At 71.7% G+C, this 55,662-nt stretch carries 57 protein-coding genes, 2 pseudogenes and 1 riboswitch (2 of these 60 running past the window's edge); of the genes and pseudogenes, 28 read left to right on the top strand and 31 right to left on the bottom strand.

Annotated elements, in window-relative coordinates:
- From EV385_RS31230 to EV385_RS31195, 8 genes and pseudogenes are all read left to right on the top strand, one after another.
- Positions 1 to 1,167, top strand: the 3' portion of a protein-coding gene (locus EV385_RS31230; protein WP_130512698.1) for an amidohydrolase. The gene continues 369 nt to the left of window position 1, outside the view; 1,167 of the gene's 1,536 nt are visible here — the last part of the coding sequence; its start codon lies off the left edge, out of view; the stop codon is at positions 1,165 to 1,167.
- A 43-nt stretch (positions 1,168 to 1,210) separates the two neighbouring features.
- Positions 1,211 to 2,800, top strand: coding sequence for a lysine 5,6-aminomutase subunit alpha (kamD, locus tag EV385_RS31225; RefSeq protein ID WP_130512697.1), 1,590 nt, complete (start codon positions 1,211 to 1,213; stop codon positions 2,798 to 2,800).
- Positions 2,797 to 3,540, top strand: coding sequence for a lysine 5,6-aminomutase subunit beta (gene kamE, locus EV385_RS31220; RefSeq protein WP_130512696.1), 744 nt, complete (start codon positions 2,797 to 2,799; stop codon positions 3,538 to 3,540). The genes kamD and kamE overlap by 4 nt, the downstream gene beginning before the upstream one ends.
- Positions 3,537 to 3,902 carry a 3-aminobutyryl-CoA ammonia lyase gene (kal, locus tag EV385_RS31215; protein ID WP_130512695.1) on the top strand — a complete coding sequence of 122 codons (366 nt, stop codon included), beginning with the start codon at positions 3,537 to 3,539 and terminating at the stop codon, positions 3,900 to 3,902. Before kamE ends, kal begins: the two co-directional genes overlap by 4 nt.
- Positions 3,903 to 3,937: 35 nt before the next feature.
- On the top strand, positions 3,938 to 5,212 hold the full coding sequence (locus EV385_RS31210) for a glutamate mutase L (protein WP_130513682.1): 1,275 nt from the start codon (positions 3,938 to 3,940) through the stop codon (positions 5,210 to 5,212).
- Positions 5,213 to 5,276: 64 nt separating this feature from the next.
- A complete protein-coding gene (gene lnt, locus EV385_RS31205) occupies positions 5,277 to 6,893 on the top strand; it encodes an apolipoprotein N-acyltransferase (protein ID WP_130513681.1) in 1,617 nt (538 codons plus the stop codon).
- Complete coding sequence (locus tag EV385_RS31200; RefSeq protein WP_130512694.1) at positions 6,890 to 7,678, top strand: polyprenol monophosphomannose synthase; 789 nt, start codon at positions 6,890 to 6,892, stop codon at positions 7,676 to 7,678. Before lnt ends, EV385_RS31200 begins: the two co-directional genes overlap by 4 nt.
- A 58-nt stretch (positions 7,679 to 7,736) precedes the next feature.
- A pseudogene (locus EV385_RS31195) lies at positions 7,737 to 8,235 on the top strand (FxsA family protein).
- 56 nt (positions 8,236 to 8,291) lie between these two features.
- Here EV385_RS31195 and EV385_RS31190 read toward each other — a convergent pair.
- From EV385_RS31190 to EV385_RS31170, 5 genes are all read right to left on the bottom strand, one after another.
- Positions 8,292 to 8,630, bottom strand: a complete 339-nt coding sequence (locus tag EV385_RS31190; RefSeq protein WP_015622005.1) for an RNA polymerase-binding protein RbpA — start codon at positions 8,628 to 8,630, stop codon at positions 8,292 to 8,294.
- Between the two features lie 208 nt (positions 8,631 to 8,838).
- On the bottom strand, positions 8,839 to 10,092 hold the full coding sequence (locus tag EV385_RS31185; RefSeq protein ID WP_130512693.1) for a hypothetical protein: 1,254 nt from the start codon (positions 10,090 to 10,092) through the stop codon (positions 8,839 to 8,841).
- Between the two features lie 78 nt (positions 10,093 to 10,170).
- Positions 10,171 to 10,728 carry a histidine phosphatase family protein gene (locus EV385_RS31180; protein ID WP_130512692.1) on the bottom strand — a complete coding sequence of 186 codons (558 nt, stop codon included), beginning with the start codon at positions 10,726 to 10,728 and terminating at the stop codon, positions 10,171 to 10,173.
- A gap of 34 nt (positions 10,729 to 10,762) precedes the next feature.
- Positions 10,763 to 11,545, bottom strand: a complete 783-nt coding sequence (locus EV385_RS31175) for a CbtA family protein (RefSeq protein WP_242625175.1) — start codon at positions 11,543 to 11,545, stop codon at positions 10,763 to 10,765.
- Complete coding sequence (locus tag EV385_RS31170; RefSeq protein WP_130512691.1) at positions 11,536 to 11,739, bottom strand: CbtB domain-containing protein; 204 nt, start codon at positions 11,737 to 11,739, stop codon at positions 11,536 to 11,538. Before EV385_RS31170 ends, EV385_RS31175 begins: the two co-directional genes overlap by 10 nt.
- Before the next feature lie 59 nt (positions 11,740 to 11,798).
- Positions 11,799 to 11,885, bottom strand: a riboswitch (cobalamin riboswitch).
- Between the two features lie 123 nt (positions 11,886 to 12,008).
- Between EV385_RS31170 and mycP the strand changes: the two genes are divergently transcribed.
- Positions 12,009 to 13,205 (top strand): type VII secretion-associated serine protease mycosin, encoded by a 1,197-nt coding sequence (gene mycP, locus EV385_RS31165; RefSeq protein WP_242625174.1) that lies wholly within the window; start codon positions 12,009 to 12,011, stop codon positions 13,203 to 13,205.
- 13 nt (positions 13,206 to 13,218) lie between these two features.
- Here the strand turns inward: mycP and EV385_RS31160 are convergent, their stop codons facing one another.
- From EV385_RS31160 to EV385_RS31150, 3 genes are all read right to left on the bottom strand, one after another.
- Positions 13,219 to 13,839, bottom strand: a complete 621-nt coding sequence (locus tag EV385_RS31160) for a vitamin K epoxide reductase family protein (RefSeq protein WP_130512690.1) — start codon at positions 13,837 to 13,839, stop codon at positions 13,219 to 13,221.
- A complete protein-coding gene (locus EV385_RS31155) occupies positions 13,839 to 14,597 on the bottom strand; it encodes a DsbA family protein (RefSeq protein ID WP_130512689.1) in 759 nt (252 codons plus the stop codon). Before EV385_RS31155 ends, EV385_RS31160 begins: the two co-directional genes overlap by 1 nt.
- Before the next feature lie 91 nt (positions 14,598 to 14,688).
- Positions 14,689 to 16,086: a PepSY-associated TM helix domain-containing protein gene (locus EV385_RS31150; protein WP_130512688.1), complete on the bottom strand. Its 1,398-nt coding sequence runs from the start codon at positions 16,084 to 16,086 to the stop codon at positions 14,689 to 14,691.
- Positions 16,087 to 16,290: 204 nt separating this feature from the next.
- On the opposite strand from EV385_RS31150, the gene EV385_RS31145 reads away from it, so the two are divergent.
- Positions 16,291 to 17,001, top strand: coding sequence for a YcnI family copper-binding membrane protein (locus tag EV385_RS31145; RefSeq protein WP_130512687.1), 711 nt, complete (start codon positions 16,291 to 16,293; stop codon positions 16,999 to 17,001).
- Between the two features lie 69 nt (positions 17,002 to 17,070).
- Here EV385_RS31145 and EV385_RS31140 read toward each other — a convergent pair whose 3' ends face one another.
- Positions 17,071 to 18,288, bottom strand: a complete 1,218-nt coding sequence (locus tag EV385_RS31140; protein WP_130512686.1) for a serine hydrolase domain-containing protein — start codon at positions 18,286 to 18,288, stop codon at positions 17,071 to 17,073.
- 611 nt (positions 18,289 to 18,899) lie between these two features.
- On the opposite strand from EV385_RS31140, the gene EV385_RS31135 reads away from it, so the two are divergent.
- Together EV385_RS31135 and EV385_RS31130 are read left to right on the top strand one after the other, a co-directional pair.
- Positions 18,900 to 20,195, top strand: coding sequence for a sensor histidine kinase (locus tag EV385_RS31135; RefSeq protein ID WP_207230023.1), 1,296 nt, complete (start codon positions 18,900 to 18,902; stop codon positions 20,193 to 20,195).
- A 2-nt stretch (positions 20,196 to 20,197) separates the two neighbouring features.
- A complete protein-coding gene (locus EV385_RS31130) occupies positions 20,198 to 20,881 on the top strand; it encodes a response regulator transcription factor (RefSeq protein ID WP_130513677.1) in 684 nt (227 codons plus the stop codon).
- On the opposite strand, the gene EV385_RS31125 is transcribed toward EV385_RS31130, so the two are convergent.
- Positions 20,820 to 21,515: a phosphatase PAP2 family protein gene (locus tag EV385_RS31125; protein ID WP_242625173.1), complete on the bottom strand. Its 696-nt coding sequence runs from the start codon at positions 21,513 to 21,515 to the stop codon at positions 20,820 to 20,822. The genes EV385_RS31130 and EV385_RS31125 overlap by 62 nt on opposite strands.
- A gap of 166 nt (positions 21,516 to 21,681) precedes the next feature.
- Between EV385_RS31125 and EV385_RS34135 the strand changes: the two genes are divergently transcribed.
- On the top strand, positions 21,682 to 21,846 hold the full coding sequence (locus EV385_RS34135) for a hypothetical protein (RefSeq protein WP_165449666.1): 165 nt from the start codon (positions 21,682 to 21,684) through the stop codon (positions 21,844 to 21,846).
- 37 nt (positions 21,847 to 21,883) lie between these two features.
- Here EV385_RS34135 and EV385_RS31120 read toward each other — a convergent pair whose 3' ends face one another.
- A complete protein-coding gene (locus EV385_RS31120; protein ID WP_130512684.1) occupies positions 21,884 to 22,501 on the bottom strand; it encodes a recombinase family protein in 618 nt (205 codons plus the stop codon).
- Between the two features lie 120 nt (positions 22,502 to 22,621).
- On the opposite strand from EV385_RS31120, the gene EV385_RS34130 reads away from it, so the two are divergent.
- From EV385_RS34130 to EV385_RS31105, 3 genes are all read left to right on the top strand, one after another.
- Positions 22,622 to 25,678: a hybrid sensor histidine kinase/response regulator gene (locus EV385_RS34130; RefSeq protein WP_242625172.1), complete on the top strand. Its 3,057-nt coding sequence runs from the start codon at positions 22,622 to 22,624 to the stop codon at positions 25,676 to 25,678.
- Between the two features lie 935 nt (positions 25,679 to 26,613).
- Positions 26,614 to 27,159 (top strand): hypothetical protein, encoded by a 546-nt coding sequence (locus tag EV385_RS31110; protein WP_130512682.1) that lies wholly within the window; start codon positions 26,614 to 26,616, stop codon positions 27,157 to 27,159.
- A gap of 80 nt (positions 27,160 to 27,239) precedes the next feature.
- Positions 27,240 to 27,554 (top strand): hypothetical protein, encoded by a 315-nt coding sequence (locus EV385_RS31105; RefSeq protein ID WP_130512681.1) that lies wholly within the window; start codon positions 27,240 to 27,242, stop codon positions 27,552 to 27,554.
- A 383-nt stretch (positions 27,555 to 27,937) separates the two neighbouring features.
- Here the strand turns inward: EV385_RS31105 and EV385_RS31100 are convergent, their stop codons facing one another.
- Positions 27,938 to 28,318, bottom strand: coding sequence for a hypothetical protein (locus EV385_RS31100; RefSeq protein WP_130512680.1), 381 nt, complete (start codon positions 28,316 to 28,318; stop codon positions 27,938 to 27,940).
- A gap of 505 nt (positions 28,319 to 28,823) precedes the next feature.
- Here EV385_RS31100 and EV385_RS31095 point away from each other — a divergent pair.
- Positions 28,824 to 29,819, top strand: a complete 996-nt coding sequence (locus tag EV385_RS31095) for an acyl-CoA desaturase (RefSeq protein WP_130512679.1) — start codon at positions 28,824 to 28,826, stop codon at positions 29,817 to 29,819.
- Between the two features lie 31 nt (positions 29,820 to 29,850).
- On the opposite strand, the gene EV385_RS31090 is transcribed toward EV385_RS31095, so the two are convergent.
- The 7 genes from EV385_RS31090 to EV385_RS31060 all read right to left on the bottom strand — a co-directional run bounded on the left by EV385_RS31090 (position 29,851) and on the right by EV385_RS31060 (position 35,087).
- Positions 29,851 to 30,900 carry a nitroreductase family protein gene (locus EV385_RS31090; protein WP_130512678.1) on the bottom strand — a complete coding sequence of 350 codons (1,050 nt, stop codon included), beginning with the start codon at positions 30,898 to 30,900 and terminating at the stop codon, positions 29,851 to 29,853.
- A gap of 38 nt (positions 30,901 to 30,938) precedes the next feature.
- Entirely contained in the window at positions 30,939 to 31,508 is a 570-nt protein-coding gene (locus tag EV385_RS31085) for a DUF5994 family protein (RefSeq protein WP_130512677.1), read from the bottom strand.
- A 122-nt stretch (positions 31,509 to 31,630) separates the two neighbouring features.
- Entirely contained in the window at positions 31,631 to 31,822 is a 192-nt protein-coding gene (locus tag EV385_RS31080) for a hypothetical protein (protein WP_130512676.1), read from the bottom strand.
- Between the two features lie 139 nt (positions 31,823 to 31,961).
- Entirely contained in the window at positions 31,962 to 32,309 is a 348-nt protein-coding gene (locus EV385_RS31075) for a lipopolysaccharide assembly protein LapA domain-containing protein (protein WP_130512675.1), read from the bottom strand.
- Between the two features lie 292 nt (positions 32,310 to 32,601).
- A complete protein-coding gene (locus tag EV385_RS31070) occupies positions 32,602 to 33,309 on the bottom strand; it encodes a response regulator (RefSeq protein ID WP_130512674.1) in 708 nt (235 codons plus the stop codon).
- A complete protein-coding gene (locus tag EV385_RS31065; RefSeq protein ID WP_130512673.1) occupies positions 33,306 to 34,499 on the bottom strand; it encodes a sensor histidine kinase in 1,194 nt (397 codons plus the stop codon). Before EV385_RS31065 ends, EV385_RS31070 begins: the two co-directional genes overlap by 4 nt.
- A gap of 9 nt (positions 34,500 to 34,508) precedes the next feature.
- Positions 34,509 to 35,087 carry a hypothetical protein gene (locus tag EV385_RS31060; RefSeq protein WP_130512672.1) on the bottom strand — a complete coding sequence of 193 codons (579 nt, stop codon included), beginning with the start codon at positions 35,085 to 35,087 and terminating at the stop codon, positions 34,509 to 34,511.
- Positions 35,088 to 35,345: 258 nt separating this feature from the next.
- On the opposite strand from EV385_RS31060, the gene EV385_RS31055 reads away from it, so the two are divergent.
- The gene (locus tag EV385_RS31055) at positions 35,346 to 36,608 is read left to right on the top strand and encodes a chymotrypsin family serine protease (RefSeq protein ID WP_130512671.1); all 1,263 of its coding nucleotides are present in this window, start codon (positions 35,346 to 35,348) and stop codon (positions 36,606 to 36,608) included.
- A gap of 30 nt (positions 36,609 to 36,638) precedes the next feature.
- On the opposite strand, the gene EV385_RS34125 is transcribed toward EV385_RS31055, so the two are convergent.
- Entirely contained in the window at positions 36,639 to 36,989 is a 351-nt protein-coding gene (locus tag EV385_RS34125) for a hypothetical protein (RefSeq protein WP_207230178.1), read from the bottom strand.
- A gap of 725 nt (positions 36,990 to 37,714) precedes the next feature.
- Between EV385_RS34125 and EV385_RS31040 the strand changes: the two genes are divergently transcribed.
- From EV385_RS31040 to EV385_RS31030, 3 genes are all read left to right on the top strand, one after another.
- Complete coding sequence (locus EV385_RS31040; RefSeq protein ID WP_130512670.1) at positions 37,715 to 39,550, top strand: hypothetical protein; 1,836 nt, start codon at positions 37,715 to 37,717, stop codon at positions 39,548 to 39,550.
- Positions 39,523 to 39,909, top strand: a complete 387-nt coding sequence (locus EV385_RS31035) for a Tn3 family transposase (RefSeq protein WP_130512669.1) — start codon at positions 39,523 to 39,525, stop codon at positions 39,907 to 39,909. The genes EV385_RS31040 and EV385_RS31035 overlap by 28 nt, the downstream gene beginning before the upstream one ends.
- A 63-nt stretch (positions 39,910 to 39,972) precedes the next feature.
- Positions 39,973 to 40,557 (top strand): mycothiol transferase, encoded by a 585-nt coding sequence (locus EV385_RS31030; RefSeq protein WP_130512668.1) that lies wholly within the window; start codon positions 39,973 to 39,975, stop codon positions 40,555 to 40,557.
- A gap of 188 nt (positions 40,558 to 40,745) precedes the next feature.
- On the opposite strand, the gene EV385_RS31025 is transcribed toward EV385_RS31030, so the two are convergent.
- Genes EV385_RS31025 through EV385_RS31010 form a run of 4 tightly spaced genes read right to left on the bottom strand, consistent with a single transcriptional unit; the run spans position 40,746 to position 44,478 of the window.
- Positions 40,746 to 41,777 carry a questin oxidase family protein gene (locus tag EV385_RS31025; RefSeq protein ID WP_130512667.1) on the bottom strand — a complete coding sequence of 344 codons (1,032 nt, stop codon included), beginning with the start codon at positions 41,775 to 41,777 and terminating at the stop codon, positions 40,746 to 40,748.
- A 56-nt stretch (positions 41,778 to 41,833) separates the two neighbouring features.
- Positions 41,834 to 42,031, bottom strand: a complete 198-nt coding sequence (locus EV385_RS31020) for a hypothetical protein (protein WP_130512666.1) — start codon at positions 42,029 to 42,031, stop codon at positions 41,834 to 41,836.
- Positions 42,032 to 42,040: 9 nt separating this feature from the next.
- Positions 42,041 to 43,123, bottom strand: coding sequence for a hemolysin family protein (locus EV385_RS31015; RefSeq protein WP_130512665.1), 1,083 nt, complete (start codon positions 43,121 to 43,123; stop codon positions 42,041 to 42,043).
- Positions 43,120 to 44,478, bottom strand: a complete 1,359-nt coding sequence (locus EV385_RS31010) for a hemolysin family protein (protein WP_130512664.1) — start codon at positions 44,476 to 44,478, stop codon at positions 43,120 to 43,122. Before EV385_RS31010 ends, EV385_RS31015 begins: the two co-directional genes overlap by 4 nt.
- Positions 44,479 to 44,645: 167 nt before the next feature.
- On the opposite strand from EV385_RS31010, the gene EV385_RS31005 reads away from it, so the two are divergent.
- Entirely contained in the window at positions 44,646 to 45,044 is a 399-nt protein-coding gene (locus tag EV385_RS31005) for a MerR family transcriptional regulator (protein ID WP_207230022.1), read from the top strand.
- A 49-nt stretch (positions 45,045 to 45,093) separates the two neighbouring features.
- Here EV385_RS31005 and nhaA read toward each other — a convergent pair whose 3' ends face one another.
- Positions 45,094 to 46,386, bottom strand: coding sequence for a Na+/H+ antiporter NhaA (gene nhaA, locus EV385_RS31000; RefSeq protein ID WP_130513675.1), 1,293 nt, complete (start codon positions 46,384 to 46,386; stop codon positions 45,094 to 45,096).
- A 232-nt stretch (positions 46,387 to 46,618) separates the two neighbouring features.
- Here nhaA and EV385_RS30995 point away from each other — a divergent pair, with 232 nt between their 5' ends.
- Positions 46,619 to 47,170, top strand: a complete 552-nt coding sequence (locus EV385_RS30995) for a DM13 domain-containing protein (protein ID WP_130512663.1) — start codon at positions 46,619 to 46,621, stop codon at positions 47,168 to 47,170.
- Between the two features lie 103 nt (positions 47,171 to 47,273).
- Here the strand turns inward: EV385_RS30995 and EV385_RS30990 are convergent, their stop codons facing one another.
- The 3 genes from EV385_RS30990 to EV385_RS30980 all read right to left on the bottom strand — a co-directional run bounded on the left by EV385_RS30990 (position 47,274) and on the right by EV385_RS30980 (position 49,584).
- On the bottom strand, positions 47,274 to 47,858 hold the full coding sequence (locus EV385_RS30990; RefSeq protein WP_130512662.1) for a GNAT family N-acetyltransferase: 585 nt from the start codon (positions 47,856 to 47,858) through the stop codon (positions 47,274 to 47,276).
- 175 nt (positions 47,859 to 48,033) lie between these two features.
- Positions 48,034 to 49,020 carry an NAD-dependent epimerase/dehydratase family protein gene (locus EV385_RS30985; RefSeq protein WP_130512661.1) on the bottom strand — a complete coding sequence of 329 codons (987 nt, stop codon included), beginning with the start codon at positions 49,018 to 49,020 and terminating at the stop codon, positions 48,034 to 48,036.
- A gap of 93 nt (positions 49,021 to 49,113) precedes the next feature.
- A complete protein-coding gene (locus EV385_RS30980) occupies positions 49,114 to 49,584 on the bottom strand; it encodes a heme-degrading domain-containing protein (RefSeq protein ID WP_130512660.1) in 471 nt (156 codons plus the stop codon).
- A 135-nt stretch (positions 49,585 to 49,719) separates the two neighbouring features.
- Between EV385_RS30980 and EV385_RS30975 the strand changes: the two genes are divergently transcribed.
- Entirely contained in the window at positions 49,720 to 50,511 is a 792-nt protein-coding gene (locus EV385_RS30975; RefSeq protein WP_130512659.1) for an endonuclease/exonuclease/phosphatase family protein, read from the top strand.
- Between the two features lie 6 nt (positions 50,512 to 50,517).
- Here the strand turns inward: EV385_RS30975 and EV385_RS30970 are convergent, their stop codons facing one another.
- Complete coding sequence (locus tag EV385_RS30970) at positions 50,518 to 51,021, bottom strand: GNAT family N-acetyltransferase (RefSeq protein WP_130512658.1); 504 nt, start codon at positions 51,019 to 51,021, stop codon at positions 50,518 to 50,520.
- Between the two features lie 80 nt (positions 51,022 to 51,101).
- Between EV385_RS30970 and EV385_RS30965 the strand changes: the two genes are divergently transcribed.
- A complete protein-coding gene (locus EV385_RS30965; RefSeq protein WP_165449665.1) occupies positions 51,102 to 51,539 on the top strand; it encodes a MarR family winged helix-turn-helix transcriptional regulator in 438 nt (145 codons plus the stop codon).
- Positions 51,540 to 51,556: 17 nt separating this feature from the next.
- On the top strand, positions 51,557 to 51,976 hold the full coding sequence (locus EV385_RS30960; protein ID WP_130512657.1) for an organic hydroperoxide resistance protein: 420 nt from the start codon (positions 51,557 to 51,559) through the stop codon (positions 51,974 to 51,976).
- Here EV385_RS30960 and EV385_RS30955 read toward each other — a convergent pair.
- Positions 51,971 to 52,951: pseudogene (locus tag EV385_RS30955) on the bottom strand (tyrosine-type recombinase/integrase); the annotation flags it as partial. The gene EV385_RS30960 and the pseudogene EV385_RS30955 overlap by 6 nt on opposite strands.
- 553 nt (positions 52,952 to 53,504) lie before the next feature.
- Complete coding sequence (locus tag EV385_RS30950; RefSeq protein WP_130512655.1) at positions 53,505 to 54,470, bottom strand: TerC family protein; 966 nt, start codon at positions 54,468 to 54,470, stop codon at positions 53,505 to 53,507.
- A gap of 296 nt (positions 54,471 to 54,766) precedes the next feature.
- Between EV385_RS30950 and EV385_RS30945 the strand changes: the two genes are divergently transcribed.
- Entirely contained in the window at positions 54,767 to 55,087 is a 321-nt protein-coding gene (locus EV385_RS30945) for a helix-turn-helix transcriptional regulator (RefSeq protein ID WP_130512654.1), read from the top strand.
- A 203-nt stretch (positions 55,088 to 55,290) separates the two neighbouring features.
- On the top strand, positions 55,291 to 55,662 hold the 5' portion of the coding sequence (locus tag EV385_RS30940) for a hypothetical protein (protein ID WP_130512653.1). It continues 162 nt past the right edge of the window; 372 of the gene's 534 nt are visible here — the first part of the coding sequence; its start codon is at positions 55,291 to 55,293; the stop codon falls past the right edge of the window.

Genomic DNA, 55,662 nt, shown 5'->3' with positions numbered 1-55,662 from the left:
GAGCTGGACCGGGCGGCGGGTGGGCGGCGGGTGTATCTGACGCAGGCGTCGGTGCATTCGGCGTTGTGTTCGTCGGCGTTGCTGGCGCGGGCCGAGGGTGTGCCCGGGTACGACGCGTCCGGGTGGCTGCGGGAGCAGGCGCATCACGCGGTGCGGGCGGTGGCGTTGGGCTCGTTGAGTGCGGCGCAGCGTACGGCGGCGCAGCGGGTCGCGTTGGCGCAGGCGGCGTCGCGGGGGGTGGCGGCGGTGCACGAGTGTGGTGGGCCGGGCACTTCCAGTGAGGCGGATTTCCTGTCGGTGCTGGCGTTGTCGGGTGCAGGGTTGCCGCAGGTGTTCGGGTACTGGGGTGAGCTGGGCGGTGCGGCGCGGGCCCGGGAGCTGGGTGCGTTGGGCGCGGCCGGTGATCTGTACGCGGATGGTGCGCTGGGGTCGCGGACGGCGTCGTTGCGGGAGCCGTACGCGGACGGGTCGGGGTGTGGTGAGGCGTTTGTCTCCGCGGAGCAGGCCGCGGAGCACATCCTGGATTGTGTGCGCGTGGGTGTGCAGGCGGGTTTCCACGCGATCGGGGACGCGGCGATCGAGGCGGTGCTGGAGGGTTTCGCGCTGGCGGCGCGGCAGGTCGGGGTGGATCGGTTGCGGGAGGGCCGGCATCGGGTGGAGCACCTGGAGCTGGCGGACAAGGCGATGATCGCGCGGCTGGTGGAGTTCGGCCTGGTGGCGAGTGTGCAGCCGGTGTTCGACGAGTTGTGGGGTGGTCCGCGGCGGATGTATGCGCAGCGGTTGGGGGTGGCGCGGGCGATGGCGTCGAATCCGATCGGGGCGATGCATGCGACGGGGGTGGCGTTGGCGTTCGGGTCGGACGCTCCGGTGACGGCGCCGGATCCGTGGGCGATGGTGGCGGCCGCGGCGGCGCCGCGTAATCCGGTTTTCCGGATGGGTGTGCGTTCGGCGTTCGCGGCGAGTACCCGGGGCGGGTGGCGGGCGGCCGGGGTGGACGACGCGGGGGTGCTGGTGCCGGGGGCGGCGGCGACGTTCGCGGTGTGGGACACGCCGGGTGGGACGGCTGAGGGGCTGCCGGCGCTGTTGGTGGACGCGGAGGGTGTGGTGCCGGCGCGGCCGGTGTGCCGGCGCACGGTGCTGCGCGGCGAGACGATCTTCGAGGGTTGACGGGTGCCCCGCGATGAGGCGGGGCGGGACAAGGAGTACGGGCGTGGCCGGGAAGTTGAAGCTGGATCCGCGGGTGGTGCGCCGGGCGCGTGCGCTCGCGGCGCGGGCGGGGCGGCCGGTGGTGGACCTGGCGCGTTCGCACACGACGGTGTCGGTGGAGCGGGCGGTGCTGCGGCTGGCCGGGGTGCGCGGTGCGGATTCCGATGGGATTCCGTGGGTGAACCGGCTGGTGGACGCGGTGGTCGCGGATGTGGGTTTGGGGCACGGGGTGGCGGTTCCCGTGTTCCACGCCCTGGCCGCTGAGGGCCTGGACGATGTGACGGTGCTGGCGCAGAAGGCGGCGGCGGGTGCGGTGCGGTTCGCCGTACCGGAGAAGAAGGCCGAGGTGAACGCGGCGCGGCGGGCGGCGAAGCGGGCGACCGGCGCGGGCGTGAAGTTGATCGACAAGCGGCGGGTGGAGCGGGACCGGTTGATCCGCCGGTTCGGGGATCCCAAGCAGCGGCCGTGGATCTATCTGATCGTGGCGACCGGGGACATCTACGAGGACATTCCGCAGGCGCAGGCGGCGGCGCGGGCGGGTGCGGATGTGATCGCGGTGATCCGGTCGACGGGTCAGTCGTTGCTGGACTACGTGCCGGAGGGGGCGACCCGGGAGGGTTTCGCGGGCACGTACGCGACGCAGGAGAATTTCCGGCTGATGCGGGCCGCGTTGGATGAGACGTCGCGGGAGCTGGGCCGCTATGTGCGGTTGACGAACTATGCGAGCGGGTTGTGCATGCCGGAGATCGCGGCGCTGGCCGGGATGGAGCGGCTGGACATGATGCTCAACGATTCGATGTACGGGATTCTGTTCCGCGACATCAATCCGATCCGGACGTTCGTGGATCAGCGGTTCTCCCGGCAGGTGCATGCCCGGGCCGGGATCATCATCAACACTGGTGAGGACAACTATCTGACCACCGCGGACGCGGTGGAGGCGGCGCACACGGTGACGGTGTCGCAGTTGTTGAACGAGTACTTCGCGCACGAGGCGGGGCTGGCGGACTGGCAGCTGGGGTTGGGGCACGCGTTCGAGATCAACCCGGATCTGCCGGATTCGTTCCGGATGGAGTTGGCGCACGCGTTGCTGGCGCGGGAGTTGTTCCCGGACGCGCCGCTGAAGTGGATGCCGCCGACCAAGCACATGACCGGTGACGTGTTCCGGGGCAATCTGCTGGACGGGTTCTTCAACCTGGTGGGTGCGCTGACGGGGCAGGGGATTCTGCTGGTCGGGATGATGACCGAGGCGGTGGTGACGCCGTGGCTGTCCGACCGCGACGTCGCCCTGCAGAACGTGCGGTACGTGCTGAACGGGGCCGGGAATCTGCACGAGGACTTCGTGCCGGCGCCGGGCGGGTTCATTCAGCAGCGCGGTCAGCAGGTCCTCGCGGAGGCGGTGGAGCTGCTGGAGGAGATCGTGGACGACACGCTGCTGAACGCGATCGCGGACGGCACCTTCGGGATCATGAAGCGGCCTGCGGACCGGGGTAAGGGCCTGGACGGTGTCGCGAAGCACGACGAGGACTACTACAACCCGGTGACCGAGGCGCTGGAGGCGGCGCCCGTTTCCGAGGGCAAGGGGGCCCGGAAGTGACGATCATCCGCCCCTATGGGGACACCACCGGGGACGGGATGGTGCAGGTGTCGTTCACGCTGCCGATCCCGCACGACAAGCGGGCCGAGGGTGCCGCGGTCCAGTTGGCGAACAAGATGGGCATGGACCCGGCGCTGCTGGTGCACGCGAAGCAGATGGGTGACGGGTTCACGTTCTTCGTCGTGTACGGCCGGGTGAACCACCTGGTGGACACCGAGAAGGTGCAGGTGGTGGAGCGTGACTTCCCGCTGTTGAGCGCCAAGGAGGTCAACGCGACGATCAAGCGGCGGCTGCGGCGGCGGTTGAACGTGGTGGGTGCCTGCATCGGTACGGACGCGCACACCGTGGGCATCGACGCGATCCTCAACGTCAAGGGGATCGCGGGGGAGAAGGGCCTGGAGTACTACCGGGAGCTGTCGGTGACGAACATGGGTGCGCAGGTGAGCGTGCCGGAGCTGGTGGAGACGGCGCGGGCGCGTAAGGCGGACGCGGTGCTGGTGTCGCAGGTGGTGACGCAGCGCGACGCGCATCTGCACAACACGCGGGCGATGTCGGCGGCGTTCCGGGAAGCGTTGCCGGCGGGTAAGCGGCCGCTGCTGATCGTGGGCGGGCCGCGGTTCGACGAGCTGATGACGGACGAGTTGGGCGTCGACCGGATCTTCGGCCGGGGCACCACACCAGGCGAGGTGGCCTCGTATCTTGTGCACGCCCTGCTGACCCGCAAGGAGAACGCCGCATGATCACTGTGGTGCACCGCCGGTATGTCCCGTACGCGCACGCCCACTACGCCGGGAATCTGGTGGACGGGGCGTACTCGCTGGGGTTGTTCGGGGATGTGGCCACGGAGGTGTGCATCCAGCTCGACGGGGACGAGGGGTTGTTCGCGTCGTACTCGGATGTGCAGTTCAAGGCGCCGGTGCAGGCGGGTGACGTGCTGGAGGTGACGGCGACGGTGACCCGGATGGGTACCCGGTCGCGGACGATCGAGTTCGCGTCGACGGTGGTGTGCCGGGGCACGGGCGGTTCGGGCGCGCAGGTGCTGGCGGAGCCGATCGTGGCGGTGACGGCGACGGGCACGGTGGTCGTCCCACCCAAGGCATGACCGAGCGCAGCGAGGGCGTGCCGGGCCGGCTCAGCATGACGGGAGCGGTCTGCGTCGACGTGGGGTCGACGTACACGAAGGCCTGCCTGGTGGATCTCGGTTCGGGTGCGTTGGTGCGCCGGGTCGAGGTGCCGACGACCGCCGAGTCCGATGTGCTGGTCGGCCTGGACGCGGCGGTGGCGCGGCTGGACGCCGACCCCGCCGCGCCGCTGTACGTGTGCTCGTCGGCCGGCGGCGGGTTGCGCCTGGCGGTGGTCGGGTACGAGGCGCTGGTCACGGCGGAGGCCGGGCACCGGGTGGGGTTGTCGGCGGGTGCGCAGGTGGTGCACGTGGCCGCGGGGCCGTTGGACGGGCGGGCGGTCGCGGCGTTGCGCGCGGCCCGCCCGGACGTGGTCCTGCTGGTGGGTGGCACCGACGGCGGTGACGCGTCGGTGCTGCTGCACAACGCGGGCCGGTTGGCGACCTCGCGGTTGCGGGTGCCGGTGGTGGTGGCGGGCAACGCGGACGCCCGCGAGGAGGCGGCCGGGGTCCTGTCGGCGCGCGGCATCCCGGTGACCGTGACCGGCAACGTGCTGCCCCGCATCGGGGAGCTGGATCCGGGTCCGGCGCGCGCGGCGATCCGGCAGATGTTCCTCAGGCATGTGATCGGCGGCAAGCGGTTGTCGCGGGGTCAGCGGTTCGCGTCGCTGGTGCGGGCGGCGACACCGGACGCGGTGCTGGCGGCGGTGGAGTTGCTGGCGGACCGCACCGGCGCCGGGGTGCTGGTGGTGGACGTGGGCGGGGCGACGACGGACGTGTATTCGGCGTTGTTGCCGGACGCGGAGGCGGAGACGGGTCCGCGCCGCGATGTGGCGGGCACGTTGTGGCGGTCGCGGACCGTGGAGGGTGACCTGGGGGTGCGGGCGGGCGCCGGCGGGGTGGTGGCGGCCGCGGCGGCGGAGAAGTTGGCGGCGCCGGACATCACCGGCGGGCCGCCGTTCGACACCGGCACGGACCGGCGGTTGGCGCAGGTGGCGGCGATGGTGGCGTTGCGCCGCCACGCGCGGGGGCACGCACCGGGGCCGGGGCTGCCGCGCACGGGCGGGCGGGATCTGCGCGACGTGCGGCTGGTGGTGGGTTCCGGTGGGGTGCTGCGCCACGGCGGGGGTCCGCAGGTGCTGGACGCGGTGCTGGGCGACACGGCCGGGGGGTGGGCGGCACCGGCGGGGGCGCGGCGCACGGTGGATTCGGCGTACGTGCTGGCGGCGGCGGGCCTGTTGGCGGCGGAGCATCCGGCGGCGGCGGCCGGGCTGCTCGACACGCTGCGGTGAGGGGCCGGGGGTGCTGCCCGCGACGGTTCCGTGACCGGGCGCGGCTAGCATTCCGCGCGTGGAGATGACCCTGGACAGCGCGGCGCCGCCGTCCGCGCCCGTGTCGGTGGTGGCGCCGGGGCCGGTGCGGCTACCGGTGGGCCTGCTGCTGTCGGTGCTGGCGGGGCTGTCGTTGCTGGTGTCGTTTCCGCCGTACGGGCTGTGGTGGCTGGGCCCGGTCGGGGTGGCGTTGCTGGCGGTCGCGGCGCACCGGCGCCGGCTGCGCGGCGCCGCCGGGCTGGGCATGATCACCGGCCTGGTGTTCTTCCTGCCGCTGCTGGCGTGGACGAACCTGAACACGGGCTGGCTGCCGTGGGTGTTGCTGTCGGTGGCGCAAGCCGCGTTCCTGGCGTTGCTGGGCGCCGCGAGCGCCTGGGTGTCGCCGCTGCTGGACCGGTGGCCGGCGGTGTGGCCGCTGGTGTGCGGGCTGCTGTGGACGGCGCAGGAGGCGCTGCGGGACCGGCAGCCGTTCGGCGGGTTCCCGTGGGGGCGGCTGGCGTTCGGCCAGGCGGACGGGCCGTTGCTGCGCCTGGCGGTGTGGGGTGGGGCGCCGCTGGTGACGTTCGCGGTGGCGGCGGCCGGTGGGGCCCTGGCGGGCCTGTGGTGGTGTCGCGGGCGAGGGGTGCGGCGGATCGCGGCCGGCGCCGGGTTCGCGGCGGCGGCCGTGCTGATCGTGGTGGGGCCGGCGGCGGTGCCGGTCGCCGAGGCGGGTCCGCAGCGGGCCACGGTCGCGCTCGTGCAGGGCAACGTGCCGCGGCTGGGGTTGGATTTCAACGCGCAGCGCCGGGCGGTCCTCGACAACCACGTACGGGGGACCCGGGAGCTGGCGCGGCAGGTGGCGGCGGGCCGGGTGCCGCGCCCGGATCTGGTGGTGTGGCCGGAGAATTCCAGCGACATCGACCCGCTGCGCAACGCCGACGCCGGGCAGCAGATCGGTGCGGCGGCCCAGGAGATCGGCGTGCCGATCCTGGTGGGCGCGGTGCTGCGCGGCGACCGGCCGGGGGAGATTCGCAACGCGGGCATTCTGTGGCGGCCGGGCACCGGCCCTGCCATCGATCAGCTGTACGTCAAGCGGCACCCGGTGCCGTTCGCGGAGTTCATGCCGTTGCGGCCGGTGGCGCGGCTGGTCAGCGACAAGGTGGACTTGGTGAAGAACATGGTCGCCGGCCAGAAGCCGGGCGTGGTGCGTACCGGCCCGGTGACGCTCGGCGACGTGATCTGTTTCGAGGTGGCGTACGACGAGATCGTGCGGGACACCGTGACCGGCGGCGCGCAGGTCCTGGCGGTGCAGACGAACAATGCCACCTTCGATGTGGCGGAGGCGCGTCAGCAGCTGGCGATGGTGCGGCTGCGCGCGGTGGAGCACGGCCGGCAGGCATTGATGGTGTCGACGGTCGGGGTGTCCGGGTTCGTGGACACCGCCGGTGGGGTGCACCAGGCGACCGGGTTCAACACGGCCGCGGTGGTGGTGGGTGAGATGCGACTCGGCGGACCGGCTACGCTGGCCACTCGCCTGGGCCGGTGGCCGGAGCTGGCCGCCGCGGTGGCCGGGCTCGCGCTGCTGGCCCTGGCGGCGCCGGGGCGGCTGCGCCGGCGGCGCGGGATTGACATCGACGACAGTGTGGCAACGGAGGAACGGTGAGCGAGGCGCAGGAGTATCCGGGGGTGGGCCGGGTCCTCGTGGTCATTCCGACCTACGACGAGGCCGAGAACATCCGGCAGATCACCCAGCGGGTGCGCCGCGCGGTGCCGTCCGTGGACATCCTGGTCGCCGACGACAACTCGCCGGACGGTACGGGCGCGATCGCCGACGAGTTGAGCGCGACCGACGATCACGTCTTCGTGCTGCACCGCGCCGGTAAGCAGGGCCTGGGCGCCGCGTACGTGGCGGGGTTCGCGTGGGCCAAGGACAAGGGCTACGACGCGGTTGTGGAGATGGACGCGGACGGTTCGCACGCCCCGGAGGAGCTGCCGAAGCTGCTGGACGCGCTGCGCGACAACGACGCGGTGCTGGGCACCCGGTACATTCCGGGCGGCAGCGTGCACAACTGGCCGCTGCACCGGCTGCTGCTGTCGCGCGGCGGCAACATCTACATCAAGATGGCGTTGGGGATGCCGTTCCGGGACGCGACCGGTGGCTACCGGGCGTACCGGATGGCGGTGCTGGACCACATCGACGTCGCCACGGTCGCCTCGCAGGGGTATTCGTTCCAGGTGGAGCTGGCGTGGCGGACGTTCCGGCACGGGTTCCGGATGACCGAGGTGCCGATCACGTTCACCGAACGTGAGCGCGGCAAGAGCAAGATGAGCGGCAACATCTTCAAGGAGCAGCTGCTGCGGGTCACCCGGTGGGGGGTGCAGTCGCGGGCGCAGGCGCTGCGGCAGCGGCTGGGCCGCGACCCGAAGGCGGATTCCACCCTCCGTTGAGCGGGCACCCGCGTGTCATGCTGGAACGGTCGGCGATGACACCGCAGGGGGGTGCGTGATGCACCGAGGTTGGGCGCTGCTACCGGTCGGGATGCTGCTGCTGGCGGTCGCGGAGATCGTCGTGTTCGTCGCGGTGGTGCATGCGATCGGGGCGGGCTGGGCGGTGCTGTTGTTGACCGCGGCCAGCGTCGCCGGGCTGCTGTTGCTGCGCCGTGAGGGCGTACGCGGGTGGCGGGTGTGGCGTGCCGCCGCGGACGCCGGACGCCCGGCCGGGGGTCAGGTGTCGCACGCGCTGGTCGGGGTGCTGGGGGCGCTGTTGCTGGCGGTGCCGGGTTTCCTGACCGCCGTGGCGGGGCTGGTGCTGATCCTGCCGCCGGGGCGGGGGCCTGGCGCGGCGCGGGGTGCGGTATGCCACGGAGCGTCGGGTGTCGTCCGCGCTCGCCGGTGACCTGTTCGGCCCGCGCCGAGTACGGGTGCGGCGCGGCCAGCCGTCGCCCGCCGCGATGCCCGACGACGGCGTGGACGGCGAGATCGTCGAGGGCGAGATCGTGCGCTGAACGCGACAAACGCCGCCCCCGGGGTGGGGGCGGCGTTTGTGTGTCCGGGTGTGGGCTCAGCGGCCGCGGCGGGTGCGGACCTCCTGCAGCCGCTCGTTGAGGATGTCCTCCAGCTCCGAGATGGAGCGGCGCTCCAGCAGCATGTCCCAGTGGGTGCGGGGCGGCTTGGCCTTCTTCTGTTCCGGTTCGTTGCCGTCGACCAGCCGGGCGACGCTGCCGTCGAACTTGCACTCCCAGGTGATCGGGACCTCGGCGTCGACGGCGAACGGCACCTCGAACTGGTGGCCCTTGACGCACAGGTACTCGCGGGTCTGCCGGGGCGCCAGCTCGGTGTTGCGGTCGGACTCGTAGCTGACTGCGCCAAGACGGCTGCCGCGCAGCATGCGTTCGCCCATGATCGGCTTCCCCTCGCTCGTGGTGCTCTCGTTGGTGTAACGAAAGGGTCGGTCGTCAGATTCCTACCGCACCGCCGCATGTGTCGGCGGTGTTAACGCATACGAGCGTAGCGGCCTGCGGGCCTTACCGTTCGGCACGGTCGGACCCTGAAGTGGACCTTGGTCCGGTTTACGGCCGTTTGGCCATTCTGCGCCGGTGCGATGTACGTCACCGTTGGGCGATCACCTGCGCCCCACCCTGCGCGGCGGCCCCGGTCCGCGCCCCGCCCAGCGCCGCCAGCGCCGACGCGAGGTCACTGACCTGCGCCGACAACTGAGCCGTACGGTCCTGCGCGGCCTGCGCGTCGGCGTGGGCCGCGTCGAGCTGGCGCCGCAGCTCGTCGATGTCGCGCTGCGCGGCGGCCCGGGCCTGCTCCACCATCCGCTGCGCGTCCTCGCGGTCGCGTGCCGCGGCCTGCCGCTCGGCGGTGGCCTGGGCCGCGGCCGCCCGGGCGTCGAGCCCCGCCCGCTCCACCTCGGCGCGGGCACCTTCCGCCTCGGCGCGGGCGGCCGACAATTCCACCCGCGCCTGTTCCGCGTCGGCGCGGGCCGCCGACAGCTCCATCCGCGCCTGTTCCGCCTCGGCGCGGGCCGTCACGAGCTCCGCCCGGGCCTGGTCGGCCGCCGAGCGGGCCTCCTGGGCGTCCGCCCGGGCCTGGTCCCGGTCGGCCTGGGCCTGGTCGCGGGCCCGTTCGGCCCCGGCCCGGGCGGTCTGCGCCTCCCGCACGGCCTGTTCGGCCGCCTGCCGCGCCTGCTCCGCCCGGCCCTCGGCGTCCGCCGCCGCCTCCCGCGCCTCCCGCAGCTCGCCGCGCAGCTGCCCCGCCTCGGTGCGGGCCTGCTCGGCCTCCCGGCGGGCGGTGTCCCGGTCGGTCTCGGCCTGCTCCTGGCGTGCGGCCGCCGCCCCGGCGGCCTGCCGGGCCTCGTCGCACGCCGCCTGGGCGTCGCGGGCCTGCGCCGTGGCGGCCTGCGCGGCGCGCCGGGCGGTGTCGGCGTCCTGCGCCGCGGTGGCACGGTCCGCGACCGCCTCGGCGGCCTGCTGCCGCGCCTGCGCGGCGGCCTCGGCGGCGTGTTCGGCGTCGCGGCGCGCCTCGTCGCGTTCGGCGTGCGCGGCGAGGACCTGCCGGGACGTCTCCGCGCGCACCTCGGCGACCTGGCGGTCCACCCCGGCCGGGCTGAGCTCCGCGTGCAGGGCCTCGCTGAGGGTGGCGACGAGCTGATCGAGGCGGTCGACCGCCTCCCACGTGCGGGCCACCTGCCCGGCCAGGCCGGGCGCGGCGCGCTGGCGCATCCGTACGTTGCGCGAGGCGCGCTGGCACTCGCCGTCGTTGTCGCGGCAGTACCGGAACGGCCGCCCGGCCGCGGCCCGCTGCGGCACCGGCCGCCCGCAGTGCGCGCAGGGGCGGGTCTCGGCGTTCCGTTCCATCGCCGCGGATTGTATCGACGCGCGGGCCTCGCACCGGCTCAGCGCGCCGGTGCCGGGCGGAGTTCGCCCGAGGGGCGTTTAGGTGGCGGGCAGGTGCAGGTGCCAGCGGCCCGCCCGGCAGGTCAGCCGGAGCAGGGCCAGCGGCGCCACGTCCAGACGCCACAGCGCGGCGGGCGGCAATTCCAGGGCGGACGCGACGGCGGCGCGGACCACGACCGGGTGGGCGACCGCCACCACCGGCTGCGACGCCTGCCCGTCCAGCCACCGGCCGACGCGCGCGGTCACGGCGGCCAGGGACTCCCCGCCGTGCGGCGCGGCGCCGGGATCGGTCAGCCACGTTTGCACGGCGGCGGGGTCGCGGGCCGCGACGACCTCCAGCGCCGAGCCGGTCCAGTGCCCGAAATCGGGATCTGCCAGCGCGGGCACGGCCACGGCCGACCGGCCCAGCGCGCGGGCCGTGGCGGCGGCGGCCACGGAACCGCCGCACACCCACGGCTGGTCACCGTTCAGGCCGCGCCGCCCGGACAGGGACCGGGCGGCGCGCAGGCCCGCGTCGTCGGGTTCACCGTCGCCGCCGAACACCGCGGCCCGCAGCGCCGGGGTGGGGGCGCAGGCCAGCAGCCGTACCCCGCTCATCCGGCGGCGCCGGGCGCTGGGGGCGGCGCCGCGTTCACCCGGCGACGGCCGCCTGGTCCACCGTGCGGGAGCGGCGGGCGCCGAGCCGCGACAGCAGAGCGGCGAAGCCCAGCCCCAGCGACACCCACAGCACCACCTGGGTGCCCAGCGACGCCACCCGGAAATTCCACAGCAGACTCGCCGGGAACGTCGCCGGGACCTCGTCGACGGACGGCAGCATCACGTACCCGACGGCCACCACGGCGAGGAAGCCGACCACGGCCCCGGCCGCGCGCAGCCACTCCGGTGCGGCCGTACGCGGGGCCCGGTAGCCGACCACGCCCGCCCAGACGGCGACCAGCCCGAGCACCACGATCGCCAGGTAGGCGGCCGTCCGCTGGTCGATCGTCGCGGGGTCGCCCACCGCCGGGGGATTGGGCGGATACTTCACGAACGGTACGAGCACCGCGCCCAGCAGCGCGGCCCCGGCCAGTCCCAGCGCGGCGCGGGTGTCCGACGGGGTGCGCAACCGGCGCCGCAGCAGGGTGTACGCGGTGGCCAGCAGCCCGCCCATCGCCGCCCCGAACAGGGCCGTGGCCAGGAACAGCCCGCCCTTCTGCCCGGTGCGGCCCACCAACTCGTCGTCGTGGTGGCCGGCCTCGCCGCCACCGGCCTCGGCGTGCGCCGCCTGCTCCTCGATCGCGATGGCCGCGTCGACGCGCGGCTCGCCCGCGACATAGCCGAACGCCCCGGCCAGCAGCCCGGCGATCAGGCCGGCCAGCAGCCCGCGCAGCAGGACAGCGGGGTAGCCCGGGGCGCGCTCGGCGCTCAGTGACACGGGACGCCGAGCAGGTGCCGGCCGTCGTGCATGAGCTCGTGCAGGTACATGCCGCTGCGCGAGACCGCGCCCTGGTCGAACGCGACCAGGTACGCCATGAGCAGCAGCACCGCGACGACCGCGAGTGCCGTCCACAGCACCCGGGTGGACACGGCGGGTGAGATCACCGGGTGAACCGACTGAACCTTCGGCATGCGGGCCAGAACCTCCTACTCGGGATGACGCGTCCCGTTCGTGGGGCTGCGGCGCGTGAGCGTCCTGACTCACCGACACCACCCAGACGGTGCCGGGGGGTGTCCGTTCACAGTGGCGCGACCGTACCGGATTTTCACCGGTTTCCCTCGCGACGCCGCAGATTGGTCCTCATAACCTAACGGGGAGGCCGCGACCAGGTCAATTCGGGTGCCCCCCGCGCGCCGCCACGCCCGGATACGATGTGCCCCGACCTGGGGAGGCGTTGGCGGTGCGGAAGACGGTGGCGGCCGTGGCCGTGGCATTCGGCGTGCTGCTGCCCGTTCCGGCCCAGGCCCGCGCGGCCGCGTGCGGCCAGCAGCCGGCGTCCGGGCCGGTGAGCCGCGCGGTCCCCTACGAGGCCCAGCTGTACGGCCTGGACCGGCTGGGCCGGGTGGCCGACGGGTCCGGGGTCCGGGTCGCGGTCCTCGACTCCGGGGTCGACGCGCAGCACCCGCAACTGCAGGGGCGGGTCGACACGGGGCTGGACATGTTGCGCGGCAACCGCGACGCCCGGCAGGACTGCGTCGGGCACGGCACCGGCGTGGCCAGCATCATCGCCGGACGTCGGGTCGACGGCGTGCCGTTCCACGGCCTCGCGCCCCGCGCGACCATCGTGCCGGTGCGCATCAGCGAGCAGGAGACCATCGACGGGCGCACCGTCGGCGATTTCGTGTCGCCGGAGAAGTTCGCGCAGGCCATCGACTGGGCGTCAGATCCGCGCCGCGGCAACGCCCAGGTGATCAACTTGTCGGTGGTGATGATCAAGGAGGAACCCGCGGTCCACGAGGCCGTGGACCGCGCCCTGCGGCGCGGGGTGGTGGTGGTCGCCGCGGTCGGCAACGCCGGCGGCGCCCAGGGCGCCAACCCGACGCCGTACCCGGCGGCCTACGACGGGGTCATCGGGGTCGGCTCGATCGGGCCGGACGGGTTGCGCGCCGAGGACTCCCAGCACGGCAGGTACGTCACCGTCATGGCCGCCGGCGTCGGCGTCACCATGGCGGCGCCGCGCAGCGGGCACGCCGCAGGCAACGGCACCAGCTTCGCGGCGCCGTTCGTCGCGGCCACGGCGGCGCTGCTCAAGCAGCGTTTCCCCGACCTGAGCCCCGGCGAGATCACCCGGCGCATCCTGGCCACCGCCGACCCGGCGCCCGGCGGTGGGCGCAGCGACGAGTACGGCTACGGCCTGCTCAACCCGTACCGTGCGCTGACCGAGACGCTCGCGCCGGACGGGGCCGCGCCGCCCGCACCCGTCGTGGTGCACCGCGACGACGCGGCCCAGGTCGCCCGTGAGGCCCGCCGCCAGCACGCGCAGGACCGGGCGCTGCTGGTGGCCGCCGCGGGCGCCGCCGCGGTGGTGCTGCTCGGCGGCGGCGCGGCCGTGGTGCGGCGCGGGCGCCGCCGCGGCTGGCGGCCCGCGTCCGGCTGACCCGGCCGGCGGGTCAGCCGAACAGGGCGGTGCCGTACTTGGTGACGATGATCAGGCCGAGGGTGAGCAGCCAGATCGTCACGACCAGCACGTCGTAGTCGGCGTCGATGAAGCGGGCCGCGGCCTGCTGGGCCCGCGCGGGCAGGTACAGGTTGTCGTCGCGGACGTTGACGTGGGTGAGCGTGGCGAACACCAGCGTGGTGGAGACGGTGACCAGCAGGCACCACGGGCACAACGCCCCGATGTTGACCACGGCCTCGTAGAACAGCCAGTACGCGAAGATGACGCCCAGGGTGTAGACGATCTGGGCGGCGAACATGAAACCGCGGGGGAAACGCACCCCGGCCAGGCTCGCCACCGCGATGGTGATCACGACCGGTTCGGCGACCAGGCCCAGGAAGGCGTTCGGGAAGCCGAACAACTGCGCCTGCCAGCTCGTGGCGACCGTGCCGCAGCTGATCACGGCGTTGATGTCGCAGGACAGGCTGCGGTTCGGGTTCTCGGCCAGGCGTACGGCGTCGATGGAGAGCACGAACGAGGCCAGCAGGCTCAGGCACGCCGAGAACAGCATGGTGCCGTAGATCCACGCGTCGGCGTGGCGCAGCCGCCGGAACCAGGCCAGCGGGTCCGTCATTACTTGGCCGCCGCGGTGATGGCCTCGGTCAGCGGGCCCACCGTGTACAGGTCACCCTCGAACACCTCGCCGTTGATCTTCACGGTGGGGGTGCCCTGCAGCCCGGACGCGAACGCGGCCTGGGTCGAGGTGGCCACCCAGGGTTCGAACACCCGCCGGGTGAAGCTCTCCACCACCGGCGGCGGCACCCCGGCCTGGCGGGCCAGCTCGGCGATCCGCTCGTCGGACAGGCCCGCGCTGCCCTCGGCGGGCTGGTTCGCGTACAGCGCCGCGTCGAACGCGGCCAGCTTGTCGGGGGCCTGGTCGTACACGGTCGCGGCGGCGTTCGCGGCCCGCGTCGAGTAGCGGGTCCCGTCGGACATCTCATCGAGGAACGCCAGCGGATACTGGTACTGGCGCACGGTGCCGTCGTCGACCAGCCGGGCGATCTCGGCGCCGTTGGCGCGCTCGAACCGGCCGCAGTACGGGCACATGTAGTCGGCGTAGATCTCGAGCTTGACCGGGGCGTCGGCTTTCCCGCTGACCAGCGCGCCGCCGGCCGCGCCGCTGGGCGCCACAACCGGACCGGAGGCCGTGGGCTGCGCCGAGGAGTCGTTGGTGGCGGCCCGCACGATGGTGAACACGATCGCGGTCAGCAACCCGACGACGACAACGAGACCGGCGATGGCCGGCCAGCGCGGCCGCCCGCTCTGGGCGGCCGCGACGGCTGCCTGGCCCTTGCGTACCTGACGGGACTGCTCCCGTGCCTGCTTGCCCACCGTTTCCCCCGCGGCCTGGTGACCTTCGCCCTGTCCAGGCTAGGAGGATTCGGCGGGCTAGACGGTGGGTTCGGCGTGCGGCTACCCCGATTCAGCTCGTAGCGGGCCGGCGGCGCCGTACCACCGCACCGGCGACCGCGTCGGCCACCAGGAACGCGGCGAGGGGGACACCGAGCAGGGGCATGGCCCAGCCCAGCGCGACCACCAGCGGGACGCCCGCCGCGATGGTCCAGCCGGGCAGCCGCTGCCACGCCCCCCGCGCCGGGGCGGCACCGACCGGGGCGCGGCGCCCGGCGCGGGTGGGGCGGCGCTGCCACCACATGCGGTACCCCCACAGGATCACGCAGAGCAGCCCGGCCGCGAGGGCGGCCAGCAGGATCTGGTTGACGACGCCGAACAGCACGCCCATGTGCGCCTGCACGCCGAGCTTGCTCAGCTGCGCCAGCAGCGGCCAGTCGGCGAAGTCGCTGCGCGCCACCACCTGGGAGGTGGCCGGGTCCACGGCGACCCGGTCCAGCCCGACCGGCCAGGTGTTGTCGACGCCCGCGACGGTCCAGGCGGATCCGGGCTGCTCCGGCGGGGTGATCTCCACCGGGCCGTCCAGGCCGCCGCGCCGGGCCGCCGCCAGGACGGTGTCGACCTGGGCCGGGTCGAGCGGCGCGGCGCCGCCGCCGTCGCCGTGGTGTCCGCCGTCCGGGGCCGTGGTGGCCAGTTGCGGCCGGTGCGCGTCGAGAGCGTCCAGGGCGGACTCGAAGGTGCCGCCCGCGTACCGGGACCAGGTCAGGCCGGTGGCGGACAGGATCAGCAGGCCGACGGTGATCCACGCGCCGGTGGCGGCATGCCAGCCGCGGGTGCGGCGGACCCCCTTGTTGGCCGACAGCTCCGGGGTGAACATCCGGCGCAGGTTGCGGCGGCGCCGCCACCACAGCACCAGCCCGCCCACGGCGAGGACCCACAGCCAGCTGGCGGCGAACTCGGAGTAGTGGCGCCCGAGGTCGCCCAGGTGCAGGTTGCGGTGCAGGTCGTCCAGCCATGTCGTCACCGGCGTCGACCCCCACCAGGTGGTCAGCGTGCCCCGGACGTCGCCGGTGTACGGGTCCACGTACACGGTGTGCTGCTTGTCGCCCAGCTCCGGCAGCGCGAACACCACCTTCGTGGTCTGCTCACCGGTGCCCGGCTGCACCGACGCCAGGGTGCCGTCCGGATGCGCCTGGCGCGCCTTGTCGATCTGCCGCGCCAGCGGCAGCACGGCCCCGCTGGTGCTGGCCACGGTGAGTTTGTCGCCGTACAGCAGCGCGTCCAGCTGCGGGGTGACCGTGTAGAGCAGGCCGGTGACGGCGGCGACCGCGAGGAACGGGGCGACGAGGATCCCGGCGTAGAAGTGCAGCCGTAGCAGCAGCGCCCCGAACGGCGACAGGCGCGCGGCGTTCGCGGTCCGGCCCGGTGGCGCGGCGGGGGCGGGGTCGACGACGTCCGGGGTGAGGGTCATTCGGCAAGGTCCTCGCTTCAGCGGCGCGCGCACGGCGCCGGGGACAGGGGCGGGGTCGGCGCGGGTGGGTTCCGCGCCGGCTCAGGTCGGTAGTCGTGCGGCCCCCGCCGCCCGGTTCCCGCGAAACCGAGGCAATGTCGCGGGAACTTTCGGCCACCGGGCCGCGACTACCCCCCGGTTGTCCCCTCGCTGAAAGGCACGCTGATGCTGCGTACCGTCCTGGCCCGCGCGACCGTTGTCGCGGGCGTCGCCGCCGTCACCACCCTCGCCCTGGCCGGGCCGGCGTCCGCCCACGTCACCGTGAACCCGAACAGTGCCACCCAGGGCGGCTACACCAAGGTCGCGTTCCGGGTGCCCAACGAGAAGGACACCGCGAACACCACCGCCGTCGAGATCAACCTGCCCGCCGACACCCCGATCGCGTCGGTGTCGCTCAAGCCGCTGCCCGGCTGGTCGGCCACCACGGTGAAGTCGAAGCTCGCCACCCCGATCAAGAAGCACGACACCGAGATCACCGAGGCCGTCACGAAGATCACCTGGACGGCGGCGGACGCGAACAGCCAGATAAAGCCCGGCCAGTTCCAGGAGTTCGAGGTGTCCCTCGGCCCGCTGCCCGCAACCAACCAGATCGTGTTCAAGTCCCTGCAGACGTACTCGGACGGCGACATCGTGCGCTGGATCGACGTTCCGGCCGCCGGCCAGGAGGAGCCCGAGCACCCCGCGCCCGTACTCAAGCTCGCCGCCGGGAACGGCGACCCGCACGCCGCCGCTGCCGCCGCGCCCGCCGCCGCCACCAGCGGCCACGACGGCGAGGCGGACGGCACCAACTGGCTCGGGCTCGCCGGGCTGGGCCTGGGCCTGGCCGGGCTGGTCGCCGGCCTGCTGGCGTACCGCCGGGCCGGGCAGCGGGCCTGAGCGCCGCCCGGCCCGCCGCGACCGGGCCTGGGAAGCGGTCGGCTTCCCAGGCCCGGGACCGCCGTGCGGTCAGCGCCGGGGCGCCGGCCGGGCGAGGTCGACGGTGCGCAGGACGGCACCAGACTCCTTGGCCAGGGTGGCCGGCTGCGGGCCGCACAGCGCGGTGACCACGAACTGGGCGATGGCCGCGTCGATCGGGTGCTGCACGGTCGGTGAGCTCTGGTAGAAGGCCATGCTGTGGGCGTACGTCAGCTGGCGCCGACCGTCCGGGCTGTGCAGGGTGAGGGTCTGGTGGCCGATAGTGCCGCCGTCGTGTCCCCAGAACAGGCCGCAGGGCAGCCGCATCGAGAAGACGCCGAGCCCGTACCCGCCCGCGTCGGGGTGGCCCGGGTCCGGCGCCACGGTCGTGCGCATCTGGGCCAGCAGCCCGGCGGTCAGCACCTTGCCGGTGAACAGGGCGCGGAAGAACGTGTTCACGTCGCGGGCGGTGGACACGATCTCACCGGCGCCCCAGGCCCAGCTCATGTTGTAGCGCGTGAAGTCGCGCAGTTTCCCGTACGTCCACGGCACGTACGCGTGCATGTGCGGCCCGCGGATCAGCGGGTTGGCGCCCTCGAAGTACGTGTCGCGCAGCCCCAGCGGCCGCAGGACGCGGCGGCTGATCTCGGCCCGGTAGCTGTGCCCGGCGACCCGTTCGACGATCAGCCCGGCCAGCACGTAGTTGGTGTTGGAGTATGAGAACGCGGCGCCCGGGGCGTTGGTGGGCGCCGCGTTCAGCCCGATGCGGGCCAGCTGCTCCGGGCGGTACGTGGTGCGGCCCAGCTTGACGAGGTCCTGCGCGGTGGCGGCCAGTTCGGTGTCGTAGTCGGCGATCCCGCTGGTGTGGTTGAGTAGCATCCGTACGGTGACCTGCCGGCCGACCGTGGCCGGCACCAGTTTCGGCAGGTAGCCGCCGATCGGTGTGTCCAGGCCGATGCGGTGCTCGCCGGCCAGTTGCAGCACGGTGACGGCGAGGAAGGTCTTGCTGATGCTGCCGATGCGGTGCCGCAGGCCGTCGCGGACCGGTTCGCCGGTGGCGATGTCGATGACGCCGGTGGTCGGGGTCCAGGTGCGCCGGCCGTCGCGGACTTCGGCGAAGGCGCCGGGCATGCCCGCGGCATGCACCGCGTCGAGCTGTTGCTGCAGCAACGGGGCGAACTGGTCGGTGCCCGGGCCCGCCGCGGTGGCGGCGGCCGGGGTGGTCAGAGCGGTGGCGGCGATCAGGACGACGAACGCATGTCGCAGCACGGGGCCTCCTTCGATGGTGACAGCACCGTCCATTCTGGTCTATTCGGGCGACATGCGCCGCCGATTCCGATGTGTCCCACGCACGGGTACACCTCCCGTGGGGCGACCCCTAACCGCTACCCGGGCCTCACCGAAGGCGGAACAGCGTGTGGCACCGCAGGCCGAGCCACGGCCGGCGACCGAAGGCGAGCGCGCCGGCATCTCGCTCAGCACGGTCGCCGCGGCCGTCCCCTCGTCCAGCCACGGCCGTGTCCGCAACGCTTTCGCGAGGTCGTACCCGTGCACCACGCTCTCGGTGACGCTGAGCGCGGCGAGGGTGGCGACGGTGCGGGTGACGCCGGTGCCGTACCAGGGTGTGGCGCGGGCGGCGCGACAGTCCGGGCCCGTGTCCAGCGCGGCGAGCAGTTCGTCGGCGCACTCGCGCAGCCCGTCGGCGGCCTCCCGCGGCCCGGGGACCGCAGCGAGCCGCCGGATGTGGCGGGGGCCGTATCGTCGGTTCGGTGATGACGTGGCCGGGAGGTCCGCCCTGGAGCGGGTCGGCGTCGCGCCGCTGGGCAGGCGCGTCGGTGCTGGCGGTGTCGGCGACGTGCTTGCCGGCCACCATCGCCGACGTGCGGTGGGCACTTCCGGCTGCCGTGTCGTCGTTGCTGGCCGGTCGCGTCGTCCGGCGGGTGTGGCCGGCCGTGGCGGTCTTCGCCGCGACGATCGCGGTGGGTGTGGCGATCCTCGTGGTCGTGCCCGCGCTGCTGGCACAGGCCGGCACGCTCATCGCGGTGTGGGTCGGTGCGGGCCTGCTGCCCTGGCTGGTGGGAGTGGTCTGGCGCCAAGGCGCGGAACTCGTGCGCGCGGGGTGGAGCCGGGCAGAACAGCTTGAGCGGGAACAGCGGCTGACCGCCGAGCAGGTGCGGCTGCGCGAACGCGCCCGCATCGCCCAGGACATGCACGACTCGCTGGGCCACGAGCTGAGCCTGATCGCCTTGCGAGCGGGTGCGCTGAAGGTGTCCCCTGATCTCGCGGAAACCCACCGGGACGCCGCGGAGCAGGTCCGCGCGGGACTGGCCGACGCCGTCGATCGTCTTGGGGAGATCGTCGGCGTGTTGCGCGACGACGCCGGCGGCCAGCAGGGGCGACCGGTCGGGGCGGGACCGTCCGATCTCGTCCAGCGGGCCGCGGCGGCCGGCGTGACCGTCCGGCTGACCCAGTCCGGTACCCCGTCGCCCACCGCCAGCGCCATGCACGACCACGCGGTGTACCGGGTGGTGCAGGAGGCGCTGACCAACGCGACCAGGCATGCCCCGGGCAGCGCCGTCGAGGTCGTGGTCACCAGCGAGCCCACGCAGAGCGTGCTGCGCGTGGTCAACGCCCTGGTGCCCGGCGCCCCCGCGGCCGGCGCGTCGCACGGGTCGGGCCTGCCGGGTCTGCGGGAACGGGTCCGGCTGGCCGGTGGCACCTTCGAGGCCGGGCGCCGCGCCGACCGGTGGGAGGTCGTCGCGCGGATACCCCACGCGGCCGCCGTCGAGGTCGCCGCGCCGCCAACCGCCACCGCTGTGCGGCGCCGGCACCGGCGACGCGTCAGCCGCACGGCCGTCGCTGTGTTCCTGGTGCCCACGCTCGCCTACGCCGCGCTCGTCGCCGCTGTCGGACTGTGGCGCCACCAGGTGGTCAACCGTGCGGTGCTCACGGCCGACGCGTACGCGTCCCTGCAGATCGGCCAGCGGCGCACCCAGGTCGCGCCGTTGCTGCCGCGGCGGCAGGCGCCGCATCCGCGCGGTATCGCCGCCGCGCCGGGCGTGGTGTGCGAGTACTACGCGATGACCAGTGACCCCTTCGACGACCGATCCGGTGACGCGTACCGGCTGTGCTTCCGCGAGGGTGTGCTGGTCACCCTCGATACCCTTCGCTCGTGACCGTGATCCGGGCCGTGGTGGCCGATGACGAACCTCTCGTGCGTGCCGGCGTGCGTGCCGTGCTGGCGAGCGATGCGGACATCGAGATCGTGGCGGAAGCCGACGACGGACGGCAGGCCATCGATCTCGTGCAACGACACCGGCCGCAGGTCGCTGTTCTCGACATTCGCATGCCCGGCACCGACGGGCTGTGCGCCGCAGCCGAGATCCGCCGCACCATGCCGGGCACGGGCGTACTGATGCTGACCACCTTCGGCGAGGACGACTACATTCTGCGGGCGCTCAGCGGCGGGGCGAGCGGCTTCGTACTCAAGTCCGGACCGCCCGAGGAACTCATCGCCGCGGTCAAGGCCGTGGCCGAACAGGCCGCGTACCTGTCGCCGCGGGTCGCGGCCCGGGTCGTCGCCCACCTCGCGTCCACTCGGGCCGGCGAAGATCAGCGGGTGGCCCGGCAGCGGGTGGCCGCGCTGACCGACCGTGAGCGGCAGGTTCTGGCACTGCTCGGCGGTGGCCTGTCGAACCGGCAGATCGCCCGCCGGCTGGGTCTGGTCGAAGGCACGGTCAAGGCCCACGTCAGCGCCATCCTCGCCGGTCTGGGCGCCCCCAACCGGGCCGCCGCCGCGGTCATCGCTCACCAGGCCGGAACTCACCTGCCGACCTCACCAGACGGTGACGCACCGCGGTGAGCAGTCCGTGCGCGGCCGGCGCGCCGGCAACCAGGGCCGCGGTGGTGACGCTCGCCCCCCACAGCAGTCCGGCCAGGACGTCGTGGGGATAGTGCACTCCGGTGACGACCCGGCCGCCCGCGACCAGCACCGCCAGCGGCGCCGTCAGCCCGGCCCACCGTGGGGCGAGAACGACCAGGCCGGCCGCGAAGGCTCCGGCGACGGTGGCGTGGTTGCTGGGAAACGACCAGTCACCCACCGGTGGGCAGGCGTCCCACGTGGACAGCGGACCCCAGACCCGGCACGGGCGCTGCTCATCCACGACCAGCTTCACCGCCTCGCTGCCCACATACGCCACCACGGCCGCCACGCCGACCAGCACCGTGCCGGCGGCTGCGGGGCCGCGCCGGCGCCAACCGGTCCATCCCGTGCACGCCAGCATCAACGCCAGGCCGGCCAGACCTGCGACGGCGCCGTGCCTGCCCGCGACTTCCAGCCATCCCGGCGCTTGAGCGGCCGACGCCACCGCCGTGCGGTACAACTCGGCTGACGCGCCCTTCGTCACCACCTGCGGCTGAGCCTCGCCCAACCCGCCCGGCGCCAGCAGCGCCACCCCCGTCGCGCCCACGAACAGCACGAACACTGACGCTGCCACCCGCCGAACCGTTGCCATGGCGAGCGAAGGTAGTCATCGCCCGAGCCGACGCCCCGGGCCTTACGACAGCCCGGCCGTACGACCTTCGTCAGGGTTGACGCGCTCACTCAAGGGCCCGGGTCGGTGCTGTCGGTTCTGGTGCTTCCGAGCGCTGTCCAGCCCGCTCGTGCGGGAGTCGCCGCTGGTGGTCGCGTCGGCGTCGCAGCTACCGGCCGCGACCGTCCTGAACACGTTCCCGAACACGGGTCTCGTCCAGCCGACGGCGCTGGATGCCCGCGACGCCCATCCGGGCACGCTGCGGCGCGCTGTCGCCTACATGGCCCACCCGTAGCTTCCAGCGAGAAAACGACGCTAAGCAGTTGATCTAGCTACGGTGCTGGTAAGCGTTCCGGTTCGGCGCTGTTGAGGTAGCGGTGCAGCGAGGTCTTCGGGATGCCGGTCTTGGCGGCGATGGCGCTGAGGCTGGCGCCTTCGGCCTTGAGGAGTCGGGCGTATTCGATTCGGTCGGCGGGGTGGGCGACGGGTCGGCCGACGTGGCGGCCGGCGGCTGCGGCGACGGCGCGGGCGTAGGCGGCGCGTTCGGCGGTGAAGGTGCGTTCCATCTCGGCGAACAGCGCCAGCAGCAGGAAGGCGATGCGGCCGGTGCCGTCGTCGGCGGTGTTGATCGGCAGTGGGTCGGCTAAGGATCGCACGCCGATGCGGCGTTCGGCGAGGTCGTGTACGAGGTTGAGGACCTCGCGCAGGTTGCGGCCGAGCCGGTCGAGGGTGTGCACGACGATGGTGTCGCCGGGGTGGGCGTAGCGCAGCAGGGCGGTCAGGCCGTCGCGGTCGACGGTGGCGCCGGTGCGCTTGTCGGTGAAGATCCGCTCGTCCGGGATGCCCACGGTCCTCAGCGCGTCGAGTTGCCGTTCGAGGCTCTGCTTGGTGGTGGAGACGCGGGCGTAGCCGAGGTCGAGCCCGGCCGGTGGGTGCGGTGCGGCGGTCACCTGGCGATCGTACCGAAATTCGTTGCCGTACGCATGTTTCGGAACAGCCTCGCGGAACGAACTAGTCTTGGCAGATCCGGCTTGCCGGTCTTGTCTGCTATGTGCCAAACGGGGGCTTTTATGGCGATCCTGGCGATCACCTCGCTGTTCATGGTGGTCTTGTTGCGGGTGGGGTGGGAGTACCTGCGTCGCCGTGATCCGTTGCTGCGGGACGTGATGCTCGTCTTCGCCGCGGTGGCGATGCTGTTCGTGCTCAGCGCGCTGCGGCTGGCCGGTCTGACCCCGCCGCGCACCCTGACCGTGCTGTTCTCCGTTGCCCTGCTGGGCCAGCCGTTCTTCGCGCTGCGGCTGGTCAGCCGGCTGCGGCCGGTGCCGGCCTGGGGTGTGGGGGCGGCGCTGGCGGTGTGGCTGCTCAGCGCGGTGCCCGTGGTGGTGCTGCCCCCGCCGCTGCCCCGGATGTTGGTCTGGCTGGTGGTGGGCGCGTTCTTCGCCGTCGAGGCGGCCGCGGCGGTGCTGCTCGGCGCGCAGGCGCGCCGCCGTGGTGGGGCCGCGCGGATCCGGCTGTGGTGTGCGGCGGCCGGCACCGGCCTGTTCGGCGTGGCGCTGATGATCGCCGGCGCCGGGCCTGCGGTAGCCGAGGTGGCCAGGGCGGTCGCGCTGGTTTCGGCGCTGATGTATCTGCTGGCGTTCGTGCCGCCGCGGTGGCTGCGCCGCTTGTGGTCGCAGAATGCGGCGTACGCGGCGATGCGCCGGCTGCTCGACGCCCCGGTCGACGAGCCGGCGCACTACACCTGGCAGCGCTACTGCGAACAGGCCCGTGAGGTGCTCGGCGCCGACGATGTCGTGGTGCTCGTGCCCGTGGCGCCGGCCGGTGGTGCGGTGCACGCGGTGGGCCGCGCCGGGCTGGCCCTGCCGAAACGCGACTACGGCGACGCCGAGCTTGATCTGTTGCTGGCACGGCCAGTCACGCTGGACGCGCTGGCCGGCTGGACCGAGCCGCCGCGCATCGCCGCCGACCTGGCCGCGGCCACCGGCACCCGGTTCGTGACCGCCGCGCCGCTACCCCAGTCCGGGCGCCGCGGGGCGTTGGTGCTACTGCACCGCTACCGCACGCTGTTCGCCGCCGACGACGTGGCGCTGTTCGCCGAGTTGGCCGGGCACGCCGCCGCCCTGGCCGACCGCGCGGCCGTGCTGGCCGAACGCGAGCGCCTGGCCGTCATCGTCGAGTCGTCGCACGACGCGATCATCGGCAAGACCCTCGACGGCGTCATCACCAGCTGGAACCGCGGCGCCGAACGCCTCTACGGATACTCGGCGGGCGAGGTGCTCGGCCGCCACGCCGCCATGCTGTTCCCGCCCGGGCAGGAGCAGACCGAGGCGCAGCTGATGGACCGCATTGCCTGCGGCGAACGCATCGAGCAGTACCAGGTGCAGCGCCGCCGCCGCGACGGCACCGTCATCACGGTCGCCCTGACCCTGTCCCCGATCACCGACCCGCACGGCGACGTCGTCGGCGTCGCCTCCATCTCCCGCGACATCAGCGACCGGCAGCGCGCCGAGGTGATGTTCCGCGGCCTGCTCGAGTCCGCCCCCGACGCCATCATCGGCGTCGACCGCGGCGGCCGCATCGTGCTGATCAACGCCCAGGCCGAGCGGCTGTTCGGCTATGCCCGCGCCGAACTGCTCGGCCAATCCGTCGACGTGCTGGTCCCCGAAGCCGTGCGCGGCACGCACGTGCGGCACCGGGAGGGCTACTTCGCCGACCCCAAGGCCCGCCCGATGGGCCACGGCATGGCCCTGACCGCGGTGCGCAAGGACGGCACCGAGTTCCCCGCCGAGATCAGCCTCTCCGCCCTGGAGACCGACAAAGGCGTGATCGTCTCGGCCGCGGTGCGCGACGTCACCGAACGCCTCGCCGCCCAGACCGAACGCGAACGCCTCGTCACCCAGGCCGAACGCGACGCCGCCGAACGCCGGCTGCAGCACACCCGCCGGCTGGAAAGCCTCGGCCAACTCGCCGGCGGCGTGGCCCACGACTTCAACAACATCCTCGCCGTCATCGCCAACTACACCGAGCTGGTCCTCGACACCCTCGACGCTGCGGAGCTGCAGCCGGTCGACGTGGCCGCCGCCCGCACCGACCTCGGCCAGATCTCCCGCGCCGCCGAACGCGCCACCCGGCTGACCAAGCAGCTGCTGGCCTTCGGCCGCCGCGAGATCACCCAACCGGAGATCCTGAACCTCAACCACGTCATCGGCGACGTCGAACAGATGCTGCGGCGCACCCTCGGCGAACACATCCACCTCATCACCGACCTGGACCGGCGGCTGTGGACCGTCTGCGCCGACGCCAGCCAGATGGAGCAGATCCTGCTCAACCTCGCCGTCAACGCCCGCGACGCCATGCCCGCCGGCGGCACCCTGTCGCTCGACACCGCCAACATCGAGCTGGCCGCCGACGACGTCGCCGACGCCACCCTCACCCCGGGCCGCTACGTACGGGTGCGGGTCAGCGACACCGGCGCCGGCATGCCCCCCGAGGTGGCCGAACGCGCCTTCGAACCCTTCTACACCACCAAACCCGCCGGCGCCGGCACCGGCCTCGGGCTGGCCACCGTCTACGGCATCGCCACCGCCGCCGACGGCGACGTCCACCTATACTCCGAACCCGGCATCGGCACCACTGTCACCGTGCTGCTGCCGGTCACCGACGACACCGCGGACACCCCTACCACCGGCGCCGCCGCGCCGGCTGCCGAGGCGCCGCGCCGAGCGGCACCGCAGGAAACCATCCTGCTCGTCGAGGACGAACCCGACCTGCGCGAGGCCACCGCCCGCATCCTCACCCGCGCCGGCTACCACGTCCTGGCCGCCGCCGGCGGCGAGGCGGCCCTGCACATCGCCGAAACCCATCCCGGCCCCATCCACCTGCTGCTCACCGACGTGATCATGCCGAAGATGATGGGCAACGAAGTCGCCGCCCGCCTGCACCGACGGCGCCCCGACACCCCGGTGCTCTACATGTCCGGCTACGCCCAACCCGTACTCACCGAACACGGCCGGCTACCCGCCGGCGTCACCATCATCGAGAAACCCTTCACCCGCCAACACCTACTCGACCGCCTCCACGACGTGCTGCACCACACCCACCCCGCACCCGCCAACCCCACCACATGAGAGGCCCTCGCCGCGGGCGCCGCCGATTGCGTGACCAAGCCGTTCGCCACGGCCGACCTGTGACGCCCGGGTGAACGCCGCGTGGTTGACCCGGGCCGGGGGCGGCCGGCCGGAACCCTGCGGCCCGGTGGCGCAACCACAGGCTGGGGCGTCGGGCGACGGTTGCACAGCGGCGGTGCCCTAGTGCAGGGTCAGCTCCTGCACCGGGGTCTTCATGCTCTGTCCGACCGACGCACGCCCTCCGGCACGGTAGTCAGCCGCCGAGCGGGAGGGCGTCTACCGAGCGGTGCTGTCGGCCAAGCGCAGCGGCCGGTAGCCGAGTCGCCACGAACCCACCGCCCGAGCATCGACCGACACCAAACGGACGGGACGCTACGGCTTACCAGCCATGAAGATCAATGGTCCTGATCCTTGGCGTTGATTTTTCGCTGGAAACTACGGCCGGGCCTACATCGACGCGCACGCCACCGAGCCGCCCACCCTGGCTGACATCGCCGCCGGGGCTAACCCAGCCCGGGCCGATTCACCCGCGACTACCGCGACGCCTACGGGCTGCCGCCCGCCCGCACACGAGACGGCGACGACCCGGCCCGCCGCCGCGACATAGGCGACCGCGCCGTCCGCATCTGTCCGCGCGGGGGAGCCGTAGCCACATTAACGCATTGTTAATATCGGTAATCCAATAATCACGGGTAACGCGGAAAACGGACAAATCTCCGCTACACCATAATGACAGTTATGGTGTAGTGCTGGACCCATACACGAGCTCGGCGATGCCGACGAGTGTCGGCTGCCAGTTGATGTGAGGCACTGCCAGAAGAGCCGAGGCATTCCGACACTTCTGCCAGCCGAGTTGAGGCAGCCGGCAGGGTGCTTGCCTCTGCGGGGCCGCCAAATCGCGCGACAAGACCTTGAGCGGCGGCCACACTGTGCTGGTGTTGGAGCCAGAACTCAACGTGCATGATTGTCTGCGGCAGGTCGAGCTACTTGCCCTAGACGTGGTCGCTGCGGCGCGGGATGAGGGCTGGCAAACGTACGGCGATGACCCGGCGGACGCCACTCCGCTGCAACGCACGGTCAACGAGATGGCGCGCATCCTTCGGCACCATCACTTCGAGGACGACGGTTGCGTCGAACCGAACCGACCGGTGCTCCACCTCGGCGGCGCTGCCTTGTTCGTGCCGGGTGAAACGGAAGGCCAGCAAGACAGCTATCGGGTTGGCTGTGCTCGACTCGGCGTCGATACCCGGGATGAGGGCTGGGCACTCTGGTACACCTGGGACGACCAGGAGCGCGCCCACACCATGGTGACCACGGCTCTGGAGACGACTCGGGGCCTGCTGGACAACTGGGCACAGGGCCGCGATGTTCATCCTGCCCAGCCGCGGCGTAGTCAGATCCGCGCCGTTATCCGGGGATGGGTCGGGCCGATCACCCTGTCGCCCAGTCACGCCAGCACGAAAGGGCTGGGCGGATGTTGAGCACAGCGACCGGGTCAGCTCGGTCGATGGCCGGCGAGAGTCGTAGCGGTCGGATGTCTCCGTAGGCCAAGATCATCAACATGGATCAGTACGAAGGTCGCGGCTGGCTTGACTGGTGGGCGAACTCCTCCACGCTTCTCGGCAGCGCCGAGGTGACGGTGGTCATTACTGCCTCCGATACCGAGTGGAACGCCCAAGCCCAGTTGATCAGTGAAGATGATGACGAGCGTGACGGGTTCGCCTTCCTCTGTGATCTCGACCCGGTCTTCACGTTGCGGTTCGAGGACGGCAGCACGATCCCTGTCATGGTGCACAGGGATTCGGACGATCTGATCAAGCTTACGCAGCGCATCGGTCCGACACATCGATCGATCGACCATCAGATCGATTTGTAGACAGCGCCGCGGTGAGTTCATCGGCTGGGTGAATCGTTCGCTCCGCTGGTCGATTCGCGCCTTGTCGCTGGCAGACTAGGTTGCCCGGAACGCGACGCGTCCGTTGTTGTGGCGCTGGTAAAGGTGACCTTGAGCAGCGACGATTTCGACCGTGGCCTCGTTGTTGTCCAGCTCTTCCCACGGCATAGCCGGTGTCCAATCCAAGGGGTAGGGGCGTGTGATGTGCGTGTCCGGTAGCCGACCATCGGTTCACCGCAGAGGTACAGCCCTTGCCGAGCGGCGAGACGCGAGCGGGACCGGGCCGCGTCCTGTACGTCCTCCAGTGCTGCGCCGTGCGCCCGCCGCCGAGGGTCGGTTATTACCCAGAGGTCGCTGAGACTGTCTCAGTAGTAGCCGTTGACGTTGGGCGTGTTGATGCTCCAGCCCGTGGACGATGACACGTAGGCGAAGATCTCGTCGCGTCCGTCCTTGTCCTCGTTCAGGACGCCGCGCGACACCAACGCATACAGCGTGAAGTCGCCGTACCAGGCCTGACCGGTCCGCCAGACGCCGAGGTCGTCGTTGAACACGGGGTCGTCGCCCTTGAGCCGCATTCCGACAGTGGCCAGGGTCGCTGTCGTGTTGAAGTGTCCGGACACGTACACGTCGAAGTACCCGGGATGGTCCTGTGCGGGTGCTATCGACAGCCGGGCGAACTGTGGCGTCGCCGCCGATGCTGGGGCTGCTGCAGCGACAACAACGGGTGTGGCCAGTGCTGCGCTCATCGCCAGGGTGGTAAGCCTTCGACGCAGACCCATGGGTAACTCCTCGGTTCCCGCGGCCGCAGAATGCGGCCACACTAGAAAGACCTCGGCTTGACCCCGGCTGATACTTCACCACCGCAACTACTGTTCGGTGGCTGGTCTATTGCACCAGGTCCCGTGACATTGATGATCTTGCGGAGGCGGTGAGGGTGGGTCAGCCAGGCAAGCGGCGGGGTTGAGCGAGTTGATCGTGGTGTGCGGTTTGGATCCGCGTTCCGTGTTTGGGAAGTCGGCTTTCGGCTGCGGGGTCGCCGTGGATGACGCGGTGGATGCTGGAACGGCCGAGGCGGTATCCCCGGCATACGTCGTGCCAGGACGGGTAAGTCCGTTCCAAGGTCCAGACCCCGGCCGGTGTACGACGGGGGTTGTTTCCGGGGGCTCGGGGGTGGTGCAGCGCGTGACCCCGCGCCGGGGGCGTTCCCGGCGGCCGAGGTGCGCGTGCGGCTGGCGTTGGGGGAGGGCTGGCATGGGCGCGGTCAGTTCAGGCGCTGTCGTGGAGCGTGCGCGGGTGGGTGGCAACCCGTTGGTCCAGGGCCGCAGGCCGGCGGCGGCGATGGCCGCGTTGTGGGTGTTGGTGGTGACGCCGTTCGCGGCGTTGGTCGTCGCGGTCCCACTGGCCTGGGGCTGGGGTGTGTCGTGGACGGACGTGGCTATTGCGGCCACCGCGTACATCGTCACCGGGTTCGGTGTCACGATCGGTTTCCATCGCTACCTGACCCACGGCGCGTTCAAGACCAGCCGGTGGCTGCGAGTGATCCTTGCCGTGGCCGGCGGCCTCGCGGTGCAGGGTTCGGTGATCCAGTGGGTGGCCGATCACCGGCGCCATCACGCCCTCGCCGACCGCGACGGCGACCCCCACTCGCCCTGGCGCTACGGGCAGAGCGTCCGCGGGCTGGCCAAAGGTCTGTTGTTCGCGCACGTGGGCTGGATGTTCCAGCGGGAGCTGACCAACCGGCCGCGGTTCGCCCCGGACCTGCTCGCCGATCCCGCCATGCGCCGTGTCGACCGGCTGTTCCTGCCGCTGACCGCCGTGTCGCTGCTGGCCCCACCGGTCGCCGGCGGGCTGATCGCCGGCGGTTGGGGTGGGGCGCTGACCGCGTTCTTCTGGGGCAGCCTGGTCCGCATCGGGCTGCTGCATCACGTCACCTGGTCGGTCAACTCCGTCTGCCATGTCTTCGGCGACCGCCCGCTGTCCACCCGGGCCGGGGACCGGGCCGCGAATTTCTGGCCGCTGGCGATCCTGTCGTTGGGTGAGAGTTGGCACAACGGCCATCACGCCGACCCCACGAGCGCCCGTCACGGCATGCTGCCCGCCCAGCCGGACCCGTCGGCCCGGCTGATCTGGCTGCTGGAGAAGGCCGGTTGGGTGCACGACGTGCGCTGGCCGACCCCGGCCCGGGTCGCCGCCCGCCGCCGCGCACCCATTCCCGGAGCAGCGGAACACGTGCCCCGGTCACCGTGATCAACGGCGGATGGGCTGCTCCGCGGCCAGGTCAACTGATCCCGGTTCGCCGGCCGCCCGTTGGGATTGGCGGCGCGTTCGCACAGGTCAAACCTTGGGCTACCCCGGCTGCGACCGGGGCACGGATTGCGGTGGGGTCAGGTCGTTCGACGGTCTGTGGGGACGTGATCTGTGGGGTAGGCGCGCGGGCCGCTTCGGTGGCGTGGTGACCCAGACGCATCATCAGATACGGACAGCCGAGCTCGGGTACCGCGCGTCGCAGGGTCTCGCGGGCGGCGGCGTGCTCGATCGGTGCGCTGAACGGCAGAATCGACACCGCGAGCCCGGCGGCGACCAGCGAACCGGCGGACAACGCCTCGCCGGCATGCAGCCAGTCCAGGCCTTCATCACAGGGGCCGTGCAGCACGGCGAAGGTTGCGGCCCGGTCGTGCTCACCGTGGGCGATGGGAAGTCTCAGGTCGTTGAGGGCGCCGGCGATGCGGTCGCTGCCGGCCCACAAGGCCAGTTCTGCGTGCCACTGCGCGTTGGCGGGGTCGATGTTGTCGGCGCGGGCGGTCGCCACGGTGAGTCCGAGGATCTGGTCCGGGCGCAGCACCGCGAGGTGGACGTGCTGGGCCTCGAAGGCCGCGCGGATGGTCCGCAGATGCGCTGCCTCGATCGGGTCGCCGGTGACCGGGCGCAGGTCAGTGTGACGCCGCTTGATGTTGCGGGCCAGGCCGGCGGTGTCGCGGCTAACGGGGGCAGCGCCGTCGATGTGCAGGCTCGCCAGGTGGGCCGGTTCGGCAGGGTCGGGCCGGCGGGTCACGCTCACCCGCCAGCCTCGCGCGGCGAGGGTGAGGCGGGCGTGGTGCAGGGCGGCGCCGCAGCTGATCGTGGCGAGTCGCCGTTCCGGGCCGGTGTGCTCGGACATCGACCGGGGGCCGAGGAACAGGTCCAGAACACCGTCGCTCACGCGCCACCGCCACGGCTGCGCGTTGTGCGCCGAGGGTGCCTGCCCGGCCGCGACGACAGCCCGGTAGTAGGCCTCGTTCGCGAGGCGGTGGCTGACCGGGCGCGCCACGCGGGGCGGGGCCAGCGTCATCGGACTGGCGCATGGCCCCCGAGGCGACGCGAGACCCTTCATCGGTCACACCCGGCCGGCTCGGGCACCCTGCGCGGTGCCGGGACGCGACCAAGCCGTCCGCCGTCGGTTTCCCACGCGTCTTCGGCTGCGTCGCCGACGGCTGCCCGAGAGGCGGGTGCGCTGACCGCGAGGATGATGTTCTGGGCGTGGACGAGGTTGGTGGTGGTGGCGGCCAGGATCATCGCCGCGTCGGCGGTGCCGCTTGCGGTGTCGGGTGCGACCACGAGCAGATCGACGCGTTCGTTGCGGTCGCAGATCGCGGTCAGCAGATCGCGCGGTTGGCTGGTGAAGTAGCCCAGCCGGAGCACCCTGCCGTGCACGCCGAGGCGGCGGGGATGGCTGTCCCAGCCGGCGGCTGCCAGCACGAGCCGGGTGACCGGGCCGCGAATCTTGTCGATGGCTAGGACTAGGCCGGGTAGTTCGGCGACGGGATCGGTGCTGCGTGGCCACCAGGCGCCGTCGAGCAGGGTGCGTCGGGAGCCGGTGGGTTCCAGGCGCAGCCGCGGGACGGACGGTGGTGTCATCGAGACGATGGTCATGCGTGCGTCGGCAGTTGTGACGTTCATGGTCGACTCCTTCCGCCCGCCGCCGATGTCACCCGCGGGCCGAAACCGGCGGCGGGCTGGCGGGTGTGTGCTGGTCCAAAGAGGGCGTTGCTAACGCACGTGCGATGAGCCGCCACGTTGATCTAGTGCGGGATCATGAGCGTCTTGGCAAGGCGACGTCGAGTAGCCCGGTCCGCCGCGGCGACGGCGGCGCCGCCGGGTTTGACGAAGCGGCCGGCGGTGCGTGGGTTGCGCCAGCGACCTTTGGCCATGAGTACGGATGGCGGCGTCACCGAGACGATGGTCGTGCGCGCGTCGGTAGTCGTGACGTTCATGGTCGACTCCTTTCGCCCGCCGCCGATGTTCACCCGCGGGTCGAAACCGGCGGCGGGCTGGTGGGGGGTGTGGTGGTCTAAAGGGGTGCCGAACCTCGGGGTGTCGTACCCGGGTGTCGGTCTAGCGACGCTGGTCTGGTTAGCGACGCTGGTTGGACAGGCGGCGTAGCTCGGCGATCCGGACCGTGCCGACCACCATGGTCAGGACCGCCGCGCCGACGGCAGCGATCAGCAGCGCCAGGGCCAGCGGCAGGCTGCCGCCCATTCCCAGGAAATTGACCTGCACGCTACGGGTGTTCTGCCCGATGAAGACGATCAGCACCACGGACAGCAACGCGGCGGCACAGATGCCGGACCACGTCGAACCCGCGCGAGTGCGGGGCACCCGACCCGTCGGCGACGCCGTGGGCGCGAAGCCCTCGGCCTGCAAAGGCGAGGCCGTGGTATGAGCAGATGGGATTCGGGTGCGGTGCCGGTTGTCGAACATGACATCCCCTGAGCGGTGGGCCGGTGTGGCGGGCACCTCAGGGACGGATGTCGTCGATTCCGGGATACCTCCATCGTACGCCTGTTCGGCCGAAACAGCGTGCCGTGACGGCTACTGATCGGCAAACCGGATCAGCAGCCACCGGAGCCTCGCCAGGCATCCGCCCCTCGGACGCGCATGTCACTTACCCAGCGATCACGTGGGCGCACGGCGTTCGCCCTGGCGTAACCGTGACGCAAACCGCACGCCGCCGCCCAGCTGACCGTAGACGCTCGTCCCGGCTCTCGGCGGCTCACAGTCTTCGGCCGGGTGGGACCGGGCTGGGCTCTGGCGTGATGAGCCCAGCCCGGTAGGCGGCGACCACGGCTTGGGCACGGTCGCGCAGGTCGAGCTTGGTGTAGATCCGGCCCAGGTGGGTCTTCACCGTCGCCTCACCGATGAAGAGGCGGCCGGCGATCTCCGGATTGGACAAGCCGTGCGCCACGAGGAGAAGGACATCGTGCTCTCTTGGGGTGAGCTGGGTCAGCTCGGCCGGGGTCGGTCGCTGCGGCTGCGGCCGGGCGGCGAACTCGGTGAGGAGGCCCTTGGTCACCGCGGGGTCCAGCCAGCCGTCGCCGGCCGCGACGGCGCGTACCGCTCGGATCAATTCGCTGCGGGCGGCGTCCTTGAGCAGGAAGCCGGACGCGCCGGCCCGCAATGCTGCGTAGACCGAGTCGTCGTGGTTGTACGTGCTGAGGACCAGCACCGTGACGAAAGGGCCCGCCGGTGCGAAGGTGTCGGCGGTGATCTGGCGGGTTGCCTCCACGCCGTCCATGCCGGGCATCCGGACATCCATGAGAACGACATCGGGTCGCAGTTGCCGGGCCAGCAGGACCGCCTGCGCGCCGTCGGCCGCCTCTCCGATGACATCGATGCCCGGCTCGGCGCTGACCAGCATGTCGATCCCGGAACGCACCAGCGGTTCGTCGTCTGCCACCAGGATCCGCAGCGGGGTGGTCATCCGCCGCTCCTGGCCCTGTCGGGTTCCGTCGTCGGTACCGGCAGCGCCGCGTTGACCTCGAAGCCGCCGTCGCGGGTGGGGCCGGCGGTGAGTGTCCCGCCCACGACGTCGACCCGCTCTTGCAGTCCGAGCAGCCCGTGCCCGGCCGACGGTGCCGATGCCCGGCGCGGCGGCGAACCCCCGTCGTCGGTGACCCGGATCGACAACGCGTCCGCCCAGTTCAGCTCGACGCGGGTTCGGGTGCCCGGCCCGGCGTGTTTCATGACGTTGGTCAGCGCTTCCTGGACTACCCGATATGCCGTGAGGTCGGTGCTGCGGTCCATCCGCCGCGCCGCGCCGCACACTCCCAGCCGTACCGGCAACGACGCCTCCCGAAACGTCCCGACGAGTCGGTCGACGTCGTCGAGTCCCGGCTGGTGACCGTCAACCGGCTGCTGGGCCTCATCACCGGCGGAGGGTCGCAGTACGAGGAGCAGCCGGCGCAGTTCACCCATCGCCTCCCGGCCGAGGTCCTCGATCTGCCGCAGCGTCCGCAGCGCACGAGCGGCGTCGGTGCCCAGTATCTGCTGGGCTCCACCGGCCTGGAGCACCATCACCGTCACCGCGTGCGCGACGATGTCGTGCAGTTCGCGCGCGATCCGGCGGCGCTCGACCGCAACCGCCGCATCCGCCTCGGCCAGCCGGCGGCGCTCCAGCTCCCGCGCGTGCTCCCGGTTGGCGCGTACCCACCGGCCGAGACCCCACACCAGCAGACCGACCACCGTGAAGAAGATCGCGTTGGCCGTGAGGATCGTGATCCGTTCGTCCGCGGCCGCCGCCCTCACCTCGGCGGCGACCGTAAGGCCCAGGGGTACGAACCCGGCGACCATCGCCAACGCGCCGACAGCTTCGCCGCGGGAAGCCGTGACGGTGTAGAGGGCCACCAGTACCCCTGCTGTTGGATGCACGCCCAGCGGCAGCAGGTTGGCGGCGCAGCTGTGCAGCCACACGGCGGCGAACACCCACACCGGGTGACTTCGGCGCAGGAGCAGCGCGGCTGCGCCCACCGCGGCGTAGCCGACGACGACCGGCGCCCGCAGCAGCCCCGACGGGCTGTCGGAACGGTTCAGCAGCGTTGAGAAGACCGCGACATCGACGATCCAGACGGCGGCCAACAGCAGTATGTCGGGCCCGGATGCGAGCCGCCTCATCACGTCGTCCTAGCGGCGCAACCGCGGTGGGCACGGCTCGCAGCAAGGGACATAGTCGCAGATGTCGAACGAGTCGTCGCCCGGACGTCGGTACGTGTGCACCCGCATACGGTGCTGGCGCTGCCGGGCCTCGACACCGGCGACGGTGAGCAGCAGGTCCGCGGGTACGGTGCCCGCACCGGCCTGCACCGCGCCGAGGTTCACGAGGGCGGTGAGCAGGTCGCCGTGGGCGACCAGTTCCTCGCGCAACCGGCGGCCGTCGAAGGCGCCGACGGTCGGCTGGTGCTCCGAAGGGTGGGCCAGCCGCAGGACCAGGCTGGTGAGCCGTTCCGACTCGGCGGGTCGCATGGCGTCGACGCCGACGACCCGGATGCGCTCGATCGGCGAGTCGGCCGCCAGCTCCACCGGAATGACCAGCGCCTCGAATCCGCGGGCCGGATCGAGCAGCGCCTGATCGGGGTCGATGACCAGGACTGTGTCGGGGCCGGTTAGCAAGCCGGCGCTCAGGTGCCCCCGCGCCGGGTCCTGCTCGGCTCCGGTGGCCTGCACTGACACCACCACGTCGGGAAAGGTCTGATCTGCTGGCATGTGGTTGTCTCCTCACGGTCACGCGACCGGGAGGCCCCCAGCTCGGACCCCATCACACACCCGTTGGGGTCCGAGCTGGGCGTTGTTGCGGATACCCGACTCTGCGCATACGCCGCGATAGCACGACTCGGCCCGGCGCGCGTCCGACTCCCGGTGTACCGCCCCGGTCGGGCCCACGGCGGACGACGGCGCACCCCGCACACCGGCAACCTCAACGTGTCACGGACCGCCAAGGTCCGCACCGAAAAGGAGACGATCATGAGTCGAACGGCATCACTACGTCGGCGGGCAGCCGGCTTCATCGCGGCATCCGCCGTGTTCTGCGTCGCCCTGAGCGGCGGCGGGTCCGCCGCCGCGGCTGACGAGGGAAAGGATCCCAGCCCCGACGCAAGCAGCCGCCTCACCTACGCGCTGCCCGACGGGTACCGGACCCAGCGCGAGTTCCAGCAGGTCCTGGACGGTCTGCGGCACGTGGCCGGCCAGCTTCGGACCGGCACGGGCGACGGGCGACGGCACGGCTACACCGGCATCGAGATCAACTCCAACCGCCGGTCGGTCACCCTGTACTGGCACGGCGCGCTTCCCCGCGACGTCAAACGACTCGTCGCCAGCCAGCGTGAACGGGCCCCGGTCGAGGTTCGATCCGCCCCGTACTCACGCCGGCAGCTGCTCGACGCCGCCAAGCGGCTCGTCCGCGAGACGCAGGCCAGCGGCGACCGATCCGTGCTGCGGGTCGGCGTGCCGGTGGACGGCAGCGCCCTGCAGGTCGGGGTCGCCGAGCAGGGGAAGGACGCGCGACTCGCTGCGATCGCCGGTGACATGCAGCTCGCGGTCACCACGGAGCGCCCGGCCCGCGCGCTGTATTCCCGCGTCGCCGACACCTCACCGTTCTGGGGCGGGGCGCGGATTCTCAACACCCACACCGGCGGTGGCTGCTCCACCGGCTTCGGCGTCAACAGCGGGGGTGCGTCCGCCATGCTGACCGCGGCGCACTGCGGCGCCAACATGGTCCCGTTCGTCAACGGCAACTCCACCACCTTCGTCGGGCTGGGCGAGCAGCACTCCGCCCAGGCCGACACGATGCTCATCCGCACCGCCACCCAGGGCCGCGTCTACGGCGGCAACTCGACCGCGTCGACTTCCCAGCCGGTCGCCGGCACCTCGGCGAACTTCGTCGGCGACTACATGTGCACGCTCGGCGCCTACTCCGGCGACATCTGCGACGTCGCGGTCGCAGCGGTGGACGAGTTCATCTTCACCACTGCCGGCCTGATGGGTCCGCTCGTGCGCGCCGAGCAGGTCCAGCACACCAGCGCCGCAGGCCAGGGCGACAGCGGTGGCCCGGTCATCTCGCTGACGGGTCCGAACTGGAGCGTGCTCAACGCCAACGGCACGATCTCCGCCGGCGACGACGCCACCCGTGTCCCGTGCGTCGGAGAGCAGGGGCGGATCTGCGCATGGCGGATCTGGTACGCCGACGTCAATCAGGCGCTGGCAAGGCACGGGGCGACGCTGCGGTAACCACCGACGCGACGGCATGACCGATACACATCACCGAGCCCCGGCCAGATCCGGCCGGGGCTCGGCTGACGTCTGATCCACCCCGACATCACCGTCGAGGACATGTATCTGCTCGTCTCCGCTGCGCCCACCGACCAGCCGCCAGCTGTCCGAGGCCGATGATTGCCCGTCATCCTCCACAGCATCTTCACCGGCGGCCACGTCCTGCGCCACACCTTCGGCACCCGCCTGGTCCGCGAAGGCCACGACATCGTCCTGGTCGCCGAACTCATGGGGGCCTGCTCGGCTCGAAACCACCCGGGCGTACAGCTTGCCCACCGACGACGACCGCGAAGCCGCGATCAACAGCCTCCTCACCGACCGCTGACCCAGCGGATTCACCGCCGTACGGCAGGTTTCCGACGTATTCCGGTCAGCTCCGCTTGGCTGGGAGCGGGGGGCCGATGGGTTGTCCCGCCGGGCGTTGCCCCTGCTGAGGCCGCCGAGCAGGGAGTGCGGCTGCCGCCATCTGAATGACAGACTGTCGACTCCCTGCTCGTCGAGCCCTTATCGTGAGGTTAGGTCAGCCTGAGAGTCAGCAGAGTGCTCGTGAGGCGATGTGCTGCTGTTCTCGGGTACCGGGTGATCGGTCTGCTGCTGGCTATCGGTGGCAGGCCGGTCGCTGCCGGGCGGGATTCGCTCCACCGCGGGAAATGGGTTCAGTGCGCGTAGCGCCTGTACAGACTCCCGCAGGGTGGGGTAGTGGCCGGTCTTGCGGCCCTGTAACCATCCGGCCGTGAGAACGAAGATCATCATTATTAGCGTTGGCCACAGTGGGGCGGTCCAGGTCCACCACGGAATGTTCGACACCGTTCAACCTCCTTTCTTGGTCGTGTCGATCGTTGCTGGGCGCGCTCTCAGAACGCCAGTGTCGGCAACGGATCGTGACGAGGATTGGCAGCTGAACGCTGGGGCGCTGGGCCACTTGCGGCACCTCGGGGCCTGGAGGTTTACAAGCCTTGACAGGCTTCTGGGCCTAGCGTTTCCTTGGATCCGTGAATGCTGGGGGAGCCGACGACGAAATCAATCATGAATTGGGTCCCGCACATGGCAGATACTTTGCAGCCATGCGGCTGTTGTGGCAGAGCGCTGATCAGCCGAATTGCCGCCGCCTGCACAGACTGTCGGAAGAACTGTCCGAGAAGCACAGTCGGGATCTGACCCTGAGCCACACGACCTTTCAGAAGGCGCTGCACTGGAGAAAGCTGCCGACGTGGCACGTGGCCAAGGTCATGGTGATGGCGTTGTGCACCAGCACCGGCCCGGAAGGCGGTCAGCGTCCGGCCGACCTGTCGGCAGAGGTCACCCGCTTCCAGCGGCTGTGGAACGCGGCCAAAGATGAGCAGAGAGCCGCCCTGGTCCCGACTGTTCCCGAGGTGATGGACACAGATCCGGTCCCCGCGCCGGCCACCGGCCGGCCTGTTCTGGCCGAGGGCCGCCTGGAGACTCAGCGCGGTCCTGGCAGGGACGACTTCACGTCGTGGAAGACCGAGCATGACTGGCGAACGGCTCCCCAGGTCATCAAGCTCCTGGACGCGGCGGTGAAGTCGAACATCGATCCGACCAAGTTGTTGTTCGAGATAGCTCCCGATGACCCGTCCGGTGCGGTCCCCGCGGTGGCCATGGTCGCCGACAACGATCTTCGCAGGGCTGCCGAGGTCATCTCGTTCGTCGCTTCGGTCGGCCATTACAAGGGCCGCGAGATGCTGGTCGGCACGGCACGGCTACGTCCCCGCCTGATTCTGGACCTGTCGCACATTCTCTACAACAGCCACGGGTTCGAGGCGGAGAGCCTGCTGCTGCCAGCGTTGTACGCCTGTCATGCCGCGCGCCAGGCAGCAGAAAGGCTGCAGGCCGGCGGCGGACCCTCGGACGTCGAGAATCGTGAGCGGATGGAGGAGTGGCACGGCCGGGCGGTGGCCGACGCCGCCTACTACGTCGCCAGGATCTACTACGACGGCGGCAAGGAGTCCCTGGCGGACACGTTGATGGCTGCCTTCGGGGGAGCGGGGCGTTACACCGGGCGCTCACCTGACCCTCTCGTGCCGATCCTGCTCTCCACGACGCCGAGGCTGCGGGCGCTGCGCCTGCGCTCCGAACAGGTGTCAACCTCGTACGAACCTGGCAACCGGCCGCCCTGGATGACAGACGTTGACGGGTCTGCGATGTTCTCCGCGGCCTGCGACGTCGTCGAGGAACTGCTCGGCGACCCGCGATACGCCAAAGTCGGCATGGACGTGATCGCGCGGATTGCCAAGCGTGACTACGGCACCGCCTCAATGCTGTTCGCCAGCGTGGTCGTCCACGGCGACGGCGAGCCGCAGTGGTCCCACTCCAGCGGCAGCCTCCTGCGCGTGCTCGCGACGACGAGCATCACTGTCACCAGCATTCTGATGTTGCGCAGCATCAAGGAATCACCGCTCGCTCCAGCGACCCTCGGCACCCTGCTCTGTCTGCTGAAGCGGGAAGACTCCGAGCTAGCCAGTGACCTCGCCTGCCAGCTGCTCGAACGCGGTCCAGGCCACTTTGAGCTGATCCTCGGACGGGCAGACGACAGCGCAGCCGTGACAGACCTGATCTTCCTCCTCCTCCAGAAGCGCTACAACGCGACGATCCACCTGCTGCGGCGCTGGTGGATGCGCGACGACTACGTCGGGCCATCCTGGTACAAGTCGGCTATCGAGAACCGGCTTACCAGCTTCGGCGAGATCGTCATTGCGATGCTGTACGCCGATCACCGGACGACCATCGACTGTCTCGTAGCGGTGACCCGCACCGTCTCAGTCGACGCGCCGCGCAACGTGCTCCAGGGCCTCGACGACGACCGTTTACGCGAACGCGTCCGAGGTGACCTGCGCAGATACGCCGGTGAGCACTGGCAGGCACTACGCCACTTCGTGTAACACGCCGTCAAGTCCGGGCCGAAAGACTCGCCCTGCACCTGCTGCAGACGGCCCTCGTGCACGTCAATACCGCCCTGCTGCAGGTGATTCCCTCCGAGCCCGAGTGGGCGGCGCGGATGACCGACGCGGACCGGCGGGCGTTGACCCCGCTGTTCTGGACGCCTGTCTTCCTTTACGGCCGCTTCGACCTGGACATGGACAACCACCTGAACCTCGACCAGGCCCTGCCCTGCTCTGCTCTACCTGCAGCGCGCACCGAGTCCAAGGCCGGGCCCACCATGCCACGCCAGCCGCCGCGCTCGGGCCAAAGGCTGACCGCCAACCGTCCTCAAGATCCCCTACCTTGCGGCTCGCCGTAGCTTCAGGAGTCCCGGGTCTTTGTTCCAGCGGGAATGTCGGTGGTGCGATCTAAGGTCAACGCCATGAGCAACAGCGACACCCCGTGGGAGCCGCCGATCGCGGGCAGCGAGGCGGAGCATCTGGTCGGTGCGCTCGACCGTCTGCGCACGACCTTCCGGTGGAAAGCCGACGACCTCGACGCGGCCGGGCTGCACACCAGCGTCGGAGCCTCCACCCTGACGCTGGGTCGCCTGCTGAAACACCTGGCGCTCGTCGAGGAGCACACGTTCGGCACCAAGCTCGACGGCACACCACCCGGCGCACCGTGGGACACCGCTGATTGGGAAGCCGACCCCGATTGGGAGTTCACCTCCGCGGCCGCTGACACCCCGGAGCAGCTCTACGCGCTGTGGGACGGCGCCGTCGAAAAGTCCCGGGCGCGGCTCCGCGCGGCCCTGGCCGCCGGGGGCCTCGACCAGCCCGCCCACATCGCCTGGCCCGACGGCCGCCATGCCAGCCTGCGCCGGCTGCTCTGCGATCTGATTGAGGAGTACGGCCGACACACCGGCCACGCCGACCTGCTCCGCGAGTCCGTCGACGGACTGGCCGGTGAGGACCCGCCGCCCGGCTGGCAGGCAAGATCTGGACGGTTCCGGCTGAATGGCTGAGCCAAGGCACCGGCCAACGTGATCTAGTGAGCCGTCGGGTCTGGCTGCTCGACGTCGACGGGCGTCCTCAACGCCACCCGATCCGGCTGGCGCACCACACCCCGCAAACGGCACCGCCTACGGCGGCGGCTGGTCATACCGACATTTGTGAGGTACTCGCACGCCCATTGGGGGCTTGGGCAACAGGGTCAATCGGCCAGCTCGTCAACGCTGCGTGCTGCTGCCGCCAGCAGCGCCGGGTCGGGCATGGCGGCGAGTACGTCGGCGACCGCGTCGGCGTACTTGATCGCGTGCGGGTCGCCGATCGCCTCCGCTCGGTCGGCCAGCTCCGCGATGGTGAGGTCTGAACGGGGTTGCGGTAGCGGGCGCGGTTCGGCGGGTGCGTATGCGGCCGTGACCGCGGCCGCTGCCGCCCACGCCGCGGCGAGGCTTGCCGGCCACATGGACTCGGGAAGGGCCGGCAGGACACGCTTGACTGCGTTCGGTGCGGTGACGGCGTGCACCAGCATGACCGGGTTGCCGTAGCCGTAGCTGCCGTGCCGCTCGGCGGCCGCCCTCACCACAGCTGCGAGCCGCGCCGCCGTGGTGCCGGGGCCAGCGTCGGGAATCGCGCCGGCTGTCTCCGGCCACTGCGGCAAGTCGGCAAGCTGGGCCAGCCGGTGTCGGATGCCGAAACGCTGGTCCGGTACCCGCGGTACCGCGTCGAGCGCCGCGCGGGGATCCGTCGACCGGTAAGGCCCGGCGCCAACGGGTGCGAGCGGTTGCCAACGCGCCGCCCAGTAGGCCAGCCCTTGCCCGAGCTCGGTCACCCGGGCCGGTGTCTCGGCCTCGCGCAGCGCCCGCACCGCGTGGCCGACCCGGATAACGCCATGCGTGGCGCCGGCGGCGATACCGGGCAGCAGCCGTGGCCACCACCGCGACAGCACCTCGCGCCACGGCACCGCGCGGACCTCGCGCTCGAACAGATCGAGCCAGTCGCCGGTACGAACAGGGTCACCCAGCGGGTCACGCCACTCGTCGGGGGCTATCCGGGCGATACCACGGGGCCGTTCCTCCAGCCGGTCGGCGTATCCATCGATCCACTGGTGCACCCGATGCCCGTAGCCGGCACGCGCGAGCGCCTCAACCGCCATAGGCGCGTGATTCGACAGCCAGCCGACACGCTCAGGGCCGCTTTCGCGGAGCCGGTCAAGGGCCCCGTCAAGAATCGTCGCGGTCATGGGCCCAGCCTCGTACCTCAACGACGGTTGAAGTCAAGGCCACCTACATCAGGGCATCAACCAAGCTTGGGTGGTTGACCCGAGGAGCGGAGTTGCTGCTCCTCCTCGTCGTCGAAGACGTCGTCGAGGAGTTCGCTGGCGACGTAGCCGCCGCCCAGGTCGGCGCCCACGCCGGCGACCGTGGCACCGGCGCCAAGCCCACCGCCTCCGTGGCCGTGGCCGCCGCTGGCGTGCCCGACGACGCGCCGAGCCACCAGGACCTCCTACGGGTTGGGAGACGTGCCGGACAGCGGTGGGGGGTGACCGGGAGGGGCGATCGGGTCCGTTTCGTCGTCGAACTCGCCGATGACCTGTTCCAGGAGGTCTTCCAGCGCGGCCAGACCGACGGCCGTACCGCCATCGGTGATCACGGCGAGTTGGGCGCGGGCATCACGCATCGCCCGGACGGCGGCCAGCACGCTGGTGTCGGCGGGCAGGGTGAACGGGGCGGCCATCAGCTGAGCCGCGGTCGCGGGTGTGTCGGCGCTGGTGGCGCGCAGCGCGTCGCGGATGTGGGCCACGCCGACGATCTGGCCGTCCTCGTCGAGGACCGCGAGTCGGGATCGCCCGGTGGCCAGGTTGACCTGTTCGACCTGGTGCGCCGAGTCGTCGGCGCCGACGGCGATGATCTGGTCGCGGGGGATCATGACGCGGGCGAGGGTGGTGTTCTGTAGTTGCAGCATCCGGCTCAGCATCTGGTGCTGGTCGGCGGGCAGGGTGCCGTGGACGCGGGAGGCTTCCAGCAGCATCCGCAGCTCGTCGGGGCCGTGCGCGGCGGCGAGTTCGTCCTGCGGCGCCACCTTGATCAGGCGCAGGAAGGCGTTGGCCAGGCCGTTGAGCACCGCCAACAGTGGCCGCACGAGAGTGGTGAATCCGCGGAACGGCACCGCGAGCAGCAGCGCGGAGCGTTCGGGATCGGAGATGGCCCACGACTTGGGTGCCATCTCCCCGACGACCATGTGTAGGAACACGACGATGGCCAGGGCGATGACGAACGCCACCGCGTAGCTGGCCTGTTCGGGTAGGCCGGCGGCGTGCAGCCACGGGTCGATCAGGTGCGCGATGGCCGGCTCGGCGAGAGCGCCGAGCCCGAGCGAGCACAGGGTGATGCCGAGCTGCGCGCCGGCGAGCATCAGGGACAGCTGCCGGCTGCCGGCCAGCGCCGCGCGGGCGGCGCGGCTACCGCCCGCGGCGGCCTGTTCCAGCCGGTGGCGTTTGCTGGCCACCAGGGCGAACTCCGCGGCGACGAAGAAGCCGTTGCCGGCCAGCAGCAGCGCGGACACGACCAGCGCCCATCCCGTGCTCATGGGTGCACCCGCCCTCGCGCCGTGGCATCGTCGCCGAGCAGAACCATGCGCAAGGTGGCGGGCACATGCCGCTGCACGGTGAGCACCTGCAGCCGGACCCGCCGTGGCGCGTCGCCGTCAGGGTCGGCCGGTACGGCGACCTCGACGACGTCGCCGGGTTGCGGGACCCGGCCGAGGAGTTGCAGAACCAGCCCGGACACGGTGTCGTACGCCTCGCCAGCCGGCAGGCGCACACCGGTGGCCTGGGCGATCTCGTCGACGCGCCACCGGGCCGGAACCAGCCAGGAGCCATCGCTCTGGCGCATCGGGGCGGGTTCGGGCGGGTCGTCCTCGTCGCGGATCGCGCCGACGAGTTCCTCGGCGATGTCCTCCAGGCTGATGATGCCGGCGAACCCGCCGAACTCGTCGACCACGCACGCCAGCTGCCGGTGCTCAGCGCGCAGACGTTCCAGCACCGCCGGCAGCGCGGCGGCCGCGGGCACCAGCACCGGCGCCGCGGCGATCTGTGCCATCGTGGTGTGCCGGCGGGCGTCGGCCGGCAGCGCCACCACATCCGCGGCGGACACCACACCACGCAGGTCGTCCACGCCGTCACCGAGCACCGGGAAGCGGGTGTGCCCGGTGTCCAACAGGCTGACCAGCCGCAATGCCGGATCGGCCGCGGCCACCGTGACCACGTCGACGCGCGGCACCATCGCCTCCTCGGCGATCCGGGCCCGGAACCCCAGGCCGCGTTCCAGCAGGTGTGAAGTGTCGTCGTCGAGCAGCCCGCCGGTGTGCGAGTCGGCGATGATGCGCTGCAGGTCCTCGGCGGTCGCGCCCTCAGGTAACTCCTCGATCGGCTCGATGCCGGCGCGGCGCAGCAGCCGGTTCGCCGCCGTGTCGAACAGCCGGATCAGCGGCCCCGCCACCGTCAGATACAGCACCGTGGACCGCGACAACGCGCGGGCCAGCCGCTCCGGCTCGGCGATCGCCCAGTTCTTCGGACCCAGCTCACCCAGCACCATCTGCACCACAGTGGCCAGCAGCAGCGCCGACCCCAGCGCGATCGACACACTCACCGCCCGCGGGATCCCGGCCGCGCCCAGCAATTGCGCCAGGCCCTGACCCAGGTACGGCTCGGCGACGAACCCGACCAGCAGCGCGGTCACCGTGATGCCCAGCTGCGCCCCGGACAGCATGAACGACAACCGCTCGGTCACTCGCAGCGCCCGCGCCGAAGGCGCGTCCCCGGCGTCCGCGGCGCGTTTGAGTTTCGAGCGGTCCACCGCCACGTAGGCGAACTCCTGCGCCACGAAATAGCCGGTCGCCGCGGTCAACACCACGATCAGCGCCACACCGATCAGGATCAACACGGCTGTGCACCCCCGGGCACTGCCCGGGCGCGCCGGCCCCGAGATCCGGGAAGGAGAAGCCGGGCCCGGCCCGGCCCGGTACTACAGCCGTCCGCGGCCGCCGAACCAACCATAAACCGGACACTAACACGTGACGCTGTATGGTTACTGAAAGGAGGTGAAGCACCGTGGGTGAACTCATGCGTATCGGTGAGATCGCCTCGGCGGCCGGAGTCAGCCCCCGCACGGTGGACTACTACACCAGCCTGCACCTGCTCACCCCCGCCGAGCGCAGCCCCGGCAACTTCCGCCTCTACGACCCGAGCATCGTCGAGCGCATCACCACCATCCGCCAGCTCGAAAGCCACGGCGTGCCGCTCGACGACATCGCCCGAGCACTCCACTCGCCACACGCCCAAGACCTCACCACGCTGCTGGCCCGCCTCGACGCCGACCTGCACACCCTCCAGGAGACCGCCGAAACCGCCGGACCCGACACCTACCGACTGCTCACGGCGGCCGCCGCCCGCGCCCACAGCCTCATCACCACCGCCCTGGAGATCGCCCTCGGCATCACCCCCGGATGATCTCCGCGCCCGTGCCGCACCGGCCTGGGCCGGAGCGCGACTCGCAGCTTCAGCGGTCGCCGCCGGTCTCGTACACGTCCGGGGTGCCGTCGCGATCGGTGTCGACGCTTTCCGCGGCGTGGAGACGCCGGTACACCCGGTTACGCAACCGGAGCACCGCCGTGGCCAGCAGCGCCGCGGTCAGGGAACCGGCCAGCACCGCGACCTTGACGTGTTCCGCGCGGGGATCGTGGGCGCCGAACGCCAGCTCACCCACGAGCAGCGACACCGTGAAGCCGACCCCGCCCAGGATGGCCAACCCGATCACGTCGGCCCAGCTCAGCCCCTCGTCTAGGCGGGCGCGGGTGAACCGGGCGACCAGCCACGTCGCGGCGGTGATGCCGATGGTCTTGCCGGCCACCAGCCCGGCGACCACGCCGAGCGCCACCGGGTCGGTCAATGCCGTGGCCAGGCCGTGGAGGCCGCCGATGGTCACCCCGGCCGACAGCAACGCGAAGACCGGTACGGCGAACCCGGCCGACAGCGGCCGGAACCGCTGCTCGAAGTGCTCGGCCAGGCCCAGCCCGGCCTGTGGGCCGCCGGCCTGGTCGCTGCGCACCACCGGCACGGTGAACGCCAGCAGCACCCCCGCGACGGTGGCGTGCACCCCGGAGGCGTGCATCAACCCCCACGTCAGCGCGGCCAGCGGCAGCAGCAGCCACCACGAGCGGACCCGCCGCTGCACGAGCACCCCGAACACGGCCAGGGGTACCAGCGTTGCCAGCAACGGCGCGACCGCCAGGTGTGCGGTGTAGAACACCGCGATGATCACGATGGCGAGCAGGTCGTCTACCACGGCGAGGGTGAGCAGGAAGATCCGCAATGCCGCCGGCAGGTGCCGGCCGACGACGGCGAGCACGGCGAGGGCGAACGCGATGTCGGTCGCGGTCGCGATCGCCCATCCCCGTAGCGCGCCGCCGCCGGTGCCGATATTGAGCACCGTGTAGATCAACGCTGGGACCAGGACACCGCCCACGGCCGCGGCGACCGGTACCACCGCCCGCCGCGGATCCCGAAGGTCACCCGCGACGAACTCCCGCTTGAGTTCCAACCCGGCCACGAAGAAGAAGATCGCCAGCAGCCCGTCCGCCGCCCACGTTCCCAGACTCAGATGCAGATGCCAGGCCGCCGGGCCGACCTGCCAATCCCGCAGCGCCTCGTACGCCGGCGCCCAGGGCGAGTTCGCCCACACCAGCGCCGCCACCGCGGCGACCAGCAGCAACGCCCCACCGATGGTCTCCCGGCGCAGGATCTCCCCGATCCGGCGCGCCTCCGGCCACGAACCACGCCGGAACAGGGACATACGGGAGGAGTCACTCACCGGGTGTGCTCACTTTCGGGGTCGGGCCAGCCACCGCCGACCAGACTTCCCGGCACACCTGACCTCCACCCTACCGACCACGACGTTGCGCCAGTTGACACCGCCCAGGGCTGGGGGCGTCACCGGGGCCGGCTCGATCCGTCCGGCTGGTGCTCGGCGGCATCGACGGTCAGGGGTCCGCTGCAGCAAGCCCCACTGCGGGTTTACTGGAGACGTGATCACTCGCGTATTCCGCCACCCCCTGGTCCGGGCAGCCCTGGCGGTCCTGGCTGTCGCCGTCGCGTTCGGTGTGTACTGGTTCCAGCCGTGGAAGCTGGTCACCGATCAGAAGGTCGACGAGACGCTGACGACCGTCTCCACGCCCGCGGCCTCAACCGGCCCGGGTGCTCCCGCCACCACACCCTCCGGTCCGCTCCTGGTGCGGCAAGGGGAGTTCATCTCCCACGAGCACGAAACCAGCGGCGCCGCCCGGGTGGTCCGCACCGCGGACGGCTCGCACCGGCTGGAACTGGTCGGCCTCGACACCTCGAACGGCCCTGACCTACGGGTCTGGCTGTCCGATCAGCCGGTACGCCCTGGCGTGGCCGGGTGGCGGGTGTTCGACGACGGCGACTGGGTCGAGCTGGGTCGGCTCAAGGGCAACAAGGGCGACCAGGCGTACGCCATCCCCGCCGGAACCGACCTGGACCGGCTCGGCAGCGTCTCCATCTGGTGCAAGCGGTTCTCCGTCTCCTTCGGCGCGGCCGCACTCGCCACAGTGAACTGAGCCGGCGGCGAAGTGAGCTATCAAGCAACTCCGCCCTCGGGTCAGCTACCCAAGCGCCGGGCCGTGGCAGCTGGCACGCGCGACGCTAATCATCGGAGGCCGATCAGGTGTCGCCGCGGATACGGGCATGCAGGTGCATGTCGTGGCGGCCATCGGCGTGGACCGCGTCGCTGCGTTTGGTGCCCTCCAGCCGGAATCCGGCCTTGACGGCGACGCGGCAGGACGCCTGGTTGCGGGTCGAGTGATCCAGGTGCAGGCGGTGGAATCCGGCATCGCCGAGTACCCAGGCGCTCACGGCCGCCAGCGCACGGGGAGCCACCCCGGTGCCGCGGGCGGCCGGGAGCACCCAGTACGCGCACCCGGCGACGCCGTCGTCGAGATTCAAGCTCCCCATCGCCATCCGCCCGAGCACCTCGCCGCCGTCGTGGGTCACCGCCCAGCTCGCGCCCGTTTCCTGCGCCCAGTTCCGGCGGTACTGCTCAAACCACTGCCGCACCTGGTCCTCGGACGCCGGTTGCCGAGTGTGCCACCGCCGGATCGCGGGATCCTGGTACGCGGCGTAGAAGGCCGGTGCGTCGGCAGGTTCCCAGGGGCGCAGGACCAGGTCGCCCGGCGCGCCAAGAACCGGCTGCGGACCTGCGGCGAGGGTTCCGGCGGGGATGGCGGGCGGGGTGGTCAGCGATCGCACCGCCCCATCCTCGCTCGACCCCGACGGCGAGAGCCGCGCGCCCTGGCTTGCCGCCGCGCGCTGTCCCTGACCGTCCCGCCGGGACCCGAATCCCTCACCCGGGCGGCCAGGCAGGCACGCCGTCAGGACCGGTTCAGCCGGCGCTGTGACGAGGCGAGTAGGGCGTAGACGTTCGCTAGCCGGCCAGCACGGCCGCCTCGACGGACCGGTCCAAACCCACCGCGGGGCGGTCCGGGCGCTGTGGTGCGAGCCCGTCCACCGTCCGCAGCCACGCCCACGTGTCCGCGACCGTCTCGGCGACCGGCCGCACCCGCAGACCCGCCGCCAGCGCCCGCCGCACGTCGCTGCCGTGCAGCATCGTGTACACGGGGCCGGGTGGCAGCCATACCGGCAGCTGCGTCCACGGCTCGATCCCGGCCGCGAGGATCACGTCCGGGTCGGTCCACCGCAGCTCGGCGCGGCCCCCGGCGACCTCGTTCGCGGTCCGCAGCAGCTCACCCATCGTGGTGTGCCCGCTGGGGCTCACCACGTCGTACGCGCCGGTGCGGCCCTGCACGGCCGCGTCCAGCACGAACGCGGCCAGGTCCCGGGCGTCCACGTACTGCAGTGCCAGATCCGCCGGACCGGGCGCCAGGGTCGGCCCGCCCTCGGCCAGCCGCCGCAGCCACCACGGCAGCCGCCCGACGTCCTCGTACGGGCCGAGGATCAAACCCGGGCGGGCCAGCAGCACCGCCGCGCCGAACTGCTGCGCGCCCAGCTCACCGCCGCGCTTGAGAGCCGCGTAGTCCACATCGTCACCCGCGTCGGCGCTGCCCCGCACCACCGGGGTGTCCTCGGAGAACGGTGCCGCCGCGTCCGGGCGGTACACCGACCGGCTCGACACGTACGTGTAATGCCCGGCGCGGCCGCGCAGCGCCCGGGCCGCGTCGCGGACCACGGCCGGCGCACCCGACCAGGTGTCCACCACCGCGTCCCAGTCGCCGCCGGCCAGCGCCGCGAGCCCGTCCGCGCGCCGACGGTCACCGGTCAGCACCCGCACCCCGCCGCCGGGCGGGCGACGAAGGCCACGGTTGAGGACGGTGACCTGGTAGCCGCGTTCGCCGGCGGCATCGACAACGGCACGGCCGACGAAGCCGGTGCCGCCCAGCACGAGCACTCTCATGCCGCGACCATGCCGGTTGTCCCACCCCGCGGGGAAGATCTGCTCGCTGTCGGCGGAATCGCTGAGAGCGCAATTGCGCCGGACCACCCCCGGTTACGACGCCAGATGGGCCTCGATCGCCTCCACGACCAGGGCGTGATCGTCGGCCTGCGGCAGCCCCGACGCCGTGACGACCCCGACCACCCCCACGTCACGCACCCGCACCGGAAAGGCGCCGCCGTGCGCCGCGAACTGGGCCGGGTCGACGCCGTACGCGGCCAGGGTGGCGCCCTTCGCGGCCAGGCGCCGACCCACCAGATACGACGACTCCCCGAACCGGAACACCACCCGCGACTTGCGCGCGATCCACGCGTCGTTGTCGGCGCTGCTGCCCGGCAGGGCGGCGTGGAACACCTGCTGGGTGCCGTGCCGGATGTCCACCGCCACGGGCAGACGACGCTGAGTGGCCAGGTCGACCAGCCGGCAACCCAGCCGCCACGCGTCCGTGTGGTCGAAGCGGGTGAAGATCAGGCGCTCTTCCTGCTCTCGCAGCCGGCGCAGCAGTTCGGCGTCGTCATCGCTCATGACCGCCACGCTAGCGGCCGCGGCGCCGCCGTAGCGCGATACCCAGCGCGCCGACCAGCACGAACACCGTCATCACGCAGCACACCGCCTTGGCGAACACGCCCACCCTCCCCACCGGCCGATAACCTCGACCCCGTGCGCCTGGCCACCTTCAACCTGCTGCACGGACAATCACTGTCCGACGGCACCGTACACGCCGACCGGGTCGCCGCCGCCGTCGCCGGGCTGGGCGCCGACGTGCTGGGCCTGCAGGAGGTCGACCGCGCCCAGCCCCGCAGCGCGGGGCTCGACCTGACCGCCCTCGCCGCCGACGCCCTCGGCGCCCGCACCCACCGCTTCGCCGCCACCATCGCCGGCACCCCCGGCCAGCAGTGGCAGCCATGGCGCGGCGACACCGACGACACCGGCCCCCAGTACGGCATCGCGCTGATCAGCCGCTATCCGGCACACCACTGGCAGCTCACCCGGCTGCCCGCCGCGCCCCTGCGCGCCCCCGTCTGGGTGCCCGGGCCCGGCGGGGGACCGGTGCTGGCCCGCGACGAGCCCCGGGTGCTGCTGGCGGCGGTGCTGGACACCCCGGCCGGGCCGGTCACGGTGGCCACCACCCACCTGTCGTTCGTCCCCGGGTGGAACCTGCGCCAGCTGCGCGCCGCCGTACGGGCGCTACGCGCGCTGCCCGCGCCGCGGGTGCTGCTGGGCGACCTGAACCTGCCGGCGGGGGCCGCCCGCGCGCTGACCGGATGGCGGCCGCTGGGACGCGCCGCCACCTATCCCAGCGCCGGGCCGCGGATCCAGCTCGACCACGCGCTGGCCGACCGGCACGGCGCCGACCGGCTCGGGCCGGTGGTTCAGGTACGCACCCCGGCGGCGCCGGTGTCGGACCACCGGCCGCTGGTCGTGCACCTCGACCCGCCGCACGGGCGTTGAACAGCCTTACCGGGCGGGCCTGAGGAACACCAGCTCCAGCCCGTCCTCCTGATCCCACTGCTCGCCGATGTGCGTGAACCCGGTGCCGGACAGGGTGGCCAGCGACGCGACGTTGTCCGGGCGGACGCTGGCCCGCACGGACGTGACGGCCGGGTCCGCGTCGGCGCGGCGCAGCAGTTCGGTGAGGATGGCCCGGCCGTAGCCGCGCCGCCGGTGCGCCGGGTCCACGGAGTACCCCACCTCCACCGTGCCGTCGGCGTCGGGTGGGCCGTGGAAGCCGCCGTGGCCGACGACGACGTCCTCGTCGACCGCGATCGCGGCGCGGGCGATCCACTCCGCGCTGGCCGGATCGTCGAGGATCTGCTCGCGCCGGATCCGCCACAGCCACGCCTCGCTGACCAGGAATTCCGACAGCGGGTGGCCCGCGGCGGCGCTGGCCGCGGCCAGGTCACCGTCGATCAGGGCGCTCATTGCGGCGGGGGAGAGCCGCACAAATCGGATGATCGCCATCGGTTCATGATCACATGGTGGTGGTGACCCCCGCCACCGACCAGTTGTGCACAACTTAATTGCGTACTAGGTTTGTGGGCATGGGTGAGACCACCGGCCTCGAACAAATGATCTGTTTCAACCTCTACGCCGCCTCCCGCGCCATGACCGCCCTCTACCGCCCCGCCCTCGACGCCCACGGCATCACCTACCCCCAGTACGTCGCCCTGCGCGTCATCTGGCACCGCGGCGACATCACCGTCCGCGACCTCGGCCACGCCCTCGCCCTCGACAGCGGCACCCTCTCACCCCTGCTCAAACGCCTCGAAACCCAAGGCCTCATCACCCGCCGCCGCGGCACCGACGACGAACGCACCGTCTGGATCAGCCCCACCGACCACGGCCGCGAACTGCACCAACAGGTCAGCGACCTCCCCGAACGACTCGCCTGCGCCGTCGACCTCAGCACCGAGGAATTCCGGCAACTGCACCACCTGCTCAGCCGCGTCCGCGACTCCGCAGCCAGCCACACCATCTGAGAAGGGACCCCCCTCACATGCAGGTCCTCTACACCGCCTCAGCCACCGCCACCGGCGACGGCCGCAGCGGCCACGTCCGCTCCAGCGACGGCGTCCTCGACCACAGCCTCGCCGTACCCAAGGAACTCGGCGGACCCGGCGGCGAGCTCACCAACCCCGAACAACTCTTCGCCGCCGGCTACGCCGCCTGCTTCCACAGCGCCCTCAAGACCGTCGCCCGCACCCAGAAGATCACCCTCAACGACACCGCCATCACCGTCGACGTCGGCATCGGCCCCAACGGCAACGGCGGCTACGGCCTCACCGCCACCATCGAAGCCGAACTACCCGGCCTCGACGAAGCCACCGCCACCGACCTGCTCGCCAAAGCCCACCAGGTCTGCCCCTACTCCAACGCCACCCGCGGCAACGTCGAGGTCACCATCACCCTCGCCTGACACCCGGCCCAGCGCGCGGTTCGTACGGTTCGCCCGTACGGCCGCGCGCTGCTGCGCCGCCGTCACCTCGATGTACGCCTGCGACGTCGCCAACGACGCATGCCCCAGCAACCGCATGATCTCCGACGCGTTCGCCCCGTCCTCCGCCAACCGCGTCGCGAACGTATGCCGCAACGCATGCAGACGCGCCCCCCGCGGCACCCGGTCCGTGACCCCCGCCCGCCGGAAACACGACTCCACCAGGTACTGCAACCCGCCACGGCGCAACGGCACACCACGCCGATCCACCAGCAACGGCGCCGCCGGCACCACCCACTGCCGCCCGAACCGCACCCGCACACTGTCCACATACCACCCCCACACCGCGTCCAGCGCCGGCTCCACCGGCACCGCCCGCGGCCGCCCGCCCTTGCCCAGCACCTCCAGCCGCCGCTCCCCGGCGCGCCCCACCAGCGCACCGACCCGCAGCGCCAGCAGCTCCGACAGGCGCAGCCCCGCGCACAGCGCCAACCCCAGCACCGCCACGTCGCGTTCGGGCCACGGATCACGCTGCCGGGTGTCCGGGCGGCGCACGGCGTCCAGGAGTCGCTCCGGGGTGTCCTCGCCGCGCAGCGGTTTGGGGGAGGGCGTCGCCAGCCGGGGCTTGTCGACGGCGGGCATCGGGTTGCCGACCGCGATGCCGTCGGCGACGAGGAACCGGAAGAACGAGTTCCAGGCCGACCACCCGCGGTACACCGAGGCGGGCGCCCGGCCCGCGGCGAAGGCGGCGAACCCGGCCCGCAGCACCCTGGGGGAGAGGTCGGCCAGCACGACCCGGTCGGCGGTGACGGCGAGGTGCCCGGCGATCAGGGCCAACACGGCCTCCAGGTCACGTCGGTACGCGGCGAGGGTGTGTGCGGACGGCTTACTGGTGGCCCGGGCGGCGAGGAACTCATCGATGAGCCCGTGTACCAGAATGTCGCCTTCATCCTGCATAAGACATATTATGCATCATTTACGGCTATTACGGTACGGCGGCACTTGACGGACGTTGATCCCAGTATTGGTCCGGCCTGGCTTGATCTCTCCGTCAGCGCACCGCGTCCCGACGTTAGTTCCCGTATGGTCCGTTCTGCCGGATTTCATTCGCCAGCGCACGGCCGTTCTTGGAGAGTTCAGGTCCGTTACTCACCCGAACTCTCCAAGAACGGCCGCACGCGGCCTGGAGGAACTTACCGGCGGCTAGCCGGTCAGGAGATCGGGGTCGCAGTCCCGTTCGCCGAGCTGTGGGCCATTCGCCGGGCCACGCGGATTGCCGGCGCGGAGCTGGCGGGCCAGGCACCACTTCTGGCCTACCCCAATGCGCAGGTTGACATAATGTGCATTATCGACCAGCCCCAGGAGGCGACCGCGATGACCCTCCACCAGCGTAGGTGAGGTAGTCCCCGACGCTGGTGCTCGCCGTGGTGGGCAGCTCGGCCGGCAGGGGTAGCTGGGTCGTGGTCATCGCCGTACTCCGTTCGGGATGCGGGAAAAGGGAGTGTGCGGGTCAGCGGTGCGAGGTCGCGTCGTCGGCTGCGGCGGCTGCGGTGATCTCAGCGGTGCTGCGGGTGGTGCGCAGGCTCCACACGATCGACGCGGTGATCGTCACGACGATCACGCCGAGGGTGACCGGAATCGGGAGTTTGCCGACCGGGGTCTCGGACAGGATCAGCTTGACGCCGGCGAAGGCGAGCAGCACGGCGAGGCCGTAGTGCAGGTGCACGAAGCGGCGCAGCAGCCCGGCGAGGCAGAAGTACAGGCTGCGCAGGCCGAGGATCGCGAACGCGTTCGCGGCCCAGACGATGAAGGTGCTGGTGGTGATGGCCAGGATCGCGGCCACGCTGTCGATCGCGAAGATCAGGTCGGTGGCTTCGACGGCGATCAGGACCACCAGCAGCAGGGTCGCGACGCGTTTGCCGTTGATCCGGGTGATGAACCGGTCGCCGTGATAGGCGGGGCTGGTGGGGATGACCTTGCGGACCAGGCGTACGACCGGGTTGCGGTCCGGTGGGGTCTGCTCGCCGTGCCGGAAGGCCATCTTGTAGCCGGTGTAGATGAGGAACGCGCCGAACAGGTACGCGGTCCAGAAGAACGTCTCGAGCAACTCAGCGCCGACAAAGATGAAGACCAGGCGGAACACCAGCGCGCCGACGACGCCCCAGAACAGCACCTTGTGCTGCAACGCGGCCGGGACGGCGAAGTAGGAGAAGATCAGCGCGAAGACGAACACGTTATCGATCGACAGCGCCTTCTCGATCAGGTAGCCAGCGTAGTAGGTTCCGGCGACGTCGCCGCCCTGCCACGCCCACAGGATCACGCCGAACAGCAGACCGGCGGCGATCCAGATACCGGACCAGATCGCGGCCTCGCGGAAACCGATGACGTGGTTGTCGCGGTGCAGGAACAGGTCGACCGCGAGCATCGCCGCGACCGCCAGCATCAGCACGGCCCAGACCCACCAGGACACAGACACAGGGGAGACCTTCCGTCCAGCCAAACCCGCGGCAACGGGCCGGCATGCTGGACGACGGTCTCCCCGGGCCACCGCATCGGTGGCTGCGTCGCCGGGACTCGGATGGCCGGGTCCGTACTGACGGCGGCGCGTCCAGCGTGTCGGGTACTCCCCCTCGAACTACGTACCACTATTCACGAAGCACACTTCGCCTGTCAAGGAGTTCAGGCAGAATGTGCGATGCTGTTTTCGTGTCTTGATGTGCGTATATTAGGGTGGCGGCGCCCGGCCGCCCTGACCCTCCGGACGGTGATCCCATGTCCCTGACTGCTCAGCCCCGCGCCGCCCACGCGGTGAAGCAGTGGACGTTTCTGACCAACCACGCCCACGTGCTGCTGGCCATCGCCCGCGACCCCACCGCCCGGCTACGCGACATCGCCGACCTCATCGGCATCACCGAACGCGCCGCGCAAGCCATCGTCGCCGACCTCGAAACCGCCGGCTACCTGCACCGCGAACGCGTCGGACGCCGCAACCAGTACACCGTCAACCCCGCCGGCCGCTTCCGGCACCCCGCCGAAGCCGACCGCAGCATCGGCGACCTGCTCAACCTGTTCACCGGCACACCACCCACCTGAGCACCGCGGCAACGAACGCGCACCCGAGCGCACGGATAGGTGAGGCCAGCTTCCTGAGAAACGTACAGGAAAAGGTTTTCCGGTATTTGTTGACGCGCATTTGGCTTCGCGTGACCGTGGAGGGAGTCGCCTGGCGGTTCACCCAGTGCCCACACGCCGCAGGTGACCGCCGTGCCCGACATGCCACTGCGAGGAGCCACCCGATGCCGACCACCGAACGCGTGACCCTTTACCAGGCCGCCGACCGGCGCCCGGGCAGCGCAGCGATCCTCGCGGTGCTCACCGACCTGGCCGTGGCCGCGACCGCGGCCCGGCTGGCCGGACGGTCCGCTTCCCGCGCGCCGGCTGGCCCGGCGCACCCGCGCGGCCACCGTGGTGACCGCCGCCCCGGCGACCCGGCCGATCCCCGGCTGGCTCACCTCCGGCACCGCCAGCGTCGTCGACGACCACGACGGTGCGGCCCTGGCGAGCCGGCGATGACCACCACCCCGACCACGCCCGGCACACCAACGGCCTTCGCGGCCGGCCCGGTCGCGTCGCCGGCGGTGCACGTCGACGCGGTGCTCCCGCGCCTG

This window comes from Krasilnikovia cinnamomea, from assembly GCF_004217545.1.
Lineage (GTDB): Bacteria > Actinomycetota > Actinomycetes > Mycobacteriales > Micromonosporaceae > Actinoplanes > Actinoplanes cinnamomeus.
The sequence above is the reverse complement of the archived record's forward strand: the minus strand, read 5'-3'. Positions and strand labels throughout refer to the sequence as shown.

Bases quoted from the DNA above. Each gene is read 5' to 3' on its own strand.
- EV385_RS31190 (WP_015622005.1), bottom strand. From the start codon at position 8,630: ATGGGCGAACGCATGCTGCGCGGCAGCCGTCTTGGCGCAGTCAGCTAC.
- EV385_RS31065 (WP_130512673.1), bottom strand. From the start codon at position 34,499: ATGAGGCGGCTCGCATCCGGGCCCGACATACTGCTGTTGGCCGCCGTC.
- EV385_RS31160 (WP_130512690.1), bottom strand. From the start codon at position 13,839: ATGACGGACCCGCTGGCCTGGTTCCGGCGGCTGCGCCACGCCGACGCG.
- EV385_RS30985 (WP_130512661.1), bottom strand. From the start codon at position 49,020: ATGAGAGTGCTCGTGCTGGGCGGCACCGGCTTCGTCGGCCGTGCCGTT.
- EV385_RS31090 (WP_130512678.1), bottom strand. From the start codon at position 30,900: ATGACGCTGGCCCCGCCCCGCGTGGCGCGCCCGGTCAGCCACCGCCTC.
- EV385_RS31085 (WP_130512677.1), bottom strand. From the start codon at position 31,508: ATGAACGTCACAACTGCCGACGCACGCATGACCATCGTCTCGATGACA.
- EV385_RS31170 (WP_130512691.1), bottom strand. From the start codon at position 11,739: ATGCCGAAGGTTCAGTCGGTTCACCCGGTGATCTCACCCGCCGTGTCC.
- EV385_RS30980 (WP_130512660.1), bottom strand. From the start codon at position 49,584: ATGAGCGATGACGACGCCGAACTGCTGCGCCGGCTGCGAGAGCAGGAA.
- EV385_RS31070 (WP_130512674.1), bottom strand. From the start codon at position 33,309: ATGACCACCCCGCTGCGGATCCTGGTGGCAGACGACGAACCGCTGGTG.
- EV385_RS31210 (WP_130513682.1), top strand. From the start codon at position 3,938: ATGACGGGAGCGGTCTGCGTCGACGTGGGGTCGACGTACACGAAGGCC.
- EV385_RS31185 (WP_130512693.1), bottom strand. From the start codon at position 10,092: ATGGAACGGAACGCCGAGACCCGCCCCTGCGCGCACTGCGGGCGGCCG.
- EV385_RS30965 (WP_165449665.1), top strand. From the start codon at position 51,102: ATGGGTGAGACCACCGGCCTCGAACAAATGATCTGTTTCAACCTCTAC.
- EV385_RS31015 (WP_130512665.1), bottom strand. From the start codon at position 43,123: ATGAGCACGGGATGGGCGCTGGTCGTGTCCGCGCTGCTGCTGGCCGGC.
- EV385_RS30970 (WP_130512658.1), bottom strand. From the start codon at position 51,021: ATGGCGATCATCCGATTTGTGCGGCTCTCCCCCGCCGCAATGAGCGCC.
- EV385_RS34130 (WP_242625172.1), top strand. From the start codon at position 22,622: ATGGCGATCCTGGCGATCACCTCGCTGTTCATGGTGGTCTTGTTGCGG.
- EV385_RS31080 (WP_130512676.1), bottom strand. From the start codon at position 31,822: ATGAACGTCACGACTACCGACGCGCGCACGACCATCGTCTCGGTGACG.
- EV385_RS31145 (WP_130512687.1), top strand. From the start codon at position 16,291: ATGCTGCGTACCGTCCTGGCCCGCGCGACCGTTGTCGCGGGCGTCGCC.
- EV385_RS31180 (WP_130512692.1), bottom strand. From the start codon at position 10,728: ATGAGCGGGGTACGGCTGCTGGCCTGCGCCCCCACCCCGGCGCTGCGG.
- EV385_RS31060 (WP_130512672.1), bottom strand. From the start codon at position 35,087: ATGCCAGCAGATCAGACCTTTCCCGACGTGGTGGTGTCAGTGCAGGCC.
- EV385_RS31030 (WP_130512668.1), top strand. From the start codon at position 39,973: ATGAGCAACAGCGACACCCCGTGGGAGCCGCCGATCGCGGGCAGCGAG.
- EV385_RS31040 (WP_130512670.1), top strand. From the start codon at position 37,715: ATGCGGCTGTTGTGGCAGAGCGCTGATCAGCCGAATTGCCGCCGCCTG.
- EV385_RS31075 (WP_130512675.1), bottom strand. From the start codon at position 32,309: ATGTTCGACAACCGGCACCGCACCCGAATCCCATCTGCTCATACCACG.
- EV385_RS30945 (WP_130512654.1), top strand. From the start codon at position 54,767: ATGTCCCTGACTGCTCAGCCCCGCGCCGCCCACGCGGTGAAGCAGTGG.
- nhaA (WP_130513675.1), bottom strand. From the start codon at position 46,386: ATGTCCCTGTTCCGGCGTGGTTCGTGGCCGGAGGCGCGCCGGATCGGG.
- EV385_RS31095 (WP_130512679.1), top strand. From the start codon at position 28,824: ATGGGCGCGGTCAGTTCAGGCGCTGTCGTGGAGCGTGCGCGGGTGGGT.
- lnt (WP_130513681.1), top strand. From the start codon at position 5,277: ATGACCCTGGACAGCGCGGCGCCGCCGTCCGCGCCCGTGTCGGTGGTG.
- EV385_RS31105 (WP_130512681.1), top strand. From the start codon at position 27,240: ATGGATCAGTACGAAGGTCGCGGCTGGCTTGACTGGTGGGCGAACTCC.
- EV385_RS31100 (WP_130512680.1), bottom strand. From the start codon at position 28,318: ATGAGCGCAGCACTGGCCACACCCGTTGTTGTCGCTGCAGCAGCCCCA.
- kal (WP_130512695.1), top strand. From the start codon at position 3,537: ATGATCACTGTGGTGCACCGCCGGTATGTCCCGTACGCGCACGCCCAC.
- EV385_RS31150 (WP_130512688.1), bottom strand. From the start codon at position 16,086: ATGACCCTCACCCCGGACGTCGTCGACCCCGCCCCCGCCGCGCCACCG.
- EV385_RS30960 (WP_130512657.1), top strand. From the start codon at position 51,557: ATGCAGGTCCTCTACACCGCCTCAGCCACCGCCACCGGCGACGGCCGC.
- EV385_RS31025 (WP_130512667.1), bottom strand. From the start codon at position 41,777: ATGACCGCGACGATTCTTGACGGGGCCCTTGACCGGCTCCGCGAAAGC.
- EV385_RS31055 (WP_130512671.1), top strand. From the start codon at position 35,346: ATGAGTCGAACGGCATCACTACGTCGGCGGGCAGCCGGCTTCATCGCG.